Origin of the sequence: Flavobacterium adiutor, assembly GCF_048282555.1 — a bacterium.
GTDB lineage: Bacteria > Bacteroidota > Bacteroidia > Flavobacteriales > Flavobacteriaceae > Flavobacterium.
In genome coordinates this window covers 288,356-346,026 of the sequence record NZ_CP182487.1, presented here as the reverse complement: position 1 = coordinate 346,026, position 57,671 = coordinate 288,356, and the positions used below count along the sequence as shown (strand labels likewise).

Genomic DNA, 57,671 nt, shown 5'->3' with positions numbered 1-57,671 from the left:
CATAACAACAGATTTTCTGGCGAAGCAAAATCCTGAATCTATAGTTATTCGGTTTTCAGGAGGACAACAGGCAGCACACACGGTTATGATTGGTGATAAAAAACATGTTCATTCCAGTTTTGCGAGTGGTGCGCTTCGTGGGCTTCCGTCTTATTACAGCGAGCATTGCACCATTCATCCGCTTTTTCTCTACAACGAAAGAGAAGAATTAAAAGAAAAAGAAGCTAATCTGGATTTGTATATCCATCCTTTAGCAAAAGTCACAACCCCTTTTGATGTCTGGCACAACAGAGGAAATGTGCGAAACATCGAAAACGGAACCTGCGGAAAAGGCATTGGTTCCACCATGAAAAGAAACGAAGGCCCGTATAAATTGTTTGCCATCGATTTGATTGCGCCCCGTGAAATGCTTTTAGAAAAACTAAACCAAATCGCCTATTATTATGGTTTTTTAAGCGAAAGTGAAATGGATGAAGAAGTCAGTCAATATCTGGAAGCAATTGATAAAATAGAATGGAATATTGTTGATTACACGTTCCTTTCAAAATACGAAAATCTCATTTTTGAAGGCAGTCAGGGAATTCTGCTCGACATGGATCACGGTGTTTTTCCGAATGTAACGTATGCCAATACCACTTCAAAAAATGCGATTGAAATTTGTAATATACTAAAGATTGAAGATGTAGTAGTGTATTATGTAACCCGCAGTTATGCAACCCGACACGGACACGGCTGGATGGCGAATGAAGGAGAAATAAAATTAAAAAACAACGAAGAAGAAACCTGTGTTTTTAACGAATACCAAAAACACTTACGTTTTGGAAGTCTGAATTATGAACTTTTAAATTATGCTCTAAAACTCGATGCAGCTTACAGCCCAATGGCAAAACGAAATTTGGTTGTAACCTGTATGGATCAGCTGGAGCAAGATTATGAGTTTGAAAGCCTCACAACGGAATTCAATGAAATCTACGGATCATTTTCACCTGATTCGAAAGATTTTAAAAACATTACTTCTTTGTTTCAATAAAAAGAGAAAAAATGAAATACACTATAGATACCATAGCTCCGGAAAGTAAATTTTTATTTTTCTGGGGACATCAGCCAAACAAAGACGGAAAAATCACCAAAACCTGTTTCAGCCAATGGTGGTTGAGTTCTTTTAAAGTAGATAAAATAACTTATAAAACTGCCGAACACTGGATGATGGCGAAAAAAGCTGAATTATTCGAGGATCAGGAAATTTTAGAAAAAATCATTAAAGCTGATTCTCCTGCAGAAGCCAAAAAATTAGGCAGAGAAGTGAGAAACTACAATGACAAAATCTGGTTAGAAAACCGATATAAAATTGTAAAAGAAGGAAACTTTCACAAATTCAGTCAAAATGCCGATTTGAAAACCTTTTTATTAAATACAAAAGAAAGAGTTTTGGTAGAAGCCAGTCCGGTTGACCCAATTTGGGGAATTGGAATGGCGAGTGATCATAAAGATGTTTTGAATCCTGAAAAGTGGAGAGGTTTAAATCTTTTAGGTTTTGCTTTGATGGAAGTTAGGGATGAATTGAGATAAAAATGATTATGAAAACAACAAGATTATATCGTCCAGTAGGTTTAAAGGAAATGGAATTAATTGCTGAATTAGAATACAATGCATTTCCACCAAGATTGGATTGGCAACCCATTTTTTATCCGGTAACGAATCAGCAATATGCAGATCAGATTGCTTTTGAATGGAATACCGTTGACGAGTTTTCGGGATTTATTGGAATTGTAACTGCCTTTGATGTCAACTCATCCTTTCTGGAAAAGTATGAAGTTCAAAATGTTGGTGATAAAAATCATAACGAACTTTGGATACCATCAGAAGAATTAATTGATTTTAATGCTAACATAGTAAACGGAATTGAAATAGTTAATGTTCATTTTACGGATCGTTCAGTGTTAAGTGAAGACAAAAAACTTAATGAAAAACTAGAGAGTTTTAGAAAATGATTTTAGAATTATTAAAAGCGGACATAACAGAAATTCAGGTCGACGCAATAGTAAATGCAGCCAATACTTCCTTGCTTGGCGGCGGCGGTGTTGATGGAGCGATTCATCGTAAAGGAGGCAAAGCAATCTTAGAAGAATGTATTAAAATTCGTAATAAGCAGGGAGGCTGTAAAACTGGAGAAGCTGTCATTACAACAGCTGGAAATCTTCCTTCTAAATATGTGATTCATACTGTCGGTCCGGTTTGGAATGGTGATAAAGACGAAAAGTCAAAACTATTGGAAGATTGTTATCAGAACAGTTTGAATCTTGCTGTTAAAAACGGAATCAAAACCATTGCTTTCCCAAATATCAGTACTGGAATTTATCATTTCCCAAAAGAGAAAGCGGCTCAGATTGCCGTAAAAGCAGTAAAAGAGTTTCAAAGAATCTCAGAAATTGAAAAAATACTATTTGTCTGTTTTGATGATGAAAATTATCAGATTTATAAAGAGATTCTGGAATAGAAAAAATAAATATTAAACAAACACAATCGAAGTTATTGTGTTCTTATAAAATGAAAATAGAATTAAAAAAATACAGCGAGCAATTACAAGAATGGCCTCAAACAGGTCATCACATAATGGCTCAGTATGACGATGAAAAAATAATAGTATACCAGTCATACCGAAAAGAAATAGGCGAATTTGCCGTAAAAAATCAGTTTTTTGGAGGTGCTTTCAGTCTAGACAGAATGACCTGGATCAAACCCAATTTTCTGTGGATGATGTACAGAAACGGATGGGGAACAAAAGAAGGTCAGGAAGTCGTTCTGGCAATCCATCTGAAAAGAGATGCGTTTGAAAAATATCTTCACAACGCAGTTTATTCTTCTTATAGCGCTGATTTAGGAATTAGCAATGAAGAATGGCAGACAGAAGTAAAATCTTCTTCTGTAAGACTCCAATGGGATCCCGATCATGATCCGTATGGAGGAAAATTAGAAAGAAGAGCGATTCAAATTGGCTTACGAGACGAATTTACAAGATCTTACTCCAAAGAAGATATTTTATTAATCGAAGATATTTCGGACTTTGTAGCAGAACAATACGAATTTGTTCAGAAAAAGGAATTACAAAACCTGAACATTCCGGCAGAGAGACCTTTTCTTTTTAAAAATCAAGAATTGAATACGAAATTAAAAATTACATAGAAAAGATGAATGAAAAAACAGCAAAAAGCGTCAGCAAGTTTTTAAGTCTGGTGCTGCGACATTCGCCTGAAACTATCGGATTAAAATTAGACGAAAACGGATGGGCAGATGTAGAAGAATTAATTATAAAATGTAATAAAAAAGGAAGCCAGAATCAGATGACGGCTGAACTTTTGGATTATGTTGTAGAAAATAACGATAAAAAGCGTTTTGCATTTAATGAAGATAAAACCAAAATCCGTGCAAGTCAGGGACATTCGATTTCAGTTGAATTAAATTTGGCCGAAACTGAACCTTCTGAATATTTGTATCACGGAACAGTTGGAAAGTTTATGGAAAGTATCCGCAAAGAAGGTTTGAAAAAAATGAGCCGGCAACACGTACATCTTTCAAAAGATAAAGAAACGGCAGTAAAAGTAGGAAGCCGTAGAGGAATTGCTCAAATTTTAACCGTCAGAAGTGGTGCAATGCACAGAGACGGTTTTAAATTTTATTTATCCGAAAACAATGTCTGGTTAACAGATGAGGTTCCTGCAAAATACATTCAATTTTAAAAATGAAAAGAACACTTGTTTTTGGAGACATCCACGGAGGATTAAGAGCTTTAGTTCAGTTGCTGGACCGAATCGCTTTATCTGAAACTGACCGGTTAATTTTTTTAGGCGATTATGTAGATGGCTGGAGCGAGTCGGCACAGGTTATTGAATTTCTTATCAGGCTATCCCAAAAACAGGAATGCATTTTTATAAAAGGAAATCATGATGCCTGGTGTCAGGAATGGTTAGAAAAAGATGTAATAAACGACATCTGGTTTTTGCATGGCGGAAAATCGACTATAGAAAGTTATCAGAATATTGATATCTCTGAAAAAAAGAAACATCTGAAATTCTTTAATCAAATGAAAGATTATTTTGTTGATGAGAATAACAACCTTTTCATTCATGCCGGATTTTCATCGATGCACGGACCAGAAAAAGAACATTATCAAACCAATTTTTCATGGGACAGAACGTTGTGGGAAATGGCGCTGACAATGGATAAACGAATTAAAAAAGATTCGAATTTATACCCAAAAAGGTTATTACTTTTTAATGAAATTTATATCGGTCATACACCAACGCTTCATTATGATATAGAAATTCCAATGCAGGGTTGTAATGTCTGGAATATTGATACGGGTGCAGGTTTTTATGGGAAATTAACTTGTCTAGAAGTTGAAACGAAAGAATTTTGGCAGAGTGATGTAGTACAGACGTTTTATCCAAATGAAAAAGGAAGAAATAAATAAAATGAGAAACACAATAGAATCAGGTTTATTCGGTTTAGCTGTTGGAGATGCTTTAGGTGTTCCGGTAGAATTTAAATCGAGAACGTATTTAAAACAAAATCCGGTTACAGACATGATGGGATTCATGTGCTGGAATCAACCTCCTGGAACATGGAGTGACGATAGTTCACTCGCATTTTGCACAGCCGAAAGTTTATCTCGAAATTTTGACATAGAAGATATGGCTCAGACTTTCGTAAAATGGATGCTGGAAGGTTATTGGGGAGCGCATCATAAAGTATTTGACATAGGAGGAACAACAAAACATTCTCTGCTTCGTGTTGTAAAAGGAGAATCGGCTGCTTTTTCTGGTAATTTTTTCGATCAGGATAATGGAAATGGTTCGTTAATGCGCATCTTGCCTTTGGCTTTTTATCTTCATAAAGAAAAAAATATTGAAATTATTTATCAAAAAGTCAAAGCAGTTTCTTCCATAACTCATGCTCATTTTCGTTCCGGATTTGCCTGCTTTATTTACGTGATCTATTGTTTGGAAATTTTAAAAGAGAAAGATAAATTCGAAGCTTATATCGAAATGAAAAATACGGTTTCGGTATTTCTGAAAGATAAAAAGTTTAATTCTGCAGAAATTCAGTTATTTGACAGAATTCTGAAAAATGATATTTCAGAATATTTGGAAGACGAAATTCATTCTTCTGGTTATGTGCTACATAGTTTAGAAGCTAGTATTTGGTGCTTTCTGAATTCGGATTCTTATGAAGAAACGGTTTTAAAAGCAGTTAATCTCGGCGAAGACACAGATACAACTGGTGCTATTGCCGGAGGCCTGGCAGGAATTTATTATGGAATCGAAAATATCTCTAAAAAATGGATTGAAAATTTGGTCCGAACAAACGATATAAAAGATTTAGCAGAACGATTATTAAAAAATATAAACTAAAATTATGAACCCACTATTATTAACCGATGGTTACAAAGTTGACCACAGAAGGCAATACCCGGACAAAACTACTTTAGTATATTCTAACTGGACACCCAGAAAATCAAGAATCGAAGGTCTTGAAGAAGTTGTGTTTTTCGGATTGCAGTATTTTATCAAAAAATACATCATTCACGATTTTGATACTTACTTTTTTAAACAGCCAAAAGAGGAAGTGGTTAAAAAATACGCCCGTCGAATCAATAACTATTTAGGAGAAAACCAGGTAGGCACTAAACATATCGAAGATTTACACGATTTAGGCTATATTCCGATGGTTTTTAAAGCGTTGCCGGAAGGTGCGAGTGTTCCGTTGAGAGTGCCAATGTTTACGATGTACAATACGATTCCGGAGTTTTTCTGGCTGACGAATTATTTCGAGACCTTGCTTTCTGCCGTAATCTGGCTGCCTTGTAACTCTGCTACCATCGCAAGGGAATACAGAAAAGTATTGGATAAATATGCTGACGAAACTTCTTCTGTTCCAGAATTTGTAGATTGGCAGGCGCACGATTTCTCTATGAGAGGAATGGGAGGCATCGAAGCGGCTTTAACTTCTGCAGCAGGGCATTTATTGAGTTTTACAGGATCTGATACGATTCCTGCAATTGATTTCTTAGAAGAATATTACAATGCTAATTCAGATCAGGAGCTTGTAGCTGGTTCAGTAGCAGCAACGGAACATTCCGTTATGTGTATGGGAACGACTGAAGGTGAGTACGAAACTTTCAAAAGATTAATTACAGAAGTATATCCAAAAGGAATTGTTTCTATCGTTTCTGATACTTGGGATTTATGGAAAGTGCTAACGGATTATCTTCCAAGATTAAAAGAAGAAATCGTTTCAAGAGAAGGTAAAGCAGTAATTCGTCCTGACAGTGGCGATCCGGTAGATATCATCTGCGGAAATCCAAACGGAAAAACAGAACAGGAGAAAAAAGGGGTAATCGAATTGCTTTGGGATGTTTTTGGTGGCAATACAAATGCGAAAGGTTTCAAAGAATTAGTTCCGCAGATTGGAGCCATTTATGGAGATAGTATTACCGTAGCAAGAGCAACTCAAATTTGTGAACGCTTAAAAGCAAAAGGGTTCGCTTCTACAAATGTTGTTTTAGGTATTGGATCTTTCACATATCAGTACAACACAAGAGATACTTTCGGATTTGCAATGAAAGCCACTTACGGAGAAGTAAACGGAGAGGGAAGAGCGATCTTCAAAGATCCGATTACAGATGACGGAACTAAAAAATCAGCTAAAGGATTAATGAAAATTGATTTAATCGACGGTAAGTATCATTTAACAGATAATGTTTCCTGGGAAGAAGAAAAACAAGGCGAATTGAAGGAAGTCTTCAGAAATGGGAAACTTTTAATTGATCAGTCTTTAAATGATATCAGAATCCGTGTTAGTACAGGAATCAGTATCGAAGCATAAATAATATAATCCGGTTATAAAAATTACATCCTTAAAAATATAAACTATAAAAATTACATCTCTTATAACTTTAGCAGGAAGCCTTTTTATAACCGGAATTGCTCATTCACAAACATCAAATCAAACAAAAAAGATGGCAGAGAAGGAACATTATCCAAAAGCACTGGTTGACTATGATGATTTTAAAAATCTTGTCTCGGAATTAGAAAAGCAACGAGAAAAAAACTTAGTAAGTCTGGATGTTTTTTTGAAAATGGCAAAGGAAGAAAACACCGTAATTTTGGATTCCCGTTCCGATTTTCGTTTCAACAGAAAACATTTAAAAGGAGCGATTCATCTTGATTTTACTGACTTCACACAGGAAAACCTTTAAAAGTTAATTCCGAATCCGAATACCAGAAAATTGATTTACTGCAATAATAATTTTGATGGAGATCCTATAGATTTTGCTTCGAAAATGGCTAAACCTAAAACCAATATCGAAACCCAAATTCTGTCCAACAGAAAACCCATTATGCTGGCACTTAATATTCCAACGCATATTGACCTTTATGGATATGGTTATAAAAATATCTATGAACTGGATGAGCTGGTGAATGTAAATGATTCAAGAATACAATTTGAAGGAACTGAAGTGAAATAACAAACATCATAAAAATGAAAGCCTGAATTTTATCCATTCAGGCTTTTTTTTATGACTTGTTTTTGCGTTACGTTTGTCATTCCGAGAAACGAGGAATCTTCGTAAGTAGCTCCGTAAAGAATATCAATCTGTGTCGATCTAGCAACAAAGATTCCTCCTTCGTCGGAATGACAAGATTGCGTAAAACTGTATGGAAAATTATTTCTTATAAAAATTATTATGGTCAATATATCCCCAGACTTTTGAAGGCAAAAGCGGCTGGATGTTTTTTCCCTCTTTGATATTCTTCCGAATAAAAGTAGACGAAATTTCTACAACAGGCGCATCAATAATATGAACTTTTGGATGCGATTTTAGTTCGCTATTTTCCAGTTCTTCTGAAATACGCGGGTAAACGTAAATATCATAATTTTCTAGAATCACTTCATAGTTTTTCCACTTGTGAAGTGTTTTCAGATTATCCTCTCCCATAATCAGTGAAAACTCATGATTGGGATATTTATCTTGTAGATGCGCCAGCGTGATAACGGTATAACTCGGTTGAGGTAATTTAAACTCGATATCAGACGGTTTTATTTTCGGATAATCTTCTGTTGCCAGAAAAACCATTTGCAAGCGCTGCTGATCGTCTAATAAAGTCGCTTTCTTTTTTAACGGATTATGAGGTGTAACGACCATCCAGATCTGATCTAAACCAGCATACTCTGCCATATGATTGGCAATAATCATATGACCAATATGAATGGGATTATATGTTCCGAAGTAGAGGCCTATTTTCATTTTTAGTCCTTAGTTTATTATAGTGGTTAGTCCTTAGTCCTTTTTCCAAGCTAAAACCCCAATTATTCTTTTAGGTTTTTGGAAAATGCGTTTATCATTTTGCTTTCTTCTTCAATTAAAAACATGATTTCATTAAATAAGAAATCATCAGAAATAAAATCTAATTCTTTTGCTATAATCAGTTGTGTTTCTAATTCGTTTAAAGAACCTCTGGAAATACTTAAAAAATGATTAAATGATTTATCCGTCTGACGTCCAAATCCTTCAGCAATATTTGAAGGAATTGATACGCTGGCCCTTTTTAACTGGCTTGTCAACGCATATATTTCTTCTTTCGGAAAGCTATTAGTGAGTTTATAAACCAAAACAACAATCTTAATCCCCTTTTGCCAAATAAGTAATTCTTTATACGAACTAATTCCACCCATATATTCAAACTTCTAAATTAATAACTCAAGAACTAAGCACTTAGGACTATCCAGCACTTAATAAGTCAGTACTTTCACCAACAGACTTAAGGACTAATTACTCATTTAGAAACAAAATCCTTCACCAACTGATGCGCTTCTTCCAAAGCCACAGCTAAATCATAGTTTTTAATAATCACGTCAAATTGAGGAGCAGTCGCAAGTTCAACTGAAGCTTTTGCAATACGCATATTGATTTTATCTTCGCTTTCTGTAGAGCGTTCTTTTAATCGGCGTTTTAGTTCGTCAACACTTGGTGGTTTTACGAAAACGGCTAAAGTCTGTTCGGGAAATTTATGTTTGATACGCAATCCTCCGGCAACATCAATATCGAAGATGACATTTTTACCCAAAGCCCAGATTCTTTCAATTTCCGATTTTAAAGTACCGTAAAAATTATCGCGGTACACTTCTTCCCATTCCAGGAAATCTTCAGCTTTAATGTGTTTTTTGAATTCTTCAAGCGAAATAAAATAATAATCTTTTCCGTTGACTTCTTCTCCGCGCGGGTCACGGGAAGCTGCTGAGATTGAAAATTCTAAATTTAAATCTTCCTGTTTTAGTAAATGTTTTACTATCGTTGTTTTTCCCGATCCTGAAGGTGCCGAAAAAACAATTAATTTTCCTTTATTCATTTTTATATGCAATTAGTAATTAGTAATTAGTGAACAGCTAATTAGTATTCACTTACTGATTACTTTATAATACGTTTAGTACCTGTTCCTTAATCTTCTCGAGTTCATCTTTCATCATCACCACCAGTTTCTGCATCTGCGCATGATTCGATTTTGAACCCATCGTATTGATTTCTCTTCCCATTTCCTGGGTGATAAACCCAAGTTTACGTCCGTTTGCTTCGTTACCTTTTAAAGTTTCAACAAAATAATCTAAGTGATTGGTGAGGCGGACTTTCTCTTCCGTAATATCCAGTTTTTCCAAATAATAGATCAGCTCCTGCTCGAAGCGATTTTCATCAACATTAACCTGTAATTCAGAAATTGCTGTGTGAAGACGCTCTTTTATAGCCTGAACCCTTTCCGGATCTAATGCCAGGGCGTCCTCCATATATTGACGAATATTTGCAATTCGAAGATTGAATTCTTTCTCAAGCGATTCTCCTTCGTCTTTTCTGAAACTTAATATATTTTGTAGCGCTTCGTCGATGATGACCTGAATCTGCTCCCAGTCCTCTTCGTCAATTTCCTCACGTTCTGTTTTTAGAACATCCGGCATACGAACCGCCATTTTCATCAGTTCGGTTTCATCTGCAGTGGGATAAACTTCCCTTAACTGGGCTATATAATTTTTCACAACCGGAACATTTACTTTTGTAGAAGTCTGCTCAGAAGTACTTTCGACGTAAATTGCAAAATCGACTTTCCCTCTTTCCAGCCTGGTCGAAATCAGGGTGCGTAACCCCAATTCCATTTCACGGTAAACCGAAGGCATTCTCACATTCAGGTCTAAACCTTTACTATTCAGAGATTTTACTTCTACAGTAATTTTTTTCGTTGGCAATTGCAAAGAAGCTTTACCAAAACCGGTCATCGATTGTATCATATATTGAGTATAAAGGCGCAAAGATACTAAAAAACTTTACAGGGAAGATTTCTAGTTTTTCATGGCGTCTACGTTTTAAATTCTATGGGCGTTGCCTAAAGGCCGGGCTATCCATACCAATATTATCAAGCTAAGGAATTGCATTCGTCACTTCGAGTGATTTTTAATAATAATGCGATAGCTTTATGATTAAAAATTGTATCGAGAAGCTTTTTAGCACTAAGGTTCTCGATACATTTTGTTTACTTTTCTTCCAGAGCTTTCATTACCTGCAAAATATTCTGCTGGCTGTTCCCGATGTAAATTTTACCGTCAATAATAAAAACCGGACGGCTTAAAAAAGTATAATGCTCCATAATGTATTTTTTAAAATCAACTTCGGTCAAGGCTTTGTTTTTTAAATCCATTGACTTGTATAATTGTGCTTTTTTACTGAATAACGCTTCATAACTTCCGGAAAGTTGGTACATTTCTTCGAGCTCGGCTTCAGAAATTGGATTTTGTTTAATGTCATGAAAAATTAAATCGTTGTCTTTAGGCAGGTTTTTGATAATTTTTCGACATGTATCGCAGGATGCCAAATAGTATATTTTGTTCATAATTTTAATTTTATTTCGATACAAAGAAAATCATTGAAACTTAAAAATTGTCTAATTTTATAAAAAAATAAATTTATGAATCCAGTTTTCGAAGTACAAAAAACAAGCAGGGAAATTCTGTTAAAAATTTTAGATAGTCATTCATTAGAACAATTAAACAAAATCCCACAAGGATTTAATAATAACCTAATCTGGAATATTGCCCATTGTATTGCGGCACAACAGGCTTTAGTGTATAAATTATCAGGACTTCCTTCTATTGTCCCGGATGAATTTATTGCCAGATACAGAAAAGATACTAAACCCGAAGGTGATGTTTCACAAGAAGAAGTAGATGAAATCAGAAGATTGCTTTCAGACACACTACAACAGGCAGAAAAAGATTATGCTGCTAAAATATTTCTAAAATATACGGAATACACTACCAGTATGGGTTTTACACTTCGAAATATAGAAGATGCCTTATCTTTTAATAATTATCATGAAGCCACACATACCGGAATTATAATGAGTATCCGAAAGTTTGTTTAAAACTTTCGGATATTTTAATTCATTATTCTTTCTATTGTAACGGTCATTGCTCCTGCTCCTTTACTTTTGGTAATTTCCATAAAAGCTCTTTTTGACAAGTCAATATCTCTTGTTCTCACAAATGGTCCTCTATCAGTAATTTCAACAATTACAAACTTCCCATTGGCTTCATTTGTGACTTTTACTTTAGTTCCGAAAGGTAATTTTTTATGGGCAGCTGTGTATTTATTATTATTGAAGCGTGCACCGCTTGCTGTTCTTTTTCCATTAAAACGATCATGGTAATAAGAAGCATGAGCTGATTTTTTGTAGAGTTTCAGTTTTAGGCCTTGCACACTAAAAATAGAATCTGTTGGTGGGGAAAGCTTTAGAACTTTGGAATTGTCAGTTTTTAAAGTGTCCTGAGAAACCTTGGCTTCAACTGGTTTACTCTGACTCATAACGTAGGTAAAGCAACTTAATAAAGTCACCGAAACGAGAGAGAGCAAAATATTTTTTTTATTCCTCATAATTTATTTTTTTTCAGACTTGGGGGGACTTGTACAAATAATATGCCGAGATAAAAAAAGCCCTGTGAGAGGGCTTATTTTGGCTTTTTCAGAACCATAAGTTCCAGGGAATTCTGCTTAAAATAAGCACTAACCCTAAACCGTAAAAAATAGCAAATGTTTTAAATTTTGCTTCGCTATTAATTAGTTTTTTATGTTTTGACCATCCTATTGTGATTAGGGTAATAGCAATTATATTGATTAAGGGATGTTCTAATGAAGTTAATCGAAGTGCGGCGTTAGACATTTGTCCCAATGCATCTTTTCCTAATGGAGACACAAAATAAACAATCAAACCAATCAGCAATTGTGTATGTGTTCCTATCAAAGCGAATAAAGCAATTTTTCGGTCTTTAGCGGTAAAATCTTTTTTTGAAGTGAATCCGAGAATGGCGTTTACAACTGCAATTAATAAAAGTAGTAATGCCAAATAAGCCCAGCCGGAGTGGAGTTTTTGAATAAAAGGGTACATAGATTAATTTTTTGTTTAAAACAAATATAACAAAAAAGGTTAAAAAAAAACGGCATTAAACTAAAAGTCAATGCCGTTTTTAATTATTTATTTTGGTTCTTATTTAGTTGAAAGAATATCTTGCTCCAACTTGCATCTGCCATCTTGAAGATTGTAAACCTACATCATCTATTTGATTAATGTTGCTTGTAACATTTGGATTAAAATTGAATGTTGGTGTAGTACCATCTGGCAAGAATCCAGTGTGTTTAATAAGCAATACCTGATCGTTATTCATAAAATATCTTCTTCCCCAGTTCTTATTTAACAAGTTTGTAAAGTTAAAAATATCAGCTGTAAACTCTAGTTTATGGCTTTTCTTATTAACATTTATTGAAAATTCCTGAGCAATTTTTACATCAACAACATGACTCCAGTCTAAACGGTCTCCGTTACGTTCTGCATATTTACCTCTTCTGCTGCTCAAATATTTGTCATTTGAAATAAAATTATTAAGAGCTTCCCACTGTTGATCAGCCGTCATTGTTGCAGAAGGCGTGAAGACTATTTCATTTTTGTTTTTAGGAACGTAAATTAAGGCTGAAGGCTGAAAAGTATCACGCAACAAGTTACCAGTATCATCATAAACATAGCTAAAAGGTGTTCCCTGAGTCCCTTCGTAATAGAAACCAATCGTAGTTTTAATTGATTTATTCCATTTGAATTTTAAAGAAGAATTAGCAAGAACTCTTGATCCCTGATCAAAATCTGATCTGGATACACCAGAAATTGCATTTGAACCGTTAACAGTTTCTATATATTGCCATTGTGAGCTGTTTTGCGAACTTGTTGCATCCATCCAAACATATGATTCTCCATAAGCATAAGTAGCTGAAATATTTGCATCGATAAAATCTGATGTAAAGTTTTTAGCAACAGTAAAATTCGTATTCCATGAACTTCCTGCTTTTTTATTAGATCCTAAATAAATCCCTTGGTAAGTGTTATCAATACGAACATTTCCATTGTATCTTGGTCTGTTATCTGCACCTGTTAAATTGGTTGTAGGGTCAGCAATGTTTAAGTTTTGGTATTGGATTGAATTAAGATTTTCATTCCAAATTGCTTCAGCAGATATAACCCAGCCAGATCCTAATTTTCTATCGAAAGCCAGACTCGTTTTCAAAACTTGTGGAAGCTTAAAATCTTTTGCAAACAAATCGATATTACCACCGAATTTTGAATCTCCTGGCAACGGCCCTAAAGCAACACCATTAGAATATAATTGGCTATCAATGCTAGTGTTAGGGTTGAAATTTGGTGTAGGTGTACTAGCAGAGTTATTTATTTGAATTGTGTTTTGAGAAACACCATTATTATTGTATGCTCCTCCTGGCCATACTAATGGAACTCTTGAAGTAAATACCCCAATACCTCCTCTGACCTGAGTTATTTTCTCACCATCAACATCGTAGTTAAAACCAATTCTAGGAGAGAAATGTACTGTGTTTTTAATTCCTTGTCCTACCTTAGCTCCCTTTAGATCTCTTCCTTTATTTTCTAATAATTTAATAGTTCTGTTGTTAAAATCATCATTAACAAGTCCATCTTCCCATACCGGCATATCAGCTCGAACACCAATATTTAGACGGAAATTGTCTGTTACTCTAATATTATCCTGAACATATAAACCAAATTGATTCATATTAAATTCAGCAGCTCCTTTAGAATCATCCCCTGAACCACCAAATAATGAATATCCTAAACGGTAACGGTATGCCTTATAAAGATTTGGATCCATAAATTGTTCCACACTATTGAAATCATAAGCCCCGAAGTTTCTATTGATAAACACGTTTTTAGCATAAGACAATTCATTGTGAGTACCAATTAAAATATTATGTTTACCAACATTAATTTCAAAGTTGTCTGTGATTGTTAGTACTCTTTGATTTAGCAAGTTTGCAGTTGAACTTGCTTCAGACCCAAAATAAATAGTTCCTGAACCATCTCTAATAGTTACTGTTGGAAATGGATCACCAGATGCATCTCTGTCATCATTCACAGTTGTGAACCCAACAACTAAATTATTAGAAAATTTATTATTGAATCTGGTATTTAATTCTAAAGATGCTGAATTTGTAATAGATTCAAAAGTTTGAGCACCATTTAAGAAATTAATTGCAGTGCTTGAAGAACGGAATGGAGAAAAGTTGGTAGATTTTACATAACTATTTTTAATAGATAATTTATTATTATCATTAATATTCCAGTCAATTTTAGCAATCAATTTATCACTTATTAATGAAGCTTTATTATTTTGATATGACCCAGGATTATACTTATATTTATCTATTAAATGTTTACTTAAACTTTCTAGTCCTGCTGCTTTTGTATTTCCTGTGTAATTTGCAATATCAAAAGGTTGAGGTGTATCATTTTCTTGTTTTTCATAGTTAATGAAGTAGAACAATTTATCCTTTAAAATTGCTCCCCCAGCTCTAACACCATATGTTTTAGCCGTGAAATCAGACAATTTGGTTCTCTCAATAGTACTTCCGGAACGTGTTGGGGTTTTTCCCGCTAAAGATTGATCTCTGTATAAAAAGTAAGCAGAACCGTCGAAATTATTTGTACCTGAACGCGTAATTGCACTAATAGCACCTCCTGCAAATCCCGATAATTTAACATCATAAGGAGAAACACTTACCTGAAATTGCTCAATTGCATCTAATGAAATCGGACTAACACCAGTTTGTCCTCCATTTGTTCCACTCGCTGCTAATCCGAAAACGTCATTATTTACAGCTCCATCAATATAAATTGCATTGAATCTGTTATTTTGACCACCTATAGAAATTTGATCATCACCACGTAATTGAGCCTGAGGCGTAAGTCTTGCAAAATCAGCAATATTTCTTGATAATGAAGGCAATTCATTAATTTTATCGTGATCAATAATAGTTTGAGACCCTGTTTTTTTAGAGTTAAACATGGGATCTTTTCTTCCAACCACAACTACTTCACTAAGTTCATTAGCCTCATCTTTCAAATTAACTTTCAGACTTTTAGAATCTCCTAACTGGAGATAAACATCGGTTTCAGTATAGGTTTTAAAACCAACAAAAGTAACTTCAATTTTATAAGGACCACCTACACGCATGTTTGAAATCCTAAAATGACCATCAAAATCAGTAGTAGTTGAATAACGGCTACCTGAAGCTTCATGAACAGCAAGTATTGTTGCTCCGGGAAGCGATTTGTTTTGAGAATCATTTACGACTCCGTTAATAGAAGAAGTAGTGTTTCCTTGCGCATAAATATCTCCTGCATAAATAAACGCTAAAAGCATTAAGAGAAACTTTGACAATTTTTTCATCTGTTTTTGTTTATTGTTTTTGGCAAAATTATAACAATTTAATCAGATAATGTTATCAAAAAGTTAAGAATAGCAAGTTTTATACATTGCATTGAACATTAAAACGATTTTATCTTTATTTGATAAATAAAATACAATATTTCAATTTAATGCTTACTTTTTTTATTAAAAGAATAATAATACGCCATGATAAATCTGTACAAACAGGTAAAAATCAGTATGTTTTGTAAGAATTGTTAAAATTATGCAACAAAAAAACGCCTTAATTAAAACAATTAAGACGTTAACTTATTCCAAAAAAATGATAGCGATTATTTTTTACTTAAGAAATGATTAAGTAAAAATGAAGTCGAACTATCGTGCGTTTTCACAGTTTTTGTATTTATTTCTTCTAAAATAGAATTCGCCAATTGTTTTCCTAGTTCTACTCCCCATTGGTCAAAACTAAAGATATTCCAAATTACTCCTTGTACAAAAATCTTATGTTCGTATAAAGCAATCAACGAACCTAAGCTTTTAGGCGTTAGTTTTTCAATCAGGATTGTATTTGTTGGTTTGTTTCCTGTAAAAACTTTAAATGGCAGCAAGTAAGAAGCTTTTTCTGCAGAAAGACCTTGCTTATCAAACTCTGCCTGAACCTGTGCAGCTGTTTTTCCGTTTAGTAATGCTTCTGTCTGTGCAAAAAAGTTAGACATGAGTTTATCGTGATGATCTCCGTTTCCGTATAATGGTTTTATGAATCCAATAAAATCTGTCGGAATCAATTTTGTTCCCTGGTGAATCAATTGAAAAAATGCATGCTGCGAATTGGTTCCAGGCTCTCCCCAGATAATGGTACCAGTTTGGTAATTAACCGGTTCTCCGTCACGACCAACACTTTTTCCGTTGCTTTCCATGGTTGCCTGCTGCAGATAGGGTGCTAATTTTTGCAAATATTGTGTGTACGGAATCAAAGCCTCACTTTCGGCACCATAAAAATTATTGTACCAAATACTCAATAAAGCTAAGATTACCGGAATGTTTTGATCAAACTCTGCCAACTTGAAATGTTCATCCATTTCATTAGCTCCCTTTAATAATTCGTTGTAATGATCAAAACCAATCGCCAAAGCAATACTCAAACCAACTGCACTCCATAAGGAAAATCTTCCTCCAACCCAGTCCCACATTGGAAAAACATTGTCAGGATTAATTCCGAATTCCGTTACTTTTTGTATATTGGTTGAAACTGCCACGAAATGTTTAGCAATGTCTTCCTGAGATGCTGATTTCAAAAACCACTCTTTTATCGTTTCTGAGTTTGATAAAGTTTCCTGAGTCGTAAATGTTTTAGAAACAATTAAAAATAACGTGGTTTCAGGATTTAACTTTTTGATTACTTCATTAACGTGATCACCATCTACATTTGAAACGAAATGTACATTTAAATGGTTTTTATAAAATTGTAACGCTTCCACAGCCATTACCGGTCCAAGATCAGAACCTCCGATCCCAATATTTACAATATCTGTAAATGCTTTTCCAGTATATCCTTTTCTGACTCCCGAAATTACTTCGTTTGTAAAGCTTTTAATTTTATTTTTTACTTCGTAAACTTCCGGAATTACATTTTCTCCGTCCACTTTTATAACGGCAGATTCCGGTGTACGCAAAGCAGTATGCAAAACGGCTCTGTTTTCTGTCTGATTGATGATTTCTCCTCCGAAATATTGAGAAATAGCACTTTTTAATTCAATTGAATTCGCTAATTCCAACAAAAGCGAAATAGTTTCTTCACTAACATTGTTTTTAGAATAATCAACTAAAAAATCATTCCATTGTAAGCTGAATTTTTCTGCACGTGCACTATCTTTTTGAAATAATTCCTGTATTGTAGTTTGCTGAATTGCGTTAAAGTGGTTCTGTAGATTTTTCCACGCATCAGTTCCTGTTGGATTTGTTGTGTTTAAAGCCATTTTTTAATAAGATTGTAGTTTTTTTAGAAACACAAAAATACTGAAATAACTATTTAATATTTCTTTACAGGGCAATTAGTTACGAAAACGATTTATTTCTAATACTATTTTCTGACACTAACCAGCGACCATAAGCGTTACAAAATTCAATTTGTTTTTAAGGAACTTAAATTGCCAATTATAACTATATTCGTTTTCAGAGTAATAATCGGTATATTCATCAAACCCCTCAATAATCTCAGAATGACTCATGTAATTATATGAAATATTTATTCCGTCATTTTCAATATAAATCGTATAAACAATTTGAACAAACCCATTGTCTTCAGTAGTTTTATAAATTCCTTTATCTTTGTAATAGTTAATATCATCAAGATTAACTTTGGTAAAAACCCTTTTTAATAGTTTTTTCTCTTCTGTATTATCTTGTTGTTCATAACTGAAATTATAATTTGTTTTAAGGTCAGAAAGTTTATCCTGATTGATTAGGTTTTTTAAATCCTTAAGCTGTAGAATCATTTCTTTTCTTTGATCTTCAAGCTTTTTGATTACTTCTTTAAAAAATGCAATATTTTTCCTTTCAATATCATTAAGAATTACTTTTTTATTATCCTCAACTGACTTGTACCAGAATTTATTATCAAAATACTGCTGAAATCGGGAATTCTCAAATTCATAACCATTTCTTGCAAAAATTTCATTCGTTAAGAGTCTTATTTTTCCAATATTTAAGCCTTCTACCTGTGCATTTTTTATTAATTGAGTTTTGCATAAAGAACAATCCTTTAGTATTTGTCCAAATGAAGTTTGCAAAAGGAAAAGAGCAAAAAGGCTAAATATTGTTTTCATTTATTTATTTTTGAAATTTTACCAAATCTTCCACCACGGCTTTTTATTAATTTCAATGATTTTTTTATCCTTGTTGACCTCAATTCTTTTGGGTTCTTCCATTTTTATGGTTGCATCATCGAAAAACATTTCGCCCTGATCATTTATCCCAATGGGCGATTTTGTCCTTTCTTTCCAGCTTTCTGTCTGCAATTCCGGTATTAAAGGAGCATTGATTTTGGAACTAAATTTTTGCCTGGCTTTCTCCGTTATTTCTTCTTCAAGATTAGAAGTTGAATTTTTAAAAAGCGAAAGTGAATTATCCGGAATATGAAGCAGAAAAACCTGTGTTTTATTTCCGATTTTATGAATATCCAAAACTTTAAAAAATGTAATCTCATCCAAAAGAAAATGTCCGATTTTCGAAGAATCAGGATTAAATTTTGAAATATCTTTTGCATTGGCACTGGCAATTAAATACCTCAAATTCCCTGAAAGACCACCTCCAATTGAAGTCATATCGGTAAAGCCTTTTTCTTTTATTATTTGCCCAACTTTGTATTTTTCAATAAAATTGTCAGTCAAATTAGTATCTCTGTAAAATAGTTTTAAATCTGAAAAAGTCTCATTAAGAGTTTCTTTAATGCGTTTATTTTTCATGTTTTAAGGAATACTACAAATTACCAATACTATCCAGCTCTCTCTTTAAAGGCTCCATTTGTTTTAAGAAACGCGTTTTATCATTTCCTGTTAAAGATTCTCCTGTTGGAAGATTCAATCGAAGCGCATCTACCTGAACTCCATTTTTCCAAAAGCGATAACAAACGTGAGGTCCGGAAGCTAAACCTGTACTTCCAACAAGACCAATGGTCTGCCCTTGTGTTACACGCTGTCCGCGGCGTACCAGAATTTTTGACATGTGTAAATATTGAGTCGAATACGTCCCGTTGTGTTTTACTTTTACAAAATTTCCGTTTCCGGCGGTATAACCTGTCTGCTCTACCACTCCTGAAGCAGTTGTAGAAATTGGAGTTCCTCTCGGTGCTGCGTAATCAGTTCCTTTATGGGCTTTCCATCTGTGCTGTACAGGATGAAACCTGTTCATCGTAAATCTGGAAGTAATGCGGCTGAATTTAATTGGTGTTTTCAGGAAGAAATTCTTAAGTGTCTTTCCTTCATCATCATAATATTCAATTTTTCCGGACAGCGTATCTTTTTCAAACGGAAAAGCATAAACGATTTTTCCTTTGTATTCAAAAAAAGCTGCCTGTAAATCTTCTACACCGTCGTAGGTTTTACCATTGATGAAACGTTCTGTAAAAATCAAACCGTAACGATCTCCTTTTTTAAGTTTAAAGAAATCAATTGACCAGGAAAATACTTTTGTAATCCGGCTGGCAAGTGCGGCTTCTACACTATTATTCCCTAAGGTTTCAGATAAAGAGCTTTTTAAAACTCCACCAATTATTTTACGTTTAAACGTAACGGGTTTTACTTTTTTATAAGCATTTGCAACCGTATCTCTAAAATCAATAACATAATAAGTGAGGGCATCTGGCTGATAAATAAAAAACTGGAGTTTATTGGTTTTATTTTTTGAGCGAAGAATAGTGTAAGCCTTATTGTATCGAATAGATCTCACATTAAAAGAATCTTTCACCTGCTCAACGATATTATAAACCTGTTTTGAGCCAATATTTTGATGCTGAATTATGGATCCGAAAGAATCCCCTTTTTTTACAGTATCATGAACTACATTAAAATCATTGTAATTAAATCCAAATTCTATCTTTTTAGTTTTTGGTTTAGTAATTTTAATTTCAGCTTTTTCTTCTTTTTTGTTACAAGAAATTATTGAAAATAAGAGTATTATAATTACGAATGCTTTTTTCAAACTTTATTTTTTTTTTGTGGAAAACTAAGCCATTGGCTCATTCCCCCAATTGGACAATTCTTCTTCGGTCCACAATTTAGGAAAAAAGATGCGTTTTTGGTATTTTGGATGCATATATTTTTGCCAGTCGCTTCCTCCGGTTGCTTCTCCGTTTCCTTTTCCGCTTTCTAAAATATATTTTATAGCTGTATTTAAGTGCTGCATTACCCAGGTAATATTAACTGTATAATCATAATGACGCATTGCCAGAATTAAATCCTGATTTTGCTGATCTTTTTCTGGCAGCTGGGTAAATTTTTGCCAGATATTCTTGGTCTTAAATTCTGCCATTTGGCGCAAGAACTGTCCCTTATATTTTTTTTCGAATTCCTGAAGCAGATACGATTTCTCACCTGTCTGATAATCTTTGCCCGCAGCCTGCCAGTACAAGTGTTCAAAAGAAGTTTCTAAATCGGTGTTTTCATTAAAATTGGCTTTATATCTTCTATCGGTTAAATTGATAACATCAGTAGAAGCAAATTCAATCATTCTATACTGGGCGCTCTGGAATCCACTTGCAGGAGTCAGGGTATTTCTGAATTTCATATATTGCTCTACCTCCATTCCGTTTTCCATAATACTAAAAGAATTGGTCAGCATATCAAAATAACGGGTAATTCTGGAAAGTCTTTCGCTAAAAAAATCAACCTGAATATTTTCTGTATCCGCAATCTGGTCAATTTCCCAAAGAATCATTTTAAAAATCAATTCGTTTACCTGATGATACATAATAAAAACCATTTCATCAGGAAGCGTAGTACGCTGTATCTGAAGATTTAAAAGTGCATCAGTTTGAATATAATCCCAATAAGTGATTGGTTTAGACCAAAGCAACCCCTCAAGCTGGACATCTGTTTTTTGATTTATGGTTTTATATTTAAGATCAATTTCTTTTAAGATTGATTCAGAATTATCTGTGGTATTCATTATTTTTTTACTTTAAATGGATATTTTAATCCTTTATATTCGTCAATATCAGCCTTAAGTGATCCAACTGCCAAATCTGCTTTTATTCTAACCGGAACTTTATTATTATCATCTGTTATCCAAAGCGTTACACTTTCTTTCTCTTTAAAAACCCTGCCAGTTTGTACCAAAGGCTTAAAAATCATAGTAGAAACGGTGCCAAATTTAGTTGTAATATCCTGACGACCTATATATTTTAACTTAAATTTTGTGATCTCTTCATCAAAAAACATATCGATTGTTATGGACTCTCCTGATTTTAGTTTGTCGATGTCAGGGTGATTCCGCAGATAATAAAAGGCTGAAATTATATCCTGCACATTATCATTAATAACAATTGTTTTTTCGGTTTTACGTTTATAATCTTTTACCAAAACACGATTTTGTGACTGCATAAAAAAACCTTCCTGATTTTTCGTGTAGCCGCCTTCATTTATTTTTCGGATATACCGGTAAGGATCACCGTTGTCTTTATCGAAATAGCTTTCATATAAATCTTCTACTTTGAAAAAAAATCTTGACATTCCGGTTGTGTATCCTTTACCCACTGCGTGAAAAACTTTTTTGTTGTTTACAACAGCTTCTTTAACTTCTAAAGTAGCATAACCTGCATTAACAATTCCGTAGTGAATCCTGAATTTGAAATATTCTCCCACATCAAAAGCGTCTTCTTTGTAGGTATCAAAACTTAGTGTGGCGAGTATAAATATGAATAGAGTTAGTTTTTTCATAACAAGATATTTACTGTTTACGAGCCATAAACGCAAATTTTATTCCAAATATACCAAAACAAAAAAACTCAGTCAAAGAATGACTGAGTTTTTATGCTATTAACTAACCAAAAAACTATAAATTATGAAAATTTATATCAATTTAGGAAGGAAACCACCCCTTCCTGATTTGCGAGTGCAAAGATAGATGCAAAGTTTAAATAATAAATAGCAAAAAGCGAGTTTAACAAAACATTTGCATTAAAATCATCAATTTACAGGGGATTTTTTTACATAATATAAAAAAAACATAAATTTACAATGTACCTCTTAACTCCTGCTCTCTTTCTATAGATTCAAATAAGGCTTTAAAGTTGCCTGCACCAAAACCTTTTGCCCCCATTCTTTGTATAATTTCGAAAAAAAGCGTCGGTCTGTCCTGAACTGGCTTGGTAAATATCTGTAATAAGTACCCATCTTCGTCTGCATCTACCATGATAGCTAATTTTTCAATTTCGTTTAAATCTTCTTTCATCATTTCCATATGAACCCCCAATCTTTCCGGAATTGCTTCGTAATAGGTATGTGGTGGTGGTGATAAAAACTCAACTCCTCTAGCTTTTAATTGCGACACCGTTTTAATAATATCATCTGTTGCAATAGCAATATGCTGAATTCCGGGTCCGCCGTAAAAATCCAGATATTCCTCGATTTGTGATTTTTTCTTTCCCTCTGCCGGTTCATTAATTGGAAATTTGATCCTTCCGTTTCCGTTAGACATTACTTTGCTCATCAAAGCCGAATATTCCGTATTGATTTGCTTGTCATCAAAAGACAGGAAGTTTACAAATCCCATTACCTCTTCGTAGAATTTTACCCAGATATTCATTTCGTTCCAGCCTACATTTCCAACCATATGATCGATGTATTTTAATCCGGTAGGTTCCGGATTATAATCTGATTTCCATTCTTTATACCCTGGCAGAAAAACACCATTATAGTTTTTTCTTTCTACGAAAATATGAACTGTTTCTCCATACGTATAAATTCCGGAACGTACTACCTGTCCAAATTCATCTTCCTCGACCGTTGGTTGCATGAAAGAGCGCGCTCCTCGTTTCATTGTTTCTTCGTAGGCCTTTGTAGCATCTTCTACCCAAAGTGCCGCCACTTTTACACCATCGCCATGTTTTTTTAAATGTTCGTTTATTGGAGAATCTGCGGTAAGAGGTGTTGTTAAAACAATCCTGATTTTGTCCTGCTTTAAAACATAAGACGCCCTGTCTTTTACTCCCGTTTCTAATCCCGCATAGGCCAGTGAATGATAACCAAAAGCTGTTTTGTAATAATGTGCAGATTGTTTAGCGTTCCCAACATAGAATTCTACATAATCTGTCCCTAATAATGGAAGGAAATCCTGAGCTCCTTCGAATATTTTTTCTAATCCGTATTCTACTGATTTTACTTGTTTACTCATAATTAGATAATTTGATAATGAGAAAATGAGATAATTCTTGAAATGAGTGAATGTGATAATTTTCTAATTGACACATTGACTAATTATCTAATTCCTCTTAGATGTTGCTATTATTTTGTTTAAAATTTTTAAAATTTCTGAGAGATCATTTAATAAACGACTACATTTTGGATATTCGCTATGTGCATCGCATAAAAACAACCAATATTCTGTTTCATCTGCCTCTTTAATTGCTATTTTTAATTTATGAATAAAATCAGCTTTACTTTCTGCATTTTGTGATTCCTTTGAATTGGCTCCAATTGATGTTCCACTTCTTAATAATTGATTGGCTATAACAAACTTTTTTTGTTCCTGAAGTTCGTTTGCGTAATCAATAATATTTAATGCGAAATTGAAAGTTTTAATTAAAAGAGCATTGTCTTTGTATTTTTCGTTGAAAGTCATTTCTTGAATTAGTTAATTAGAAAATTTGATAATGAGATAATTTTTTTATAAGTTTAAAACTACAATATTTAATTATCTAATTTTCTAATTGCCACATTTTCTAATTGAAAATTTTTCTAATTATCAAATTGGCATATTGACTAATTATTCAGTCCAAGATTTATAATATTTTCCATCATCAAGACCCATAGCTTCCTCAGTAACCATAAGCGGCCTGAAAGTATCAACCATAACGGCTAATTCCTGCGTTTCTTTGTGATCGATACTTCGCTCCATTGCACCAGGAGCCGGACCATGTGGGATTCCTTTTGGATGTAAAGTAATGTGACCCTGTTCAATATTATTGCGGCTCATAAAATCGCCATCTACATAATACAGTACTTCGTCTGAATCTATATTGCTGTGATTGTAGGGTGCCGGAATGGCTTTCGGATGATAATCGTAAAGTCTTGGGCAAAATGAACAAACGACAAACGAGGCCGTTTCAAAAGTTTGGTGTACCGGAGGCGGCTGGTGAACACGACCTGTTATAGGTTCAAAATTGTGAATGGAGAATCCGTATGGAAAATTGTAACCGTCCCAGCCTACAACGTCAAACGGATGCGTAGCATAAACCACTTCGTGAATCATGCCTTCTTTTTTGATTTTAATTAAAAAATCGCCTTTTTCGTCATGCGTTTCCAATTCGTTTGGCAGAATAAAATCACGTTCGCAAAATGGTGAATGCTCTAAATGCTGGCCTGATTGGTTTTTATAACGTTTTGGAGTATAAAATGGAGAATACGATTCTACGTAAAATAGCCGGTTGTCTTCTGTTTCGAAATCGATTTGGTAAATGATGCCACGCGGAATAATTAAGTAATCGCCATATTCAAAAGAGATATTACCCAACATGGTGCGAAGCTTTCCTTTTCCTTTGTGAATGAAAATCATTTCGTCAGCATCGGCGTTTTTGTAGAAATAATTCCGAAGTGATTCTTTCGGCGCTGACAGACCAATAATACAGTCTTTATTGACGAGCATCGCTTTTCGGCTTTCTAAAAAGTCATTTTCAGGTTTTAATTCGAAACCTTTAAATAATAATGATTTTATATTTTTTCCGATTGCAATTTTAGGCTCAACCGAATAGGAATTTAAAATTTCTTTGACTTGTGTAGGTCTGTGTATATGATAAGACAATGATGAATGTCCGTGAAAACCCTCTGTTCCAAATAATTGTTCGTAATAAAAACCTCCGTTTGGTTTTTCAAATTGGGTGTGTCGTTTTTGCGGAAAGTTTCCGAGTTTATGGTATAATGGCATGGCTTTTCAATTAGATAATTTATAAATTAGATAATTCGAAAAATTAGAATTGAGTGAACAGATAATGTGATCATTTTTAGATGACCCAAATTGTCTCAATTCGATAGCCTACTCAGGATTTCTCTTGATGAGGAATTGAAGATACTCTAATAAACCTGTCCATTTTGTTTTCATTACAACAAATATCGTAATTTTTATTGAGCTAAATTACAAATTAAAAGGAAAATCCAATATTGAACCAGGTATATCCTTTTGGATTTTCAGGAGACCATGAATATTTTATTTCAATAGGCCCAATTATGGTTTCCAGACCGTATCCTACTGCATATCCAGAATATTTCGGCATACCAATCCAGTCTACCGTGCTAAAAAGATTATCACCCAGATTGGCATAATTAGCAGAAAAATTAAGGTGATTTTTTCTGAATATTTCATAATCGAACGTTATACCAGCTTTTATATAACTATCTCCTGCAATACTCAGGAAGTCATAACCATAAAAATAATTAAAATTATTTACTTTATTATAACCATATCCTCCCAGTATATAATCGAAAAAGGGTACGCTTTCGTTTCCGAAGGCAAATCCTGCATCCGACTGGAATTTTATCGTTGCTCTGTTAAAAATAGTTCTGGCGATTCCGATTTCTGCTTTTGCAGTAGAAAAAGGATTGAATTGATTTGTATAATTCGATGAAGCGAGATAGGTCTGAATATCCCCTGAGAAATACCATCCCTTTCTTGGAAAGCTTTTATTATCAAAAGAATCGTATTTTAAATACCCAAAAGCACTAAAATAATTACTTTCATCAATGGTTTTATTAGTATCCAGCGTTGGGGATTTTATTTTCAGGAACTTATATTCAAGTCCACCGCCCATAAGAAATTTTTGCACGAAAATAGTTTGAAAATAAGCCTGGTGTGAGATATCTAAAAAATCAACATTAATCAGATTATCCTGATTTCCTGCCAACTGATTACTAATACTTTCTGTTACATTCCGGTTAAACTGATTAAGCCTTGAGTTGAAACCAAAACTGATATTAAAACCATTTTCGACATAATAATTGAAATCGTACCTAAAATTATCGCCCAAAATGATATCCAGTGAAGTATTATCGTTTTTTAAAAATGTTTTTCTATGGGTAAGGTTTAGCAGAACAGCACTTTTATAAAGTCCATCATAATGCAGTCCCAGTTTCAAATAAGTGTGTGTTGGATTCTCTTTCAGTACGAGATTCAAATCATCTTTATTTCCGTTTGGCTCCAGCGAATAAGAAATAGCACTAAAGTTGTGTGTTGCATCTATGTTATTTATTCCTACGCGAAGATCTTCGTATGTTATGGTACTGCCGGGTTTAAAACGAAGCTTGCTTGTTATATATTCTTTCGTATAATCTTGCAGCCTTGTATTGTTTATTTTTTTTATTTCAAGAGTATCAGACCCTATTTTTAATTTGGGTTTTCTATAAAAATTTTGCCCGTCTGCCAGAGCTTTAATTTTTTCATATACTTCAAATGTGGCATCTTCACCTCTTCTGATAATTTCTCCGCCTCTGTCAAATGAAATAACCCCAAAATCACGAATATCGGGTTTAATATAAATATCTGTATCTGCTCTTTTGGCCTTCATTTTTTCAATTGACTGCATATTTGTAATCTGAACCAGAATGCGCGTAGCATTTTTAAGACCTTTACGATTTAGCAAATCATCCTGCACATCAACCCCAATAATAATATCTGCTCCTAAATCACGAACCTCCTTAATAGGGTAGTTGTTTACAACACCTCCGTCAACCAATAATTTTCCGTCAACTTCTACTGGTGAAAACAAAGATGGAAAAGCGGCACTTGCCACCATTGCCTGAGCCAGATTCCCTTTGTTCAGCAATACCTCCTTACCTGTTTCTATATCTGTTCCAATACATAAAAAAGGAGTTGGCAGTTGATTAAAATCACGAACATGACGTACATTTCGGGTGAGACTGCTCAGTAAATTATAATTATACATTCCTTTAGAAAGTGCTTCCGGAATCCCAACTCTTAAATTACTAAAAGGCAACACAATAGCATATAATTCATCATTTCGTTTACCATAGAAATTTTTGGAAGCCCTTGGTATATAATCATTAATGAGTTCGTCAAAATTAGTTCCTCTAAAAATAGAATCAATCTGTGCCGCATTATATCCAGTTGCATAAAGACCTCCTATTATGGCTCCCATGCTGGTTCCGCCAATGTAATCTACTTTTAATCCGGCCTCTTCAAGCACTTTTAAAACCCCGATATGAGCAAATCCTTTTGCGCCACCACCACTTAAAACCAAACCAATTTTCGGTCTTTTCACACTGTCGAGTTTTTTGTCCTGTGAAAATGAATTTTGCAAAGAGAACAATAATAGCATTAAAAAGACCAGTGCCTCGCCCCAGATGGAAATGAAAAACCGCGAGAGGCAAAAAGTTATTTTTTCGTGTAAAAAAAGAGCGACCATAGAAGCTCCTTTTTTTGCAGCAGAAAAAAAGCTTTTGGACCGAGTGTTTGAAATGGACAGCTGGATTAGGCGCATAAAATTTGCTAATTGGTTTTGTAAAATTCGACAATTTTTTTGGCTTTTGACACACCTATTACATCTGAAATTTCTTTTTCTGTGGCCAATTTTAATCTTTTAACACTTTTGAAATGTTGAATTAACGTAAGCATTGTTTTTTCTCCAATTCCCGGAATACTTTCGACAGACGAATTAAGAGCCGCTTTGCTTCGTTTATCACGGTGGAAAGTGATTCCGAAACGGTGCGCTTCATTTCGTAACTGCTGGATGACCTTAAGCGTTTCTGACTTTTTGTCGAGATACAGCGGAATTGGATCGCCTGGATAGAATAGTTCTTCAAGGCGTTTGGCAATCCCGATAATAGAAATTTTACCACGGAGCCCTAATTCATCGATACTTTTCAGGGCAGCTGATAATTGTCCTTTACCGCCATCAATAATAATCAGCTGCGGAAGCGGTTCGTTTTCGTCCAGTAATCGTTTGTAACGGCGATACACGATTTCGGTCATAGAAGCGAAATCGTCAGGCCCCACAACCGTTTTTACATTAAAATGACGGTAATCTTTCTTGCTTGGTTTTCCGTCTTTAAACACCACACAGGCTGCCACAGGATTTGTTCCCTGAATATTTGAATTATCGAAACATTCAATATGTCGTGGCTCTGTTGGTAAACGCAAATCCTTTTGCATTTGAGCCATAATACGGTTTACGTGTCTATCCGGATCTACGATCTGTAATTGTTTCAGTTGTTCGATTCGGTAGAATTTGGCATTCCGAATTGACAAGTCCAGAATCTGCTTTTTGTCTCCAAGCTGCGGAACGGTTACTTTTATGTTTTCGCCTAAATCCAACTCAAAAGGAACAATAATTTCTTTTGATAATAACTGAAACCGTTCCCTTAATTCTACAATCGCTAATTCTAATAATTCTTCATCACTTTCATCCAGCTTTTTCTTTATTTCTAAAGTATGCGAACGAATGATCGATCCATGTGAAATCTGCAAAAAGTTGACATAGGCAGCACTTTCATCAGACACAATCGAGAAAACATCGATATTGGTAATCTTCGGATTGATGATGGTCGATCTGGATTGGTAATTTTCGAGAATTTCAATTTTTTCTTTAATTTTCTGCGCTTCTTCAAATTGTAAATTCTGCGCATAAGTGTTCATCAGTTTTTTGAAATCCTTTAAACTTTCTTTAAAATTCCCTTTCAGTATTTCGCGAATGGCATTGACTTGCCTTTGATATTCCTCCAAAGGTTCCAGTCCTTCACAAGGTCCTTTGCAATTGCCAATGTGATATTCCAGGCAAACCTTGAATTTTCCCGAATTAATGTTCGATTCGCTCAAATCATAATTGCAGGTTCTTAGCGGATACAATTCTTTGATTAAATCTAAAATCGTATAGACCATTTTGAAATTAGTATATGGACCAAAATATTCAGAGCCGTCTTTTATCATTCTTCTGGTCAGGAATATTCTGGAGAAAGGTTCTTTTTTGATGCAGATCCAAGGGTAACTTTTATCATCACGAAGCAGCACATTATAACGAGGCTGCAGGCTTTTGATTAAATTATTTTCTAATAAAAGCGCATCAGTTTCTGTGGGAACTACAATATGTTTAATGGTTACAATTTTGCGTACCAATACATTGGTTTTCCTGGTGTCATGAATTTTATTGAAATAAGAAGAAACCCTTTTTTTGAGGTTTTTGGCTTTTCCAACATATAAAATCTTTCCGTCTTTATCGTAATACTGATAGACACCGGGATTGTCCGGCAGGGTTTGAATTTGAAGTTCTAAAGACGGTATTGGCATGCTTTTTTATTTCTGGAGAATATTAAAATATCATTGTCAAAATAACATTCTGGTGTGTACTAGAAAGCTTAACGCTGAAATCTTTTCAAATTTACGAAATCAAAAGAATAATTTCTATATTTAGAGCCTGTTTAAAATCCGACATGAAAAACAATGCCCCAATGGTTCTTTTTGGCGAATCGATTTTGCCCGGAGAAAACAAAACGATCAATGTAGAAATCGCCAGATTACATACGACAACCAAACTCAACATTCCAATTATTGTTCGGCGCTCTAAAATTGACGGTCCTGTAGTTTTATTTTCTGCCGGAATCCATGGCGATGAAATAAATGGAGTCGAAATTGTCCGCCAAATCATCAGTAAAAAAATCAATCGCCCAACGAGGGGAACTATTATCTGCATTCCGATTATTAATATTTACGGATTTGTCAATAAATCAAGAGAATTTCCTGACGGACGTGATCTGAACCGTGTTTTTCCGGGAAGCAAAAAAGGATCGCTGGCAAGCCGTTTTGCTTTTCATATTACCAATCAGATCTTACCTATTATTGATTATGCCGTAGATTTTCATGCCGGAGGTGCAAGCCGGTTTAACGCTCCTCAAATTCGAATTACAGAGCACAATCCCGAATTAAAACTTCTGGCGGATGTTTTTAATGCTCCGTTTACCTTGTATTCGAAAAACATCAATGGTTCTTTTAGAAATACATCAGAAAAAGCGAATGTAAAAATGCTGCTTTTTGAAGGCGGAAAATCATTAGACATTAATGACCCGGTTGCCAATGAAGGCATAAAAGGCACCAAACGTCTGCTTCATTATTTAAATATGCTGGACCCGAAACATATTGTCGAAAAAGCTGATTTCCCTTCTATCTATATTAAAAATTCAGTCTGGTTGAGAGCAAAACAATCGGGTTTATTGCACGACTACAATATGGTAAGCCGATTTGTTACGAAAGGAACTATTTTAGCCATTATTACCGACCCTTTTGGTAAATTTGAGCAAAAAGTAAAAGCGCCTCATGACGGTTTTGTCATCAACGCTAATCATTCACCAATTGTTTATGAAGGCGATGCCATTTACCATATTTCTAAAAATATAGACGATAATGCCGACAACTAAAAAAGAACTACGTATACACTATAAAAATCTACGAAAAGAACTTACTCAGGAAAATATTGAAGAAAAAAGTCTTGAAATAAGCAATCAATTGATCTCCTTACCTATTTGGGACAAAACGTATTATCATGTTTTTCTTCCGATTGAAGAACATAAAGAAGTCAATACCGAGTTTATTCTGCATCTGCTTTCCGGAAAGGACAAGGAAATCGTAATTTCAAAAAGTGATTTTGACACCCGAATCATGTCGCACTTTTTACTGACAGATAATACCAAAATCAGGAAAAACGAATACAATATTCCGGAACCTGTAAATGGTTTGGCTGTTCCTTCTCAAACTATCGAAGTAGTTTTTGTACCGCTTTTGGCTTTTGATGTTTCTGGAAACCGTATTGGCTACGGAAAAGGATTTTACGATAAATTTTTAGCCGAATGTAACCCTGAAACCATCAAAATCGGACTTTCCTTTTTTGAAGCTGTAAGCCAGATTGAGGATGTATTTGAATCGGATATAAAACTGGATTATTGTGTGACACCAGAGAAGGTTTATAGGTTTTGAAATCCGAGACAAACCAGCAAATAACGGTTATTTATAGAAAAAATGTATAACAGAGAACCAAGCAAATATTCAACTGATTTTTATAAGTTTTTAAAAAACAAAGATAACAACAGGTTAAGTATAAAAAAATTATTCTGCTATATTTTTGCTATCATTATAGTTGTAACAATTGGACAAATCATTGCCAAAAATTCTGACCCTTATAAATCAGATAATATAGAAAATGAAAAATTTATTAAGGCAGAAATCAAACCACAAATAATTTTTGATACGATTATACTTCCGATGAAACAAACACTCTTTAATACTTATTTTGCTATTCGATTGACAGATGGCTCAGTATATCGTTTAAATCTAATAAATAGTAAAAACAAAAATAAGATAGTAAAAAATGCAATTATTGAAAAAAAAGCTAATGATAAGACATTTGAAATAATCAATAAAAACATTCGGTATAAATTCAAAATAAGTGAACTGGATAATTTTGGAGAAAGAATATTCGTTTTTTTTGCATCAATATTTTTCTGCATTATTGGCATTCCACTTTGGTTAAACAAGAACGAATTAGAAAAAGAATATGAAAAAAACAACCGTTACCGCTAATAGCAATTTTTAACCTATTTCACCATAATCCCTTCAACAAAAAGAATCGGCACCTCTTCTGTATTGTTTTCGTTGATTGTATTGGATTTAAAGATGAATTTCTTGTCGTACAAGGTATTTCCGATGAAGAAAGTGACCATAAATTCGTTGTTTAAAACCAAAAGGCTTTTTTCGATCATTTCGATTTTTACAACAGAAACTGCAGGAACCTCAACAAATGCATGACGTAGAATAGACGTTTTTTTCATTTCGCCATCAATAGTTCCGAATGCTTTTGAAACCACCATTACGCTGTCAAGATTAAAGTCGCTGTCGTTTACCAGATAAGCGTACCACACTTTTTCCATAAAATCGTCGCTCCATTCCTGAACAGCAGCTAAGAATACGTTTTCAACTTCGGGGATTATTATGTCTTTTTTCATCGTTTAGTAAATAGTAAAAAGTAAATAGTGATTAGAAAGAAAGCTCTTCACTAATCACTATTTACTAGTAACTTATTTTTTAAATATTTGCTTTGAATTGCTCTAAGAAACGAACATCATTTTCGTAAAACATACGAATATCACCAATTTGGTATAAAAGCATCGCGATACGCTCTACTCCCATTCCAAAAGCAAAACCATTATATTCATCCGGATTGATATCGCAATTTTTAAGAACGTTTGGATCAACCATTCCGCAGCCTCCAATTTCCAGCCAGCCAGTTCCTTTGGTAATACGGTAATCGGTTTCAGTTTTTAAGCCCCAGTAAATATCAATTTCGGCACTTGGTTCTGTAAACGGAAAGTATGACGGACGCAAACGAATCTTCGATTTTCCGAACATCTCCTTAGTGAAATAAAGCAAGGTCTGTTTTAAATCGGCAAATGAAACATCTTTATCAATGTACAATCCTTCTACCTGATGGAAAATACAGTGTGAGCGTGACGAAATAGCTTCATTACGAAAAACACGTCCCGGAGAAATCGTACGAATTGGTGGTTTGTGATTTTCCATGTAACGCACCTGAACAGATGATGTATGCGTACGCAATAACACATCAGGATTGGTCTGGATAAAAAAGGTATCCTGCATATCACGTGCCGGATGGTATTCCGGTAAGTTCAGTGCAGTAAAATTATGCCAGTCGTCTTCGATTTCCGGACCTTCAGAAACGTTGAAACCGATATTGGCAAAAATATCGATGATTTGATTTTTAACAATCGAAATAGGATGACGTGAACCAATAATAACGGGTTCAGGCGAACGGGTTAAATCTCCAAAAAAGCCTTTTACCTCTTCTTTGCTTTCCAGTTCTTCCTGAATCGTTCTTACTTTTTCTTCAGCAACCGCCTTTAAAGTATTGATTACCTGACCAAAATCTTTTTTCTGGTCATTTGGTATATTTTTGAACTCGGTAAAAAGTTCCTTCAACAAACCTTTACTTCCTAAATATTTAACACGAAACTTCTCTAAAGATTCTTTGTTTTTCTCGTTAAAGGCTTTAGCTTCCTCGATATGTTCTTTTATCTTGTCTATCATTTCCATTCTACAATTGAGGGTACAAATTTAAGGAAAAAAGTCAGATATTAGGTGTGAGAAGTCAGAAGTATTTCTAAAGCTTAAGAATATTTTAAATCTTAATGTAAAATTGCTTTTCTCTCTAATATCTTAAATTATTTTATCACATTAATTTTTCCTTCTATTTCTTTTATTCGTTTTATCCAGTAATCTACTCCCTCTTGATTTTTAACTGTCTCTTTATTATAGTTGGATGAAACTTTGCTTAATTCAACCCCGTTTTTAGTTGAATCCCGATCTTTTTCACTTTTAGTTGACGGTTCAATTCTTGTACGCCAAAAATCCATATTTTTTAAATAGGTTTGTTTTAACTCTTCAAAATACTCTATTAGTTTTTCTTTGGAATTTGGAATATATCCAGGACCGCTGCATCCACAGGAATGAAATGTAATCCCAACAGAATACAAGCTTTTAATGTGTTCCCATTTTTTTAAATCATCTTTTTTAGGCGATTCAAAGTCCAATCCCATATTTGCCATTAATTCACCGCATTGTGGACACTTGGCTTCTAAATCGGATTTACCCTGCTTTATATCACTAAAAAGCCTTCTTTTAAAAGTCTTATGACACTTAAAACAAGCGTAATGAGGTTTATATGAAACTGCTGCGTATCTGCACATTTTCGTGTTTCGATCTAATCGGAAATTAATCAATAAGTTCTCTTTCTAAAAAATAATTCACAATCGCTTCTTTCATCAAAACCGATTGTTCCCCGGCTTTTAATGCTGGTAATTGCTCTTTTACTTTGTAATGCGGCCATCCTTCTTCGTCAAAATATTCGAATTCATAAAATCCGTAAGGCTCTAGTAATCTGCAAATGGCAATATGCATCAGGTTAAGCTTTTCATCTTTTTTGAATTCGCGATGAACTCTCCCCAGTTCCTGAACTCCAATCAGGTAAATTATGGCATCCAAATCTAAATCTTCTCCTTGCGAAAACTTATTGGATAATATATCGACGAGCTTTTCCCAGCGCTCTTTTAGTTGTGTATCCCTTGACATTATGATTTGTGATTTGTGATTTTAGACTACATATTTCAGATTGTTTCTAATCTGATTCTGTTTTAAACTCTAAAATTATTACTGCAAAGATAAGGAGTTGAAATTTGAGAACATATCCCTGATAAATTCTTTTATATTTGCGCCTCAATAAAAACAATATAAACATGAGTTTTTTCGATATCATTTTAGGGGCACTTTTAGCCTTCAGTTTATATAAAGGCATAAAAAATGGTCTTTTTGTAGAAGTTGCTTCTTTTATTTCTTTACTGTTAGGAATTTATATAGCCATTAAATTCTCTTCTTTTCTAAAAAACATCATTGTCAAATATGTTTCCTGGAATCCGAACACGGTGCAGGTTACCGCTTTTATTCTGACTTTTATTTTAGTAGTAATAGGCGTTTATTTCTTAGCCAAAATTTTAACCGGAATAGCTGATTTTGCTTATTTAGGATGGATCAACAAATTGGGCGGAGGCTTTTTCAGGGTTTTGAAAACCGTTTTGATCGTAAGTATTTTTATAGCGCTGTTTGAAAAAATTAATTTCAACCACACTTTTGCTAAAAAAGAAACTTTAGATCACTACATTTTTTACAATCCGATTAAAAAAGTAGCCGCTTTTGTATATCCTTCGATTGAAAAAGGATATGAAAGACTGAAAAAAGCGAATGCTGAGGAATCATCGGAAAAAGTATAATTTGCTATTCAGTCCATAGTACTTAGTGAAGAGTAATTAGTCCAGGATACTTAACTTTTAAGCTTTCATTCAAATTGTAAACTATATTTTATTGCGCCGATAATCATTATAATACAAGTGTTTTAAAAATTCTTCAAAAGCATTTCCCACAGGTATAAAGTCTTCCTCGTTTCCAATAAAAGGCATTATTCCAAATTGAAATAGGCTTTCTCTCTTATCTAGAACAAACATCTCGTTTCCTCCATCACTGCCTAAATAAATTGCCCAAAGAAAAAATTCACCACAATACATTTCTGTATATTTCACAACTTCTTCCAATCCTATTAATTGCAGATATGATTGACCAAGAGAACCGTCATAACCATTTGTGATTAATAAAAAGTCTCTATAGTCTTGCGGAAATTTTATATTTAGTTCTTTTTCAACCTTTGCAATTGCTTGGAGATCTGTTGGTCGATTAAATGTATTTTTCTCTATGTAGTCAAATTCAGATTGAGGATCAGAAAAATATTTTTTAATAATTTCTTCCATGAAATGTTAAGTTAAAAAGCTGAACCCTTAAAATAAATCGAATTTAATGGCTCTAATTTGGTACCTGAGGAAACAGATTTTTCAAAATAATCAGCATCATTCCGATTACATTTATCGATGAAGTGGTCAATAGAGTAATCAGCACATTCTCTGAAAGGTTCAACTCCAGATTGTGATTGAAATACAAAATTGAGACGACAGCTGCCAGCCAAAGGAAAATAATAAATGAGAAGATATAGGTAAGATATCTTCTTAGCATTGTGTCTTCTAAAAACCTGCCCACTTTTGCATTTCCCAGCCTGTCTTCGAGAATTTGATTTTGAATACGGGCATTATCAATATCTATAGGTCTGACTGCTGCACTATTTTCAATAGAAATCTGGCTTAAATTGAGTAAAGACATTTTAGGTAGAAATTGGTTTTAACTTCGTTTTATAATGCTCAAAAATATCTTCATCAGAAATAACAGCATTAGAATCCTTGCGATATACTTTTTGCCATGGTGTTCCTTCAATATGGGTTAAGGCACTTAAATAAACACCATCAAACCTTCCGTAAGTGTCCCAGATTTTGTCTAAAAACTTTTCATCCTCAGCTGTGATTTTTTCGTTTTTGGTAGCATTTGGAATTTTCTCTGTAATTTTTTCTTTCTTGTATTGCTTTATGCTATAATACAAAGAAGGAAAAACAGGGCCGAAATCCCATGCAATCGGATTTTCATCAATCAGCCTTTCCTTTTTATCGGTAAGGGCCAAATACCAGCCATATGCAATATAAGTAAGCTTGATTATTTTCATAGGAGTAAGATCTCCGTTTTTGGAATACTTCTCTATGAAATAATTAGCTACTGTTGTTGGATTGTAAGACATAATTATAAAGATATATTTATCAAAGTTAGTTAAAATTAGGTTGCCTTACAATTATGGATTCTATTGTTTTGTTAATCAGAAGAGTTATTAAAACAAAATAGAGATAACTAACTTAGCTATCTCTATTTTATATTACCAGTCTATCGCTGCTTTCTGTCCTTTTTTCAATGTGACAATTTGTTTTTTATCACCGCTGATTAAAGTTGTTTTTCCTCCATTTTTAGAAAAGACTGTTACTTTTTTTACTGCTTTGTTACTCCATTCCATTTCGATTTCGAATCCTCCTCGGGTACAAAGCCCTTTTACAGAACCCGTTTCCCAATCGTCTGGAAGAGCAGGAAGTAATCGGATTTCGTTTTCATCAGACTGAACCAGCATTTCGGCTACTGCTGCTGCACCTCCAAAATTTCCATCGATTTGAAATGGGGGATGTGCATCGAATAAATTCGGATAAGTTCCTCCACCTCTTCTTGGCTTTTCTGTTTTCTTCCCATCAGGATCAACGTAACGTAGTAATTCACGGTACATTTTATAAGCTCTGTTTCCGTCCAAAAGTCTTGCCCAGAGATTGATTCTCCAGCCTTTTGACCAGCCTGTGGTTTCATCCCCTTTTATCTCTAAAGTTGTTCTGGCAGCATTGGCCAAGTCAGGTGTTGTTAAAGGCGAAATATGATTGCCGGGAAACAATCCAAATAAATGAGATTGGTGACGGTGTTTCGGTTCTTGGTCTTTCCAGTCAAAATACCATTCTTGTAAATTTCCAGCTTTACCAATTTGGTAAGGATATAATTTTGAAAGTGCCTTTTCAAGTTTCGTTCTAAATTCAGCATCTGTATTTAAAACTTTAGAAGCTTCAATCGCATTAGAGAAACACTGCCTAATCATCGCTAAATCAGCACTACCACCATACAAAGTAGCCCCTACATAACCACTCGGAGTTATATACATATTTTCGGGAGAAGTAGATGGAGAAGTAATTAAATAACCATTCTTATCTTCAACTAACCATTCTAAACAAAATTGTGCTGCTCCCCGCATTAAATCATAACCTTCATTTTTAAGGTAATTTAAATCCTGAGAAAATAAATAGTGTTCCCAAATATGCGTACTCAACCAGGCACCTCCCATATTCCAACAAGCCCAGTTAGGATCTCCTCCACCAAAATTTCCAACAGGATTACTCATCGCCCAGATATCAGAATTATGAGCCACCGCCCATCCATTCACCCCATAAAATGTTTTGGCTGTTATTTTACCGGTTTCTGAAACATTTTTTATAAAACTCAAAAGAGGCCGGTGTAGCTCAGAAAGATTGGTATTTTCTGCCAGCCAGTAATTCTCCTGAACATTGATGTTTGTGGTATAATTACTGCTCCAGGGCGGTCGCATGTAAGGATTCCAAATACCTTGCAGATTAGCAGGAACACCTAATGTCCTTGAACTACTTATAAGTAAATATCGTCCGTATTGAAAATAAAGAGTCTCTAAATTTTTATCTTCTTCACCATTTGAATAGCGCAATAAACGCTCGTCTGTTGGCAAATTAGGAGCCGTTGTTTTTCCTAAGTCTAAACTCACGCGCTTGAATAATTTTTGGTAATCTAAAATATGAGCTTTTTTTAATGACGTATATGATTTAGAAATAGCTTTCGTCATATTTTCAGCTGCAATTGCCTTATCATCTAATCCTTCTGTACTAGGATTTTTATCAAAACCATTAAAACTTGTAGCTATAGCAACAAAAATCAAAGCTTCCGTTGCATTTTTTACACCAATTTTATTATCCGAAGTGATAACAGTACCACCTGTATTTTTAATTTGAACCAAACTGGTAAAACGAGTCCCTCTATTTTCATCAAAAAGGACTGGATTATCACTTTTAACATAACTTGGTTCTGCATGATACGGCGCATAACCATTAATTTTTAATTGGTTATTACTAGTATCCGTTTTAAATTTCAATAAGCTTTCAAAATCTATTAAAAAATTTAGTTTATTCTTTTTATCAGCTGTTACCTTAATAACCATGATTTGATCAGGGGCTGAAACAAAATATTCACGGGTGTATTTTACATTGTCAATTTCATAATTTACTTTAGAAACGGCATCATTTATATCTAATTCCCTATAATAATTAGTGGCTTTAACACCCTCTTTAAAATGCGAAATATGCAATGTCCCGAGTGGCGAAAAAGACTGAGAATAAGATCCTTCTAATTTTTTATTTAACTCATCCGCTAACTTATAGTCTTCATTCTTCAATGCTTCCCTAATAGCAGGTACATTTTTATAGGCCTCAGGATTCATATTGGCATTTACGGGTTCACCCGACCAAAGCGTGATGTCGTTCAAATAAATTTTATCTGAATTTACTCCGCCAAAAACAGTCGCACCCATTTTTCCATTTCCTAAAACGAGGCTTTCCTCAAAATATTCAGCAGGCTGATTGTACCATAAAACATGACTGGATTGAGCTGTTGCATTCTGGAAAAAAAAGAAGAGTCCGCATCCAACGATTATTTTTTTAATGAAATTAGAATTCATTTACAAGGTTTTTTGATTTAACTTAACGTATTGTCCATTCAGATTGGATGTGCAATATAATACCTTTTTACAGTAATTAGGCCTTCAATCCTACCAGTTCCTGAAAACACTCATAATGCGTGAGTTTTTTCTTTTCTAAAATTAGCATTTCGTCAGAGTTCATTGAACTTCTTTTGAAGCAACTGCCAAACAGTAAGGGTATCCCGGCAAAGAATATAACGAGAGAATTTATACTCTTGCCGTGATAGTGCATCACGAATTATTTACTTACCTGATATTTTTCATTTGCTGTAATCATTTCCCAATTATCGGTTCTAAAAGGCGAAGCCGGAAATTTTTCTTTGTTAAAGAGATTGATCTGTGTATCATCATCTGCCCAACCGTAATGCACTGCAACTGGATTCTGAACCTGATCACTTGAAACAATAACTTTGTTGTCTTTGATTATCGCTTTGGCGGAATGAAAAACTTTGTCAGCACCTGCAATTTCAAATCCTTTTAATTCATTATTATTTGGCGTCGATAGTCCACTACCGATGTTATCGAAAGTCAGAATAATTTGACCTCCTTTTATTTCCTGAGATTTATAAGTTGGTCCGCTGTGAACTCGTTTTTTACCATAAATGCTGTTCATTGCAATGGCGGCCAAACGCAAACCAACGTCTTGTTTGTTGGTTGGATGAATATCTTTTGCATTACCAATATCAGTTGTAACGGCCATTCCTGTATTGGGTACTTTTAAAGTTTCAGATTGTGCTTCGCGAAGTTCTGCCCAACGGCTTCCTTTTTTGCTATTGCCTCCAAATTCATCAAAAGTGGACAACTGAACAAAATAAAAAGGAAAATTGCCTTGGTTAAATTTAGTTCGCCAGTCCTGAATCATTAACGGAAATGCTATTTTATACTGATTGGCTCTCCAAACATTCGCTTCTCCCTGATACCATAAAACGCCCTGAATTGCAAATGGAACCAACGGATTTACCATAGCATTGTATAATAATGAAGGATAACTGTTTGGCGATAACGCTGTTTTTACAGCAATTACTTTAAATTTCCATTTCCCGTCAAGCGGAATGATTTTAGTTCCGAGAGTGAGTTTTAAGTCGAAATCTTCTCCATAAATTCCGCCACCTCCTCCGGTATCGACAATTCTTACTGAGATTACGTTTGTTCCTTCTCTTAAAACATTAGCCGGAATGGTATATACTCGTTTAGTATCATAAACTGTGTTTTTCCCAACCTCGATTCCATTTACATAGGTGATATCTTCGTCGTCAATTTTTGCGAGACTTAAAACGGCTTTACTTTTGAGATCTTCTGCTGAAAGTGTTATCGTTTTTCGCATCCAGACCACACCGTCTAAATTGCCCAAAGGCTGGTTTTCCCATAAACCTGGCGTATTTAATTCTCCCCAATTTGAATCATTGAATGTTGTTTCTTTAAAAGAACCTTCATTATCTGTATTTACCGGATTACCCTGGATTTTTTCGACTCTTTCTTTCATTTGTACAGCATACAGCTCTGAAATAGAATCTACATTCATCACCGGCAGATCGGCTATCAGGGCTTTAAAATCAGGACTATTTTGAAATGCTTCACGACTTGTCCAGGTTTCTACATTGGTTCCTCCCCAGGAGGTATTGATGATTCCTATTGGAATTTTTAATTCTGAATATAATTTTCTGGCGAAATAATAACCGACTGCTGTAAAATTGCCTACATTTTCTTTGCTGGCTTCTTCCCATTTCCCTTGTTTTAAATCGTCTTTTGGAGTTCCGCTTAAATCCTGCACAACACCAAAATGACGAATCATTGGATAATTGGCATCTGCAATTTCTTTTTCAGCATTCATTGTTTTGGAAACCTGAAACTCCATATTCGATTGTCCGCTGCAAATCCAGACTTCTCCAACTAAAATATTTTTGATGGTAATTTTATTTTTTCCAATAATGATCAGTTCAAATGGGCCGCCTGCTTTTTCTGGACTTAAATTTAATGTCCATTTTCCGTTTTTATCGGCTGTTGTTTTTTTGATTTGTTTGTTAAAACGTACTTCGATACTTTCGTTTGCATCGGCAAAACCCCAAATCGGAATTTGCTTCTCTCTTTGAAGCACCATTCCGTCAGAGAATATTAAAGGCATTTTTATATTAGCATTGGATATTACGCTAAATATCAATAAAATAAAAACAATAAAATTTTTCATTTTTTATAATTTAAATATTATAAACCATAAAAGTGATATAAATAAATTTAAGCGCAATGAAAAACAAAAACTCAATTTAACTTATATCACTTATATGGTTTTAAAAAAATTTTCCTATTGTAATCCTTCTTTTAAAGCATTTAAAGCTTGTGTATCGAAGACGGTATTAGTGGTTCTGTTTATGATTCCGAAACCATTGTTCCCCAGGCTCCCCTCGTCCCAATAAAAAGGCAATAATCCGTTTGCTTTTGCTGTTTTGACTACCATTTTTAAATAATAGGCTCTCGAATTTAAATGTAAAGTCAAAGCGTCTCCCGTTAAAGTGGTTCTGCGAATGGCTCCGAATTCTCCCAATAAAACCGGAATTCCTTTGTCTACAAATTGGGTTTTCATCAATTTGAAATTCTTTTCCAAATCGGCTTCTTCACCCCAGGTTGCATTTCGTTCCATATCGGTTGTCGAATGGAAACCATTTCCCCAATAATAAAACATTTTGCCCCAAGTTTCATCTTTCGTTAAACCGGCAAAATTCCACGGAGAATAATAATGTACTTCGACCATCATTCTTCCCGTCGCTTTATCTGTTGGTAATGCAGTCATTAATTTGTTTGTTTTTTCAATATCTGTTGTTGGTCCCTGAACTACCAAAACACGAGTTGCATTTTTCCCTCCTGTCGAACGAACGGCATCAATAAAAGTTTGGTGATATGACATTAAAACAGCCATTTGAGTGGCATCTTCAACCGCTGGTTCATTGGCGCTTGCAAAAAGTAAATGTTCGTCGAAACTTCTTAAATGTGTTGCAATTTGTTCCCAGAACGCTTTTTGTTTGGCATTGTTTTCTACTTTTTTAGCTTCGGTTATATTATTTTCCAGCCAGCCTCCATCCCAGTGAATGTTTACAACAACATACATATCGTTATCAACACAATATTGAACCACTTCTTTCACGCGGTTTAACCAATCTGTTTTGATTTTTGCTGTTGCGGCATTTTCCATGTTTTGATTCCAGGAACACGGGATTCTGATCGCATTAAAACCGTTTGCTTTTACGGCATCGATTAAAGCTTTTGTTACCTTCGGATTCCCCCATGCGGTTTCGCCGCCGATTGCTTCTAAAGTATTCCCGATATTCCAGCCTAATTTTATTTTGGCTGCCAATTGAGACGCTGTACTCGACATTCCAGATGCATCGGCTGCAATTGGATTTGTATTGTAACTTGGATATAACCCAACTGTTTCCGGAACTATTATTTCTGCTGTTTCTTTGTCTGAACTGCAGGCAAAAACGCCTCCAAAAAAGATAAAAAACATAACAGTTATTAAGTAATCTTTGATTGTTTTTTTCATTTTAAACTTAAGGTTTAGTTTATTTAATTTAAATCATACAAGTGATGTAAGTAATTATAAGTTTGGCTTTAAATGAACTTATATAGTTTAAAAGAATTACTTGATTGTTACTATGATTTCTTTTTTGATATCTCTTGAAGAATTCCCCACATTTAAGGTGTATTTTCCCGGCTCCACTGTCCATTTTTTAGCAGTAACATCATAATAAGCCAATTCTTTTACTGGAACTTTAATAATTATTGTTTCTGAATTTCCAGCTTTAACTTCAGCTTTTTTGAAACCTTTTAGTTCTTTTGCGGCACGTGTAACTTTAGAATCAGATTTTGAAGTATAAACCTGAACTACTTCTTTTCCGTCTACTTTTCCGGTGTTTTTAACGTCTACAGAAACTTCGATTACCTCATTTTGACCGTAAGACTCTTTGTTTGTTTTTGCATTTCCAAAAGCAAAAGTCGTATATGATAATCCGTAACCAAAAGGATATAATGGGGTAATATTTTTAGTATCAAACCAGCGGTATCCTATTAAAAGCCCTTCTGAATAATTAACTGTTTTGTCTCCTGGAAAACTGTTTGTTGCATGTGCAGGAGAATCTTTGAGTTGTTTTGGCATTGTCCAGGGTAATTTCCCTGACGGATTTACTTTTCCTAAAATCACATCTGCCAAAGCGTTTCCTCCTTCAGAACCATTGAACCAGCTCCAAACCAAAGCAGACGATTTTTGGCTTACTTCGTTAATATCAAAGGGAGCGCCTGCAATCATCACCACAATTGTTTTTGGATTTACGACCAATACTTTTTTGATTAATTCTTCCTGTCCAAATGGCAAGTGCAAGTCTCTTCTGTCTGAAGCTTCAGTTTCATAATCACGGTTAGAACCTGCAAAAATGATCGCAACGTCTGAGTTTTTAGCTGCTTCTACTGCTTCCTGAACTTTTGTATCATCTAATTTGTCAATTGTAACTGGTCCTGTAGAAGTAATATTTCCTAAATTTCCTTTGTTTTTTTCTTCATAACGCTCTAAATATCCTTCAGCATAATTGATTTTGATCGAAGAAGGCAGTCTGTTTTTAAGACCTTCAAGAGGCGTAACCTCTCTTTTTGTTTTTACTCCAGCTCCAAATCCGCCCAGAGCATTTTTCTTAGTTGCATTGTTTCCAATTACGGCAATAGATTTTACTCCGTCTAATTTTAATGGCAATGCATTATTTTCATTTTTTAACAATACAATTGCTTCTGCAGCAATTTTGTAGGCATCTTGGTAATGTGCTTCTGTTGCGATACTCCCTTTTGCACGCTCGCCTCCGCCCATTGCTTTAATATGGAATAACCCGCGTAAAATACGTTTTACGTGAAGATCAATTTCTTTTTCTGAAACTTCACCCGATTTTACTGCAGCAATTAATTTATCTGCTAAGAAAAATTCGTTGAAAGGTTTTGGCGTTCCCATTTCAATATCTAAACCATTTTTTAATGCTTTTCCTGTCGAATGCACCGCAGCCCAGTCTGAAACGACAATTCCTTTAAATCCCCATTCGTCACGAAGGATTTTGTTCAGCATATAATCGTTTTCACATAAATATTCACCTCTGAATTTATTATAAGCTCCCATAATACTGTATGCTTTTGCTTCTTTTACACTAGCTTCAAAAGCGGGAAGGTAAATTTCGCGAAGTGTGCGCTCATCAATTTGCACATCTACAAAATCACGATTCGTTTCCTGATTGTTTGCCGCATAGTGTTTTACACACGCCATTACATCTTTTTCCTGCAAACCAACAACCAAAGGCACGGCTATTTTTTTGTTCAAAAACGGATCTTCAGACATATATTCGTACGTTCTTCCTCCCAGCGGTGTTCTCACCATGTTGATTGCTGGCGAAAGTAACATGTCTTTATCTCTTGCACGCAATTCCTCTCCTAAACTGGTCCCGAAAGTGTGTGCCATTTCTGCATTCCAAGTTGCTGCCAAAGCACCACCAGCTGGATAATAGGTTGCAAAATCGTTTGTCCATCCTGCTGGTGCCCAATTGTCTCTGGAAATTTCCTCACGAACTCCCAACGGGCCATCAGCCATTTTTAATTCTGGAATTCCTAGACGTTTTACGCCTGAATTGGCAAACATGCTGTTACCATGAAGCATTCCAACTTTTTCTTCCAATGTCATCTGAGAAATCAGTTTATCGATTTCAGCATCATGTTCTGTTCCTATTTCTTTTCCAACGTATTCTTCGGTCTCACCCGAATTTGAAGCTAAAGTTTGTGCATCGTTTTTACAAGAAGTAAACAATGCCAAAACAACCGCTGACAACATGATCATTTTATTTTTCATAGATAGTTAGATTTTTTTAGACTTAAAGATTTCGACTCCTCACGTATCATCTGTAAATCCTATTATAGTATATTGTTTGTGGTTTTTTGTTTTTAGGTTTATTGCTTAATCAAATTGAGCATGAAAACATCATTTTCATTGATTTTTAATTCTCTGCTGAATGATCCTTTTTCGTTAATTGTAATTCTTTCTGTTGCAATTGGCGCTCCGGTATTTTTTTGTTTTAAAGAATTCACCTGTTCGCGTGTCAACTGACTTGGTTTACTTAAAGCCAGATAATCTGCGTAAACGTCATTTACTTTATAACCGACTTTGTAAATTTCCAATACATATTTTCCTTTCTGCATTCCGTCAACTTCAATTTTGACTTTTCCTTTTTCTTTTGATGGAAGGTCTTTAATGTAATATGTCTGATTCAGTTCTTTATCACCCGGATGTGTATTGGTGAAGTCCCATAATAAAACTTGCACATCGCCTTTAGCATTTTTTGAAGCCCAGGAAGTTTTATCTGAATTTTGAAGTTCTGTTTCTCCCAATTTATTCAGTAAATAATAAGAGAAATAAGCAGGCTTTTTAATTCCCTGCGTATTTAACAATCCGAAACCGCCATGAAAAGGTGTAAATCTTGGCCCTGATTCTTCAAAAATATCCGTAAAAACCCAATATGACATTGAGTTTGCCGCGTTGCCAACTTGTTTTAATTTCTGCAAAATATACGCTGCCGAATGATAGCTGTCGTGAATTGGATCTGCAGGCGTGTATGAGGAACTCCATTCTGTATAATGCAATTCCAGATTTGGTTTAGCCGATTCTGTAATCTGTTTGCGTGAATTTACTACTTCGCCGCTTACGCTGAATTCGTCTTTGCTTAAAATTGTTCCAGAAGTTCCGAATTCGTCCAAATAACCATTTTTTACCCCGTAAGCATGTGTCGAAATAAAATCGATCGGTAGATTATTCTTGTCGCAAAAAGCAATTGTTTCTGGAACCCATGCCGCACCCGCTGTTGCAGGGCCTCCAACTTTATATGCAGGATTTACAGATTTTACACCGCGAACAGCGTAATCATATAATTTATAATATTCGTCTTGTGTACTGCTCCAAAATCCAGGTGAAAGATTGGGTTCGTTCCACACTTCAAAATACCAGGTTTTTACTTCTTCGTCTCCGTAGCGTTCTTTAAAATGCTGAGTTAAATTTCGAACTAAATCTTCCCATTTTTTATAATCTTTTGGAGGCGTTACATTTCCCTTCCACCAAAAAATAGTTTCTTTTCCGCTCGCTAAAGCATTCGGCATAAAACCTAATTCTACAAAAGGTTTCATTTTCAGACTTACAATAAAATCGAATAGAACATCAACATATTGGTAATTGTATTCTGGATTTCCTTTTTCGTCTTCACGGTAAACCGCCATATCATCAGTCAATAAACCATGAAAACGAATGTATTTAAAATCACATTCTTTTTTAACCATTGCTAATTGCTGCTGCCAGTCGGCTCTCAAACCTTCGTTAGCTCTTCCGGCACCAATGCATTCTTTGAACATGGTGTTTAGTTTTCCTGCTTCTTTCTTATAATCAACTTTTATCGTTCGGCTTTCATTTTGCCCAAACGAATATATTGAACTAAATAAAACTCCTGCTAGTATTAAAAGTTTTTTCATCTGAAAATGTTTTTTTGTTATCCTAACAGGTTTCCAAAACCTGTTAGGTATTTATTTTACCCAATCTAAAAGCTTTTTTAATTGTGATGAGATATTTTTGATACCTAACAGGTTTTGGAAACCTGTTAGGATACTAAATCTAAATAATTATAGTTTTTTAAATCTCACAACTCCACCGCCGGCACCGCCTAATTTCAATTGTAATTTATCTGAAGATTTTACTGTTTTCTTCGAAATTGCAACCGCTTCTGGATTGTGTGTTTGATCTGTTCCTTCTGCATCCACATAAATCTGTGCTTCGTAAGTAAGATTTGGATCTAAAAATGACAATGAAACCTCAACATTTCTAGGTTTTTCATTGGTTAAAGTTCCCAAGTACCAATCAGCGCTGTTTCTGTCTTTTCTTACTGTTGTGATGTATTCACCAATTTTTCCTTCTAAGATTTTTGTGTCTTCCCAATCTGTCGGAACATCTTTTAAGAATTGTAAAGCTGGTTTTCCTTCGTAATTTTCTGGAAGATCGGCTAACATTTGGATTGGAGAATAAATCGTAACGTACAATGCCAATTGCTGTCCCACTGTTCCCTGAATTCTTTTTCCTGGATAACCTTGTTTTACCTCAACATCAAAAATTCCAGGTGTGAAATCCATTGGTCCAGAAAGTAATCTTGTAAACGGAATAATACTTAAGTGGTTTGGCGGATTTCCTTCGCTCCAGGCATTATATTCTTGTCCGCGTGCTGCTTCTCTCGAAACCATGTTTGGATACGTTCTTCTTTCTCCAGTATCTTTAATGGATTCGTGGTACAAAACGGCTAAATCATATTGTGCTGCTTTTTCTAAAATGTATCTGAAATAATTCACTCCAAACTGTCCGAAATGCATTTGTTTCATGTTCAGTTTAGAACCTACGTGACCAATTTTTACAGTATGAATTCCCAATTTTTTGTATAAGGCAAAACCTTCATCAACTTCTTTTAAATAGTTAATTAAGTTTGAACCTGTTTCGTGGTACCCAATTAATTCGATATTCTTTTTCTTTCCGTATTCCACTACTTTTTCTAAATCGAAATTATCAGCACTTTTTGTAAAGCTGAACATGTGCATACGGTTTTCGTACCAACCTGGCGTCCAACCTTTATTCCATCCTTCGATTAGTAAATGGTGGAAACCCTCTTTTGCTGTAAAATCAATATATTCTTCAGCGTGTTTGGTAGTTGCGCCTTGTTTATCGCTTTCCCAGAAAGTATATTTCCCAATGTGCATTCCCCACCAAATACCTAAATATTTGTAAGGTTTGAAATAACTGTTTGTATTTTTTAATTTGTTTGGTTCGTTTAAGTTTAAAACCAAATAAGAAGTAATCAATTCTCCCGGATTTTCTCCAATTTGAATCGTTCTCCAGGATGAAGTAAACGAATCTTTTACACGAACTTTTACTCCATCTGCCCATGGCACTAGATCTGATTTTAATTCGGTTCCTTTTGTGTTTACCAAAGTCATACTGGCAAAATCGTACAAATTTGCTTCGTGAAAACTTAACGCTAATCCGCTTTTGCTTTCAATTGTCAATGGTGTTAAAACGGTATCCAATGTACTTACCGGCGCATCTTTGAAAAGATATTCATCGCGGTTTTCTCTATTAGCCGGAATCCACCATGCTTTTCCGTCTTCTTTAAGATTGAAAGTTGTTTTTTCATCCATGATGAAAATACTGTCTTTTACATTTTGTTTTGGATACACATATCTAAAAGCTACTCCATCATCAAAAGCACGAAACTGAATTTGTAATTTTCTTTTGTTTCCTGTTTTTTGCTGTAAATCAACCACCAATTGATTGTAGTGATTTCTGATGTTTTTCTTTTCTCCCCAAACTTGTTCCCAGGTTTCATCAAACGTAGAAGTTTTGGCTCCTTTGATTTCGAAATTGGTGCTTAAATCTTCGTTCCCTTTTAATACAAATCCCATTTCTGATGGAGAAATCACTTCGGTTTTTCCATGAGAAACAGCATATTTTGGAGCGTTTTTCACCAACTCAAATTTGATTTTATTCTTTCCGTTAGGCGATGCCAATTCGTAAACGCTTTTTATTTTTTGGCTGTAGCCTATTGCTATCGAAAACAATACGGCTGGGAGAATTAGATAGTTTTTCATGTTTTTTGGTATTATGTTTTTCTGCCTAAATGCTGGCGATTTTTTTTAACACATAGAATCATAGTTTATTGAAATCTTAAAAAAGGCGTTTCACTTGTTTAAATTCATATAGCTTCTATGTGTGAGAAACTAGTTTCTTTCCAATTCCTTTTATTAGCAACAAAAACCTATGTTTCTATGTGTTTATTTTTTTGCCACTGATTAAAAGGATTAGAGAGGATTTTTTTTCTCTCGCAGATTTTATTCTAATCTTTTCTAATCTTTTAATCTGTGGATATATTTTTTCACCACAAATTCCGCAAATTATCACAAATTCAATTCGTGGAAATTCGTGCAATTTGTGTTTAACTTTTTATTTCGCCCACTCCGTTTTAAAAGTAGTTTTTCCGTTTAATGGATTTGTTGTTACATCAAATTTGTTTCCGTTTTTGGACACTTTTATTTCTTGTACAGCATCTCCATTTGGCAAAAATACTTTGGCTGAAGCCGAAGTTGTTTTATCGCTAGCGAATACTTTTAAGGTCAGTTTGCTCCAATCCATATCTTTTGTTGATTGTGCTAAACCGATGTGTGGCAGTGCAGTTCCGTCTTTAACTAAAACTACAATTGGCACTTCGCCCGCTTTAATTTTATGCCATCCAGATTGATAGACTTTTTTAGTTTGGTAGTCAATCCAGGTTCCTTCCGGAAGGTAAACGTCTCTTTCTTCAACTTCTTCAAAAAGTGGTGCCACCAACATGCTTGATCCGAATAAATATTGATTATCCACTAACCAGGCTCCCGGATCGTTTGGATACTCTACAAATAAAGCGCGCATCATCGGCAATCCTTTTTCTGAACTTTCTTTTGCCTGAGCGTAGATATAAGGCATTAATTCGTAACGCATATTATCTGCTTTTCTAAATCCCTCCAAGAATTCTTTGCTATATAACCAAGGCTCGCGTGGCGGTTCTCCGTGACTTCTTACGTGAGAAGTGAACATTCCAAATGGCGTCCATCTTCTGTAAATATTCTCAGGAGATTTAGTTGCGAAACCTCCAACATCATGGCTCCAGAAACTGAATCCGCTTAATCCTAATGAAAGTCCGCCGCGCAATTCTGCCGACATTGCTCCGTTTGAAGTTTCGGCATCTCCACCCCAATGCAACGGATAACGCTGACTCCCTGCCCAAGTACTTCTGGCCCAGATTAAAGTATATCCTTTTTCTTTCTGCGTGATTTCGGCAACTGCTTTGTTGTATCGTAATGGATATAAATTGTGTTCATAGAAACCAGTTCTTCCCGAGTGGTAAATTCCTTCTGGCGGTGCTGCTTCTCCAAAATCTACTTTGAAAACCGCAACTCCTTCGTCAAATAACTTTTTCAATTTTCCCTGGTACCACGAAATCGTTTCAGGATTTGAGAAATCTAAAACGGCATCTTCATAAGGCAGATTTCCTTTTCTGTCCCTTACTGCCAGGTTTTTATCCATAATTTCTGGAAATAAAGTATTTTTTGGCGTGAAATAAGGTAATTGCCAAAGACAAACCTGGAAACCGTCTTTTTTCAAATCAGACATCATTTTGGTAGCATCTGGGAAACGAGATTTTGCAAACTCGTAATTGTTTCTCCAATCGACATCAAACCAGCCCGTATCAAAATGAATTACGTCTGTCGGGATTTTGTACTTACGTAAATCTCTAGCAACATCACGTCCTTCTTTTTCAGAAAAATAAGTAATACGGCTCATCCAGAAACCGAAAGACCAAAGTGGCGGCATCGCAGCTTTTCCAGTGAGATTGGTATATTGATCTAAAATGTCTTTTGGTTCTCCGATAAAGAAAAATAAATCGGCTTCGTCATCTCCAATGTACATTTCGTTTGCACTTGAGAAATATTTCCCAAAATCAACTGTAATGGGTGTTGAATGATGCATGAAAACGCCGTAACCTCGGCTGCTCATATAAAACGGAATGGGTTTGTACATGGTTTCATTTTGGATTCCGTTGGCATCATCTGTCCATAAAACAACTTTTTGACCACGCTTGTTGAATTGTGTGAAGGATTCTCCACAACCAAATATTTTTTCGTCTGGTTCTAAGCTGAAAGCCGCACCCATACTTCTGGAATAATCGCTGTTTCTGCGAACATAAGAAAACGGAAGCGTTGGTGTATACGTATTTTTAAAATCGGTATCGTGAAGTGTGCTTGTCAGCAGTTTTCCTTTTTCATCGTAGATTTTTACGTGCCAGGGTTTTGTCAAAATTTCAACTTTCCCATGTTTACTAATATAACTATGACCGCCTTCAATTTTAGCATATTTCCATAATTCAGGATGATTGGGAGCCACTCCGTCAACCAGCATTAGAGATTCCTTTTTCGGATTAAATTGTGGTCCAGAAGTCGCTTTAAGACGAAGGGTTCTGTCTGAAACAAACTGAATTTCGAATGGCAAAACAGGAGATTCTGCATATTCTGTTGTCGGGAATTCGTTTGCTTTTTCCACATCAGGTTTCATCATCATGTTGTTGAAAGCCTGACGTGTTTTATAATTGTATCTCAAATATTTTATTGTTCCTTTTCCTGTTGCAGGATCAAAAGAGGCCAATTCATCAGCAAAATAAAAAGTATTCAGATAGTTCTGAAAATCTTTACTGATATCGATTGGTGCGTTCAGTACATCTGCGTTCTGAATTTGAGCTGATGCTTTTGGTGTCGAAACAAATCCAAGCATAAAAGCTGAAAACAATGTGGTGAGTTGTTTGTTTTTCATGAGTTAATAATTATAGATGTTAGTTTCTGCTAACAGGTTTCCAAAACCAGTTAACTATTTTGTTTAATATCTTAATAAAAATCTATTCATACCTAACAGGTTTTGGAAACCTGTTAGGATAGCGTAACGTATTATTCTGCTGTTATTACAATTATAGCCGGTTTTAGTCCATTCGCTTTAGCGGTCAATTCCAATCTTCCGAATTTATCTCCAGACTGAACAATGACCAGACATTTTCCGGCTAAAGCCGTATGTTTTGTTCCTTTATAAGATTCATGACTCACCGGATCACCACTGCAAACACCTACGATTTTTCCGTTTCCTTTTAATGAAAAATGGATTTCGTTATTCGCATTTGGAGTCAGAGTTCCATTAGCATCTAAAATGTCTGCTGTTACAAATGACAAATCATTTTTATCTGCTTTGATGGTACTTCTGTCCGCAGTCAATTTCAATTGCGAAGGATTTCTGGTAGTTTTGATTTCTTTTTCTAAAACCACTTTTCCATTTTTACGAGAAATGGCTTTTAAGGTTCCAGCTTCAAAAGGGATTCGCCACATTACATGTAAATCGTCTCCTTTTTTACTTCTTTTTCCAACTGATTTTCCGTTTACAAAAAGTTCTACTTCATCCGCTTTATTGTAGTATGCCCAAACATCAACGGTTTGTCCGTCTTTCCAGTTCCAATGTGGAAAAATATGAAGAACCGTTTTATCTGTCCATTCGCTTTGGTACATATAATACACGTCTTTTGGGAAACCGGCTAAATCGACAATTCCGAAATACGAACTTACCGATGGCCATTCGTATGGAGTTGGTTCTCCAATGTAATCGAAGCCAGTCCAAATGTACATTCCAGAAAGAAAATCGTATTTTTTAACCACTTTCCAAGTTGCTTCGTGCGTGGATCCCCAAGGCGCCTGAACCTGATCGTATGCCGATACCGTATTTCCTGGATTTCCTCCTGTAAATTTAAGATCCCATCGTACCGGCCATTTTTTGATCGTATCTGAAACGGCATCATAATATCCTCTTGTCTGCAAACCTGAAGTGGTTTCAGTTGCTATGAAAGGAGTTTTTGGAAAGTTTTTTTGATGATATTCGAATGTTTGATGCGCATAATTGTATCCTATTAAATCTAAAACTCCCGATCCAGCAAGCGGATTAATCGAAACATTGTTTTTCTCGAATTGTAAAGTCACTTCATCGATATTCATATTTACAGGCGGATTCATTCCTGCCGTAATTGGTCTTGTTTTATCGTATTGACGAGTAATTGCCGCTAATTCTTTGGCAATTTCAATGCCTGTTTCATTCCATTGTTCCGGAATTTCATTTCCGATACTCCATATAAAAATACTGGGGTGATTACGGTCACGACGCAATTGATCGATTAAATCTTGTTTGTGCCACTTGTCCCAATCATTTGCATAATCGTATTTGGTTTTGTTTTGCTTCCACATGTCAAAAGCTTCATCCATGACAATGAAACCCATTTTATCACATAGATCTAAAAGTTCCGGAGCGGGAGGATTGTGAGAAGTTCTGATGCCGTTTACACCCATTTCTTTCAAAATCTCCAACTGACGTTCTATGGCGCGCGTGTTGATTGCAGAACCCAACGGCCCTAAATCGTGATGCATGCAAACACCTTTTATTTTGACTTGTTTTCCATTTAAAATAAAACCTTTGTTCAAATCGAATTTAAAATCTCTGATTCCGAAGGAGGTTTTGTATTGATCTATGATTTTATCATCAAACGAAATTTCGGTAACTGCTGTGTACAGTTCAGGATTTTCATCTGACCATAATGCAGGATTTTCAACTTCAGCCGATTGATTTACAATTTGATTTCCGTTTGCACTGATTGTTATATCTTGAGTAACCGATGTTACTTTGGTATCTTCTTTAAAAATAGTTGTCGTTACTTTTACCTTTTTATCTTCTTTATATTGATTTTTAATCGTTGTTTCAATATTTACAGAAGCTTTTTCGGCAGTAACTTTTGGAGTCGTAACATAAGTACCCCAATTTTCAACATGAAGTTTATCTGTGGTTTCAAGCCAGACATTTCTAAAAATTCCGGAACCTGAATACCAGCGTGAATTGGGTTGTTTTGAATTGTCAACCTTAACAATTATTTCGTTGGTTTTATCTCCATAATTTAAATATGGCGACATATTATACTGAAAACCAATATATCCGTTTGGACGTTTCCCTAAATAATGGCCGTTTACCCAGACTTCGCTGTTTCTGTAAACACCGTCAAAAGTGATGGATGTTATTTTTGTGCTGTCTTCTGCAGCAACTTTGAATGTTTTTTTATACCAGCCTAAACCTCCGGTAAGCGATCCGCCTCCATATCCGGCGGGGCTTTTTTCATTGAATTTTCCTTCGATGCTCCAGTCGTGAGGAACATCTAAAATTCTCCATTTTGTAGAAGTTCCTATAGTATCTTTATCAACAAGACTATCATTTAGATGAAAACTCCAATCTGAATTAAAAGAGACTTTTCGGTTTTCAAAAGTATCTTCTTTTTTACTACAGGAAAACAATAAAAACATCACAGAAAAAATCAGTACTGAAAGTCTGTTCAGAAATTTAAATTTGGTTTTCATAGATAGTCGTTTTGTGGTTCTTATAACAAATATAAACATACCGATAGGCATCTGTATCGATCACCTACCGGTAGTTTGCTTTTTTTATACGATATTATGGTTTAGGTTTGTAATGAAAAACAATCAAACAAACGCCTTCGCCAGTTCTGCTTTGATTACGAATAACCGCCAGACGCAGTGAATTTTCTTTAAGTTCAACTACTTTTACACTGTACCAAATAGCGCAATCTGCATAATAATCTCCACCATACAGCATCTCAACACCTCCATTAAAAATTAATTTATTATTAGCGATTTCAAAACTATAAGTTCCTTTTTTAGTTGTCTGTACATTACTGCTAATCGCTGTTTGTTTTACGGTAGTATTATAACCTCCGTCTAAATCAAAATACATTTCTCCCCAATCTTTGTTTGGCATAATCCATGAGTTACTTGCATAATCCGGAAACCAGTTCCAGTTGTCTCCAGATGCTGCAGGATAATCTAAACCAGCCCAGCCTACCGGATCTATAAAGTCTAAAACCCAAGTTTTACCCGCTACTCCATTGGTAAGCATCGCCCATTTCGGATCATTAAAATAGGTTTCGTCATTTTCTTCCACATTGACTTCTACCGGTGCTGCATCTACAGAACCTCCTCGGGTATATGCTGTAAAATAAACGGTATACTTTCCTGCAAAAGGAAATGTAATTTGATCTTCCGATTTATTAGAATGTCCTAATTCATTGCCACTTGCATCTACATATCTCCAATACGGAATTACTTCCGGATCTTGATTTTTTAGGATCACTATGTTTTTGTTTGTAGTGTTTTGTGTAACCGAAAACTTAAGTGTTGACGGTGTTAAAGTTATTGCTGGCAAACTTTCGCGATCTTCTACCGGCTCGCATGAGAATAATAATGAGCTTAGGCTTATTGCAGCTATTAAAATATATAATAAACGTTTCATAATCTTTGTTTTTAGTTAATTACCAACCTGGATTTTGTGAAATAGTACCATTTGAAAGAACTATTTGTGATTGTGGTAATGGGAACCAGCCTAAAGTTTCTGTTCTAAATGTTACATTAAATTGAGAATCAGTAGCGTCAGGATTATTAATCTCAGCTTTAGCTATATCCATTCCTTGTCTGATTAAATCGAAATAACGTAATCCTTCCAGAGCTAATTCTAGCTGGCGTTCTTTCATGATCGTCGCTTTATTAAAGTTCTCCACAGTCAATCTGTGGTTTGTATCTTTAAAAGCTCTGTCACGAACTCTGTTTATATCTGTCAAAGCCAAAGCTTTATTTGTATCAAAATTCAATTCGGCAGCCATTAATAAAACATCTGAGAAACGAATAATAGCATAATCCTGGTAGTTATCAATTTGGAAATTTCCTCCGTTGGCTTCCACAATACTTGTTCCGGCATCGTTATTAATTGGGCAATATTTTTTCCAAGCATATCCTGTGTACTGACGTTGTTCTCTTGCTACAGGATCAAAGTTTAAAGGTTGTCCTTTATATGTTTCGGTATTAAAATTAATGATGGTAGCATCTCTACGTGTATCTCCAGATTCGTATGCGTTATATAATTTAGGATTTACGGTTGCTCCCCCCCATCCTGTAGCATACGGACCAATTGCGCCTCCACGAGGAGCAATATTTACCTGAAAACGGTTTCCTTCGTTCAAGTTCCAATCACCTTTTCCTGAACCATTAAAACGGACAGCCCAAACCATTTCTGTGTTATCTTCTCCGGCAAATTTATCAAAAGATGCTGCCAGCCAAAGATTAGCAAAATCATCAACTAATCCGTGACCACTGTTGTCAACCACATCATTAATATACGCAACAACTTGCGCTTTAGTAACAACTCCAGCTAAGTCTGCCTTTTTATAATAATCGGTGTAAAATAAAAATGTTCTTGCCAAATACGCTTCAGCGGCCCATTTTGTAATACGTCCGTAATTGGCATTTCCTGTTTGAGAGTAATTGTCATTATTTAAATTATCTGAAGCAAATTTTAAATCATTAGCTATCAAAGCATAAGTCACTTCTGCCGATTGTCTTGGTAATAAAAATTCGCTTGACGAAATAGTATGATCTAATGGTACGATATCTCCAAACATTTTAGCAGCCATAAAATGAAAATGCGCTCTTAAAAAACGGGCTTCTGCCTCGTATCTTGTTTTTAGCGCTGTGTCTGATCCCCAGTTTACTTTATCAAGATTTTCTAATAAAATATTGGCTCTGTAAATTCCCAGATAAGCATATTTCCATACATCAGCATTCATTTCTTTATTCGAAACAAATAAAAATCTATCCCATTCTATATCTGTCTGTGCATCGGCAATACCATATCCTCCAAAACAATCATCAGAAGCCTGCTCAGTAATCAATAATGGTCCGCCATAAGCTTCACGCTGCAGTACATCATAAACGGCAACCAGTCCTGAATAGGCATCGGCAGGAGTTTTATAAAAATTCTCTTCTACTTTAGTTGTAGAAGGTTCTGTATCTAGAAAATCATCTGAACATGCTCCTAAAACAAATACGCTTGAGACAACAAATAATTTTATATATTTTTTCATCGTTTCCATAATTTAAAAGTTAACATTTAGCCCCAACATATATGTACGAGGCTGTGGGTAATACCCAACATCAATTCCCTTTGCCCACGGTTGCGTCAAGTTACCGTTGCTGTCTCTCGCAGTGTTACCGAATCCAATTTCAGGATCCATCCCTTTATATTTTGTAAAGGTGAATAAGTTATTTGCGGCAACATACAATCTGAATTTGCTGAAGAAATTGAGCTTGTTTGTCAATTTTGCTAAATCACAACCAAAAGCAACATTCTTAATTCTAAAGAAATCTGCATTTTGAACATACAAGTCCGAAAACTTGGTATAGTTCCCGTTAGAGTCCGTACCGTAAGTAACTCTTGGAATTCTGTTAGAACTTCCTTCTGTGGTCCATCTGTTTAAAATATCTGTAGTATAGTTCGTGTAACCACGTGTTGGATCATGAATTCCGTAAACATTTTGGTTTCCTGCTACTCCATAAGTATTAACTGTTAAGTCGAATGCTTTGTATGATAAGTCAAAATTGAATCCATAAGTAAAATCAGGGTTTGGATCTCCAATTTTCGTTTTATCATTGGCATCAATTTTTCCATCTCCATTTAAATCTACAAAACGGACATCTCCAGGCGCTGCACCAGGTTGTACACTTGCTGCAACTTCTGCAGCATTCTGAAAAATTCCTGCTGTTTTTAATCCGTAGAAATAACCTATTGGCTGCC

The 57,671-nt window shown here is 34.9% G+C and carries 53 protein-coding genes (2 of these 53 running past the window's edge); 16 read left to right on the top strand and 37 right to left on the bottom strand.

The window, feature by feature from the left end:
* The 11 genes from ACNC7R_RS01395 to ACNC7R_RS01345 form a co-directional block, all read left to right on the top strand.
* A protein-coding gene (locus ACNC7R_RS01395) for an adenylosuccinate synthetase (protein ID WP_417939206.1) crosses the window boundary here: on the top strand, positions 1 to 1,030 show its 3' portion. It extends 53 nt beyond the left edge of the window; 1,030 of the gene's 1,083 nt are visible here — the last part of the coding sequence; the start codon falls outside the window, past its left edge; its stop codon occupies positions 1,028 to 1,030.
* 11 nt (positions 1,031 to 1,041) lie between these two features.
* Entirely contained in the window at positions 1,042 to 1,569 is a 528-nt protein-coding gene (locus tag ACNC7R_RS01390; protein ID WP_417939205.1) for an NADAR family protein, read from the top strand.
* Between the two features lie 8 nt (positions 1,570 to 1,577).
* A complete protein-coding gene (locus ACNC7R_RS01385) occupies positions 1,578 to 1,991 on the top strand; it encodes an ADP-ribosylation/crystallin J1 (RefSeq protein ID WP_417939204.1) in 414 nt (137 codons plus the stop codon).
* Complete coding sequence (locus ACNC7R_RS01380; protein WP_110307108.1) at positions 1,988 to 2,497, top strand: O-acetyl-ADP-ribose deacetylase; 510 nt, start codon at positions 1,988 to 1,990, stop codon at positions 2,495 to 2,497. The genes ACNC7R_RS01385 and ACNC7R_RS01380 overlap by 4 nt, the downstream gene beginning before the upstream one ends.
* A 50-nt stretch (positions 2,498 to 2,547) precedes the next feature.
* Positions 2,548 to 3,183, top strand: a complete 636-nt coding sequence (locus tag ACNC7R_RS01375; protein WP_417939203.1) for a DUF4291 domain-containing protein — start codon at positions 2,548 to 2,550, stop codon at positions 3,181 to 3,183.
* Positions 3,184 to 3,188: 5 nt separating this feature from the next.
* Entirely contained in the window at positions 3,189 to 3,737 is a 549-nt protein-coding gene (locus tag ACNC7R_RS01370; RefSeq protein WP_417939202.1) for an RNA 2'-phosphotransferase, read from the top strand.
* Positions 3,738 to 3,739: 2 nt separating this feature from the next.
* On the top strand, positions 3,740 to 4,471 hold the full coding sequence (locus ACNC7R_RS01365; protein ID WP_417939201.1) for a metallophosphoesterase family protein: 732 nt from the start codon (positions 3,740 to 3,742) through the stop codon (positions 4,469 to 4,471).
* Position 4,472: 1 nt separating this feature from the next.
* Positions 4,473 to 5,411 carry an ADP-ribosylglycohydrolase family protein gene (locus ACNC7R_RS01360; protein ID WP_417939200.1) on the top strand — a complete coding sequence of 313 codons (939 nt, stop codon included), beginning with the start codon at positions 4,473 to 4,475 and terminating at the stop codon, positions 5,409 to 5,411.
* A gap of 4 nt (positions 5,412 to 5,415) precedes the next feature.
* Positions 5,416 to 6,885 carry a nicotinate phosphoribosyltransferase gene (locus ACNC7R_RS01355; protein ID WP_417939199.1) on the top strand — a complete coding sequence of 490 codons (1,470 nt, stop codon included), beginning with the start codon at positions 5,416 to 5,418 and terminating at the stop codon, positions 6,883 to 6,885.
* A gap of 133 nt (positions 6,886 to 7,018) precedes the next feature.
* Complete coding sequence (locus ACNC7R_RS01350; protein WP_417939198.1) at positions 7,019 to 7,258, top strand: rhodanese-like domain-containing protein; 240 nt, start codon at positions 7,019 to 7,021, stop codon at positions 7,256 to 7,258.
* A gap of 84 nt (positions 7,259 to 7,342) precedes the next feature.
* Complete coding sequence (locus ACNC7R_RS01345; RefSeq protein ID WP_417939197.1) at positions 7,343 to 7,528, top strand: hypothetical protein; 186 nt, start codon at positions 7,343 to 7,345, stop codon at positions 7,526 to 7,528.
* A 198-nt stretch (positions 7,529 to 7,726) separates the two neighbouring features.
* On the opposite strand, the gene nadD is transcribed toward ACNC7R_RS01345, so the two are convergent.
* The 5 genes from nadD to ACNC7R_RS01320 form a co-directional block, all read right to left on the bottom strand.
* Positions 7,727 to 8,308, bottom strand: coding sequence for a nicotinate (nicotinamide) nucleotide adenylyltransferase (gene nadD / locus ACNC7R_RS01340; protein ID WP_417939196.1), 582 nt, complete (start codon positions 8,306 to 8,308; stop codon positions 7,727 to 7,729).
* A 62-nt stretch (positions 8,309 to 8,370) separates the two neighbouring features.
* On the bottom strand, positions 8,371 to 8,736 hold the full coding sequence (locus tag ACNC7R_RS01335; protein WP_417939195.1) for a four helix bundle protein: 366 nt from the start codon (positions 8,734 to 8,736) through the stop codon (positions 8,371 to 8,373).
* 101 nt (positions 8,737 to 8,837) lie between these two features.
* Complete coding sequence (gmk, locus tag ACNC7R_RS01330; protein WP_078229075.1) at positions 8,838 to 9,410, bottom strand: guanylate kinase; 573 nt, start codon at positions 9,408 to 9,410, stop codon at positions 8,838 to 8,840.
* A 64-nt stretch (positions 9,411 to 9,474) separates the two neighbouring features.
* Positions 9,475 to 10,335, bottom strand: coding sequence for a YicC/YloC family endoribonuclease (locus ACNC7R_RS01325; RefSeq protein WP_417939194.1), 861 nt, complete (start codon positions 10,333 to 10,335; stop codon positions 9,475 to 9,477).
* A 242-nt stretch (positions 10,336 to 10,577) separates the two neighbouring features.
* On the bottom strand, positions 10,578 to 10,934 hold the full coding sequence (locus ACNC7R_RS01320) for an arsenate reductase family protein (protein WP_417939193.1): 357 nt from the start codon (positions 10,932 to 10,934) through the stop codon (positions 10,578 to 10,580).
* Between the two features lie 75 nt (positions 10,935 to 11,009).
* Between ACNC7R_RS01320 and ACNC7R_RS01315 the strand changes: the two genes are divergently transcribed.
* On the top strand, positions 11,010 to 11,465 hold the full coding sequence (locus tag ACNC7R_RS01315; RefSeq protein ID WP_110307117.1) for a DinB family protein: 456 nt from the start codon (positions 11,010 to 11,012) through the stop codon (positions 11,463 to 11,465).
* Positions 11,466 to 11,479: 14 nt separating this feature from the next.
* On the opposite strand, the gene ACNC7R_RS01310 is transcribed toward ACNC7R_RS01315, so the two are convergent.
* The 14 genes from ACNC7R_RS01310 to uvrC all read right to left on the bottom strand — a co-directional run bounded on the left by ACNC7R_RS01310 (position 11,480) and on the right by uvrC (position 29,829).
* Entirely contained in the window at positions 11,480 to 11,974 is a 495-nt protein-coding gene (locus tag ACNC7R_RS01310; protein ID WP_417939192.1) for a septal ring lytic transglycosylase RlpA family protein, read from the bottom strand.
* 88 nt (positions 11,975 to 12,062) lie between these two features.
* Positions 12,063 to 12,485, bottom strand: a complete 423-nt coding sequence (locus tag ACNC7R_RS01305) for a hypothetical protein (RefSeq protein ID WP_417939191.1) — start codon at positions 12,483 to 12,485, stop codon at positions 12,063 to 12,065.
* A 103-nt stretch (positions 12,486 to 12,588) separates the two neighbouring features.
* Positions 12,589 to 15,843 (bottom strand): TonB-dependent receptor, encoded by a 3,255-nt coding sequence (locus ACNC7R_RS01300; RefSeq protein ID WP_417939190.1) that lies wholly within the window; start codon positions 15,841 to 15,843, stop codon positions 12,589 to 12,591.
* A 311-nt stretch (positions 15,844 to 16,154) separates the two neighbouring features.
* Positions 16,155 to 17,798: a glucose-6-phosphate isomerase gene (gene pgi, locus ACNC7R_RS01295; RefSeq protein ID WP_417939189.1), complete on the bottom strand. Its 1,644-nt coding sequence runs from the start codon at positions 17,796 to 17,798 to the stop codon at positions 16,155 to 16,157.
* A 117-nt stretch (positions 17,799 to 17,915) separates the two neighbouring features.
* Positions 17,916 to 18,647 (bottom strand): YARHG domain-containing protein, encoded by a 732-nt coding sequence (locus ACNC7R_RS01290; RefSeq protein WP_417939188.1) that lies wholly within the window; start codon positions 18,645 to 18,647, stop codon positions 17,916 to 17,918.
* Between the two features lie 18 nt (positions 18,648 to 18,665).
* Positions 18,666 to 19,286 carry a hypothetical protein gene (locus tag ACNC7R_RS01285; RefSeq protein WP_417939187.1) on the bottom strand — a complete coding sequence of 207 codons (621 nt, stop codon included), beginning with the start codon at positions 19,284 to 19,286 and terminating at the stop codon, positions 18,666 to 18,668.
* Positions 19,287 to 19,299: 13 nt separating this feature from the next.
* Entirely contained in the window at positions 19,300 to 20,520 is a 1,221-nt protein-coding gene (locus tag ACNC7R_RS01280; protein WP_417939186.1) for a peptidoglycan DD-metalloendopeptidase family protein, read from the bottom strand.
* 24 nt (positions 20,521 to 20,544) lie between these two features.
* Positions 20,545 to 21,486, bottom strand: a complete 942-nt coding sequence (locus tag ACNC7R_RS01275; RefSeq protein ID WP_417939185.1) for a tryptophan 2,3-dioxygenase family protein — start codon at positions 21,484 to 21,486, stop codon at positions 20,545 to 20,547.
* The gene (locus tag ACNC7R_RS01270) at positions 21,486 to 22,256 is read right to left on the bottom strand and encodes a DUF3108 domain-containing protein (RefSeq protein ID WP_417939184.1); all 771 of its coding nucleotides are present in this window, start codon (positions 22,254 to 22,256) and stop codon (positions 21,486 to 21,488) included. The genes ACNC7R_RS01275 and ACNC7R_RS01270 overlap by 1 nt, the downstream gene beginning before the upstream one ends.
* Before the next feature lie 295 nt (positions 22,257 to 22,551).
* A complete protein-coding gene (gene hppD, locus ACNC7R_RS01265) occupies positions 22,552 to 23,712 on the bottom strand; it encodes a 4-hydroxyphenylpyruvate dioxygenase (protein ID WP_417939183.1) in 1,161 nt (386 codons plus the stop codon).
* Positions 23,713 to 23,799: 87 nt separating this feature from the next.
* Complete coding sequence (locus tag ACNC7R_RS01260) at positions 23,800 to 24,159, bottom strand: four helix bundle protein (protein ID WP_417939182.1); 360 nt, start codon at positions 24,157 to 24,159, stop codon at positions 23,800 to 23,802.
* 144 nt (positions 24,160 to 24,303) lie between these two features.
* Positions 24,304 to 25,461, bottom strand: a complete 1,158-nt coding sequence (locus ACNC7R_RS01255; RefSeq protein WP_417939181.1) for a homogentisate 1,2-dioxygenase — start codon at positions 25,459 to 25,461, stop codon at positions 24,304 to 24,306.
* A 214-nt stretch (positions 25,462 to 25,675) separates the two neighbouring features.
* The gene (locus tag ACNC7R_RS01250; protein ID WP_417943119.1) at positions 25,676 to 27,865 is read right to left on the bottom strand and encodes a patatin-like phospholipase family protein; all 2,190 of its coding nucleotides are present in this window, start codon (positions 27,863 to 27,865) and stop codon (positions 25,676 to 25,678) included.
* Positions 27,866 to 28,035: 170 nt separating this feature from the next.
* Positions 28,036 to 29,829, bottom strand: coding sequence for an excinuclease ABC subunit UvrC (gene uvrC / locus ACNC7R_RS01245; protein WP_417939180.1), 1,794 nt, complete (start codon positions 29,827 to 29,829; stop codon positions 28,036 to 28,038).
* A 143-nt stretch (positions 29,830 to 29,972) separates the two neighbouring features.
* Between uvrC and ACNC7R_RS01240 the strand changes: the two genes are divergently transcribed.
* Genes ACNC7R_RS01240 through ACNC7R_RS01230 form a run of 3 tightly spaced genes read left to right on the top strand, consistent with a single transcriptional unit; the run spans position 29,973 to position 32,112 of the window.
* Positions 29,973 to 30,953: a succinylglutamate desuccinylase/aspartoacylase family protein gene (locus ACNC7R_RS01240; protein WP_417939179.1), complete on the top strand. Its 981-nt coding sequence runs from the start codon at positions 29,973 to 29,975 to the stop codon at positions 30,951 to 30,953.
* Complete coding sequence (locus ACNC7R_RS01235; protein WP_417939178.1) at positions 30,940 to 31,509, top strand: 5-formyltetrahydrofolate cyclo-ligase; 570 nt, start codon at positions 30,940 to 30,942, stop codon at positions 31,507 to 31,509. The genes ACNC7R_RS01240 and ACNC7R_RS01235 overlap by 14 nt, the downstream gene beginning before the upstream one ends.
* Before the next feature lie 42 nt (positions 31,510 to 31,551).
* Positions 31,552 to 32,112, top strand: coding sequence for a hypothetical protein (locus ACNC7R_RS01230; protein ID WP_417939177.1), 561 nt, complete (start codon positions 31,552 to 31,554; stop codon positions 32,110 to 32,112).
* Positions 32,113 to 32,126: 14 nt separating this feature from the next.
* Here ACNC7R_RS01230 and ACNC7R_RS01225 read toward each other — a convergent pair whose 3' ends face one another.
* The 4 genes from ACNC7R_RS01225 to ACNC7R_RS01210 form a co-directional block, all read right to left on the bottom strand.
* Positions 32,127 to 32,534, bottom strand: coding sequence for a hypothetical protein (locus ACNC7R_RS01225; RefSeq protein ID WP_417939176.1), 408 nt, complete (start codon positions 32,532 to 32,534; stop codon positions 32,127 to 32,129).
* Between the two features lie 79 nt (positions 32,535 to 32,613).
* The gene (pheS, locus tag ACNC7R_RS01220) at positions 32,614 to 33,633 is read right to left on the bottom strand and encodes a phenylalanine--tRNA ligase subunit alpha (RefSeq protein WP_025572187.1); all 1,020 of its coding nucleotides are present in this window, start codon (positions 33,631 to 33,633) and stop codon (positions 32,614 to 32,616) included.
* 134 nt (positions 33,634 to 33,767) lie between these two features.
* Positions 33,768 to 34,325, bottom strand: a complete 558-nt coding sequence (locus ACNC7R_RS01215; RefSeq protein ID WP_417939175.1) for a hypothetical protein — start codon at positions 34,323 to 34,325, stop codon at positions 33,768 to 33,770.
* Positions 34,318 to 34,674, bottom strand: coding sequence for a hypothetical protein (locus ACNC7R_RS01210; protein WP_417939174.1), 357 nt, complete (start codon positions 34,672 to 34,674; stop codon positions 34,318 to 34,320). Before ACNC7R_RS01210 ends, ACNC7R_RS01215 begins: the two co-directional genes overlap by 8 nt.
* A gap of 164 nt (positions 34,675 to 34,838) precedes the next feature.
* Between ACNC7R_RS01210 and ACNC7R_RS01205 the strand changes: the two genes are divergently transcribed.
* Positions 34,839 to 35,369, top strand: a complete 531-nt coding sequence (locus ACNC7R_RS01205) for a CvpA family protein (protein ID WP_417939173.1) — start codon at positions 34,839 to 34,841, stop codon at positions 35,367 to 35,369.
* Between the two features lie 81 nt (positions 35,370 to 35,450).
* On the opposite strand, the gene ACNC7R_RS01200 is transcribed toward ACNC7R_RS01205, so the two are convergent.
* The 14 genes from ACNC7R_RS01200 to ACNC7R_RS01135 form a co-directional block, all read right to left on the bottom strand.
* Positions 35,451 to 35,900, bottom strand: a complete 450-nt coding sequence (locus ACNC7R_RS01200) for an SMI1/KNR4 family protein (RefSeq protein WP_417939172.1) — start codon at positions 35,898 to 35,900, stop codon at positions 35,451 to 35,453.
* A 52-nt stretch (positions 35,901 to 35,952) separates the two neighbouring features.
* Positions 35,953 to 36,303 (bottom strand): hypothetical protein, encoded by a 351-nt coding sequence (locus tag ACNC7R_RS01195; protein WP_417939171.1) that lies wholly within the window; start codon positions 36,301 to 36,303, stop codon positions 35,953 to 35,955.
* 1 nt (position 36,304) lies between these two features.
* Entirely contained in the window at positions 36,305 to 36,769 is a 465-nt protein-coding gene (locus ACNC7R_RS01190; RefSeq protein ID WP_417939170.1) for a Panacea domain-containing protein, read from the bottom strand.
* Between the two features lie 132 nt (positions 36,770 to 36,901).
* Positions 36,902 to 39,313: a glycosyl hydrolase family 95 catalytic domain-containing protein gene (locus ACNC7R_RS01185; RefSeq protein ID WP_417939169.1), complete on the bottom strand. Its 2,412-nt coding sequence runs from the start codon at positions 39,311 to 39,313 to the stop codon at positions 36,902 to 36,904.
* A 259-nt stretch (positions 39,314 to 39,572) separates the two neighbouring features.
* A complete protein-coding gene (locus ACNC7R_RS01180; protein ID WP_417939168.1) occupies positions 39,573 to 41,519 on the bottom strand; it encodes a sialate O-acetylesterase in 1,947 nt (648 codons plus the stop codon).
* Positions 41,520 to 41,633: 114 nt separating this feature from the next.
* A complete protein-coding gene (locus ACNC7R_RS01175) occupies positions 41,634 to 42,869 on the bottom strand; it encodes a glycoside hydrolase family 5 protein (RefSeq protein WP_417939167.1) in 1,236 nt (411 codons plus the stop codon).
* A 96-nt stretch (positions 42,870 to 42,965) separates the two neighbouring features.
* Positions 42,966 to 45,200, bottom strand: a complete 2,235-nt coding sequence (locus ACNC7R_RS01170; RefSeq protein WP_417939166.1) for a glycoside hydrolase family 3 C-terminal domain-containing protein — start codon at positions 45,198 to 45,200, stop codon at positions 42,966 to 42,968.
* Positions 45,201 to 45,298: 98 nt separating this feature from the next.
* Positions 45,299 to 46,864 (bottom strand): GH39 family glycosyl hydrolase, encoded by a 1,566-nt coding sequence (locus tag ACNC7R_RS01165; RefSeq protein WP_417939165.1) that lies wholly within the window; start codon positions 46,862 to 46,864, stop codon positions 45,299 to 45,301.
* A 147-nt stretch (positions 46,865 to 47,011) separates the two neighbouring features.
* Positions 47,012 to 49,018, bottom strand: a complete 2,007-nt coding sequence (locus tag ACNC7R_RS01160) for a glycoside hydrolase family 97 protein (RefSeq protein ID WP_417939164.1) — start codon at positions 49,016 to 49,018, stop codon at positions 47,012 to 47,014.
* A 352-nt stretch (positions 49,019 to 49,370) separates the two neighbouring features.
* Positions 49,371 to 51,770: an alpha-xylosidase gene (locus ACNC7R_RS01155; RefSeq protein ID WP_417939163.1), complete on the bottom strand. Its 2,400-nt coding sequence runs from the start codon at positions 51,768 to 51,770 to the stop codon at positions 49,371 to 49,373.
* Positions 51,771 to 51,901: 131 nt separating this feature from the next.
* Positions 51,902 to 54,388: a glycoside hydrolase family 2 TIM barrel-domain containing protein gene (locus ACNC7R_RS01150; RefSeq protein WP_417939162.1), complete on the bottom strand. Its 2,487-nt coding sequence runs from the start codon at positions 54,386 to 54,388 to the stop codon at positions 51,902 to 51,904.
* Positions 54,389 to 54,482: 94 nt separating this feature from the next.
* Positions 54,483 to 55,337: a hypothetical protein gene (locus tag ACNC7R_RS01145; RefSeq protein ID WP_417939161.1), complete on the bottom strand. Its 855-nt coding sequence runs from the start codon at positions 55,335 to 55,337 to the stop codon at positions 54,483 to 54,485.
* 19 nt (positions 55,338 to 55,356) lie between these two features.
* Complete coding sequence (locus tag ACNC7R_RS01140) at positions 55,357 to 56,961, bottom strand: RagB/SusD family nutrient uptake outer membrane protein (protein ID WP_417939160.1); 1,605 nt, start codon at positions 56,959 to 56,961, stop codon at positions 55,357 to 55,359.
* A 12-nt stretch (positions 56,962 to 56,973) separates the two neighbouring features.
* Positions 56,974 to 57,671: the end of a SusC/RagA family TonB-linked outer membrane protein gene (locus tag ACNC7R_RS01135; RefSeq protein WP_417939159.1), read on the bottom strand. 2,416 nt of this gene lie beyond the right edge of the window; 698 of the gene's 3,114 nt are visible here — the last part of the coding sequence; the start codon falls outside the window, past its right edge — the gene reads right to left on this strand; it ends in the stop codon at positions 56,974 to 56,976.

Bases quoted from the DNA above. Each gene is read 5' to 3' on its own strand.
- ACNC7R_RS01390 (WP_417939205.1), top strand. From the start codon at position 1,042: ATGAAATACACTATAGATACCATAGCTCCGGAAAGTAAATTTTTATTT.
- ACNC7R_RS01385 (WP_417939204.1), top strand. From the start codon at position 1,578: ATGAAAACAACAAGATTATATCGTCCAGTAGGTTTAAAGGAAATGGAA.
- ACNC7R_RS01380 (WP_110307108.1), top strand. From the start codon at position 1,988: ATGATTTTAGAATTATTAAAAGCGGACATAACAGAAATTCAGGTCGAC.
- ACNC7R_RS01375 (WP_417939203.1), top strand. From the start codon at position 2,548: ATGAAAATAGAATTAAAAAAATACAGCGAGCAATTACAAGAATGGCCT.
- ACNC7R_RS01370 (WP_417939202.1), top strand. From the start codon at position 3,189: ATGAATGAAAAAACAGCAAAAAGCGTCAGCAAGTTTTTAAGTCTGGTG.
- ACNC7R_RS01365 (WP_417939201.1), top strand. From the start codon at position 3,740: ATGAAAAGAACACTTGTTTTTGGAGACATCCACGGAGGATTAAGAGCT.
- ACNC7R_RS01360 (WP_417939200.1), top strand. From the start codon at position 4,473: ATGAGAAACACAATAGAATCAGGTTTATTCGGTTTAGCTGTTGGAGAT.
- ACNC7R_RS01355 (WP_417939199.1), top strand. From the start codon at position 5,416: ATGAACCCACTATTATTAACCGATGGTTACAAAGTTGACCACAGAAGG.
- ACNC7R_RS01350 (WP_417939198.1), top strand. From the start codon at position 7,019: ATGGCAGAGAAGGAACATTATCCAAAAGCACTGGTTGACTATGATGAT.
- ACNC7R_RS01345 (WP_417939197.1), top strand. From the start codon at position 7,343: ATGGCTAAACCTAAAACCAATATCGAAACCCAAATTCTGTCCAACAGA.
- nadD (WP_417939196.1), bottom strand. From the start codon at position 8,308: ATGAAAATAGGCCTCTACTTCGGAACATATAATCCCATTCATATTGGT.
- ACNC7R_RS01335 (WP_417939195.1), bottom strand. From the start codon at position 8,736: ATGGGTGGAATTAGTTCGTATAAAGAATTACTTATTTGGCAAAAGGGG.
- gmk (WP_078229075.1), bottom strand. From the start codon at position 9,410: ATGAATAAAGGAAAATTAATTGTTTTTTCGGCACCTTCAGGATCGGGA.
- ACNC7R_RS01325 (WP_417939194.1), bottom strand. From the start codon at position 10,335: ATGATACAATCGATGACCGGTTTTGGTAAAGCTTCTTTGCAATTGCCA.
- ACNC7R_RS01320 (WP_417939193.1), bottom strand. From the start codon at position 10,934: ATGAACAAAATATACTATTTGGCATCCTGCGATACATGTCGAAAAATT.
- ACNC7R_RS01315 (WP_110307117.1), top strand. From the start codon at position 11,010: ATGAATCCAGTTTTCGAAGTACAAAAAACAAGCAGGGAAATTCTGTTA.
- ACNC7R_RS01310 (WP_417939192.1), bottom strand. From the start codon at position 11,974: ATGAGGAATAAAAAAAATATTTTGCTCTCTCTCGTTTCGGTGACTTTA.
- ACNC7R_RS01305 (WP_417939191.1), bottom strand. From the start codon at position 12,485: ATGTACCCTTTTATTCAAAAACTCCACTCCGGCTGGGCTTATTTGGCA.
- ACNC7R_RS01300 (WP_417939190.1), bottom strand. From the start codon at position 15,843: ATGAAAAAATTGTCAAAGTTTCTCTTAATGCTTTTAGCGTTTATTTAT.
- pgi (WP_417939189.1), bottom strand. From the start codon at position 17,798: ATGGCTTTAAACACAACAAATCCAACAGGAACTGATGCGTGGAAAAAT.
- ACNC7R_RS01290 (WP_417939188.1), bottom strand. From the start codon at position 18,647: ATGAAAACAATATTTAGCCTTTTTGCTCTTTTCCTTTTGCAAACTTCA.
- ACNC7R_RS01285 (WP_417939187.1), bottom strand. From the start codon at position 19,286: ATGAAAAATAAACGCATTAAAGAAACTCTTAATGAGACTTTTTCAGAT.
- ACNC7R_RS01275 (WP_417939185.1), bottom strand. From the start codon at position 21,486: ATGAATACCACAGATAATTCTGAATCAATCTTAAAAGAAATTGATCTT.
- ACNC7R_RS01270 (WP_417939184.1), bottom strand. From the start codon at position 22,256: ATGAAAAAACTAACTCTATTCATATTTATACTCGCCACACTAAGTTTT.
- hppD (WP_417939183.1), bottom strand. From the start codon at position 23,712: ATGAGTAAACAAGTAAAATCAGTAGAATACGGATTAGAAAAAATATTC.
- ACNC7R_RS01260 (WP_417939182.1), bottom strand. From the start codon at position 24,159: ATGACTTTCAACGAAAAATACAAAGACAATGCTCTTTTAATTAAAACT.
- ACNC7R_RS01255 (WP_417939181.1), bottom strand. From the start codon at position 25,461: ATGCCATTATACCATAAACTCGGAAACTTTCCGCAAAAACGACACACC.
- ACNC7R_RS01250 (WP_417943119.1), bottom strand. From the start codon at position 27,865: ATGCTATTATTGTTCTCTTTGCAAAATTCATTTTCACAGGACAAAAAA.
- uvrC (WP_417939180.1), bottom strand. From the start codon at position 29,829: ATGCCAATACCGTCTTTAGAACTTCAAATTCAAACCCTGCCGGACAAT.
- ACNC7R_RS01240 (WP_417939179.1), top strand. From the start codon at position 29,973: ATGAAAAACAATGCCCCAATGGTTCTTTTTGGCGAATCGATTTTGCCC.
- ACNC7R_RS01235 (WP_417939178.1), top strand. From the start codon at position 30,940: ATGCCGACAACTAAAAAAGAACTACGTATACACTATAAAAATCTACGA.
- ACNC7R_RS01230 (WP_417939177.1), top strand. From the start codon at position 31,552: ATGTATAACAGAGAACCAAGCAAATATTCAACTGATTTTTATAAGTTT.
- ACNC7R_RS01225 (WP_417939176.1), bottom strand. From the start codon at position 32,534: ATGAAAAAAGACATAATAATCCCCGAAGTTGAAAACGTATTCTTAGCT.
- pheS (WP_025572187.1), bottom strand. From the start codon at position 33,633: ATGATAGACAAGATAAAAGAACATATCGAGGAAGCTAAAGCCTTTAAC.
- ACNC7R_RS01210 (WP_417939174.1), bottom strand. From the start codon at position 34,674: ATGTCAAGGGATACACAACTAAAAGAGCGCTGGGAAAAGCTCGTCGAT.
- ACNC7R_RS01205 (WP_417939173.1), top strand. From the start codon at position 34,839: ATGAGTTTTTTCGATATCATTTTAGGGGCACTTTTAGCCTTCAGTTTA.
- ACNC7R_RS01200 (WP_417939172.1), bottom strand. From the start codon at position 35,900: ATGGAAGAAATTATTAAAAAATATTTTTCTGATCCTCAATCTGAATTT.
- ACNC7R_RS01195 (WP_417939171.1), bottom strand. From the start codon at position 36,303: ATGTCTTTACTCAATTTAAGCCAGATTTCTATTGAAAATAGTGCAGCA.
- ACNC7R_RS01190 (WP_417939170.1), bottom strand. From the start codon at position 36,769: ATGTCTTACAATCCAACAACAGTAGCTAATTATTTCATAGAGAAGTAT.
- ACNC7R_RS01185 (WP_417939169.1), bottom strand. From the start codon at position 39,313: ATGAATTCTAATTTCATTAAAAAAATAATCGTTGGATGCGGACTCTTC.
- ACNC7R_RS01180 (WP_417939168.1), bottom strand. From the start codon at position 41,519: ATGAAAAATTTTATTGTTTTTATTTTATTGATATTTAGCGTAATATCC.
- ACNC7R_RS01175 (WP_417939167.1), bottom strand. From the start codon at position 42,869: ATGAAAAAAACAATCAAAGATTACTTAATAACTGTTATGTTTTTTATC.
- ACNC7R_RS01170 (WP_417939166.1), bottom strand. From the start codon at position 45,200: ATGAAAAATAAAATGATCATGTTGTCAGCGGTTGTTTTGGCATTGTTT.
- ACNC7R_RS01165 (WP_417939165.1), bottom strand. From the start codon at position 46,864: ATGAAAAAACTTTTAATACTAGCAGGAGTTTTATTTAGTTCAATATAT.
- ACNC7R_RS01160 (WP_417939164.1), bottom strand. From the start codon at position 49,018: ATGAAAAACTATCTAATTCTCCCAGCCGTATTGTTTTCGATAGCAATA.
- ACNC7R_RS01155 (WP_417939163.1), bottom strand. From the start codon at position 51,770: ATGAAAAACAAACAACTCACCACATTGTTTTCAGCTTTTATGCTTGGA.
- ACNC7R_RS01150 (WP_417939162.1), bottom strand. From the start codon at position 54,388: ATGAAAACCAAATTTAAATTTCTGAACAGACTTTCAGTACTGATTTTT.
- ACNC7R_RS01145 (WP_417939161.1), bottom strand. From the start codon at position 55,337: ATGAAACGTTTATTATATATTTTAATAGCTGCAATAAGCCTAAGCTCA.
- ACNC7R_RS01140 (WP_417939160.1), bottom strand. From the start codon at position 56,961: ATGAAAAAATATATAAAATTATTTGTTGTCTCAAGCGTATTTGTTTTA.